Here is a 49,406-nt window from a genome sequence, read left to right as displayed (position 1 = left end):
TGCCCGAATGCACTACGCGTGTGCCCATTTAGGGGGCGTTCATGCTAAATTCGCAACACTCAAGTAAATAATATTTCTCCAGTATCAGCATCAATTATTACATTTTTTTCATGTAATATTATATGCTGTATTTTGCTGCCTTGAGCTCTCCCTCCCATTGATGGGAAGTTTAAACCCTTCAAAGTAACAATATAAACAGGAGTATTGTTCAGATAACCTTCTTCCTTCAGCTTTTGGTTTTTTGACTTTGCTGCTTCGGAAAACTCATGAAAGTTACTATATGTCATTAATTGATATTCTACAGCTATATTTGAAGGATCAGGTTTTAAAGCGTCGCAATACTTTAATGCCAAGTTAATAGCTTCCTCTTCAGAAATCTTTGACTTAGTATCGGGAGTTTTAAGAATTATATTATTTTGGGTCAAAAACACTTGGTTTTGTTTTGTTTTTATTGTTGATTCAACATTACTAGGTTCATTTGTAGCTGAGATTGTTATAGGCAATGCGATTGAAAGGGCAACTGTTGTAAATAAAGTGAGTAAAGCTATCTTTGACTTTTTCATTTTTTAGCCTCCCTGTAAAGAATTAGTATCTCCATGAGTACCAAGTAGAATCTGAAGACCAGGATGATGTGTCTATTGAAGTTCCTGTACCTTCGTTTATAAAGTTGCTAGATGGGATGTTTGGCTTTTTCCAAATCCATTTAGAGGTATCACTTGCACTTGCACTACCGTCCCAATATTGAACATTTGCAAATTTCAATTTACTGCTAGATGTTCCAAACCATACCGGCGAATCATCATATGTCTCATTATAATACTGAGTACTGTTCGGAGATATGGTAACTGATGTACCAGCAAAAAAGACAGTGCTTCCACTTCTGTAGCCTTTCCAGGTTCCACTTTCTTTAACTACAGAAAAGGTTTGCGTAGATGATGTTGACGGTCCTGTTAAGCCCGTTATTTCACTGTATTGACTTCCAGGAGGATTTGCAGGATTAACAACTACAAAAAAGTAATGGGGATTTACACTTGTTACAGAAGGCTCACTTGCAAATCCCATTTGTGCGAGGGCTCCGTTACTTGAATTAACTACAGCAACCCATACTGTCGACATCTGTCCGGAAATTGCATATGGAAAAGTACTCGGGGTTGTTATAGTTGCTCTAGCTCCTTGTACATATTGAATTGGACTTGTCGAGTAATTACTGCTTGTCCCGCCTAAAAAAATTGAATTTCCATAAGCAAAAGCTGAGGTGGGGGATAGCATGAGTAACAAAGCAAAGGCTAAAATAGTGTGAATATGCAACATTTTTTTCACCAAAATCCCTCCATTTACATAAATTTACTTTACGAACTTATATTATTCTCTTAGTGTTTTATTTACAATAAGCAGAAAGACTTATACAAATTCCTACATGATTTATTTGTTTATGACATATTTAGATGTTATTGAACTTCATGCGCTACATGTCCTAATTATAATCAAAAAAAGTGGTATATTTTCTGGTCTTAAAAGGATGAATGATTTTATATTATGAATATTTGGATAAAATAATTAAAGCTTGATTGGAGGGTAAATTACATGCAAAAACTTGTATGTGTGCACACGGTGATCTTATTCATTACTGTTATGACTGCTTGTAATAGTGCATCTCAGTTGGTAAAGGTTGAGGAAATCACATCAATCCAGATTGTTAGAAATATGCCTGGGGAGCATGGGGTTTTTTACAAGGATAATGACGAAATTGGGAATTTGAAAATCAAAAAATTTGTCAGGTGTATTAATTCTTCAATACCTATCTCAGGGTCAACGGAATTTGGAAAATATCCTATGATTATTAAGGTAGAAATGAAAGATGGAAAAGTGATTATTGTTTCACAAGCTTATACTTGGACCCATAAAACACTTACTAACGGAAACGTTTTTTCATCTGCAGTCCCAAAAAAGGATGAAGTAATTATAAGTTATGGTACAGCGAGGTTACGGGCAAAATCTCCAGAACTTTATGAATGGCTTAAAGATGCAGGACTGGGCAAATAAACTGACAATTTACTATATAAAATGACTTAAGTGTTGCAAACTTTGCTGTCGAGTCAACAAGCCTAGAGTCGTCAACTTAGAAGCTTCGTCAAATCGTAACAGAAAAGAAGAACATCAAACCTTTAGAGAGAAATTGCTGTTTACCAGATCATAATTTCCAAGATAAAGGAGATGTTCCCATGCAAACGCCTCATTAAAACCTTGCAAACAACAGCTCGAATCTAAAAATAGGGCTTACTACCTCAATGAGTTAACTACTGGTCTTATATACTCCTGAGTGACTTCTTGGAAATATCTCAACATAAAAACACCAGCCGCTTCTTCCTTGTCAAATCTGCAATACGAAAACTTACCTTTAAACCTGAATGTGCAGGATGAACTTTTGAATTGAACGTCAAAAATTCAGTCTCAGAGAATATTTCCCCTAAGACTCTTTCCTTTATCTGTATTTCGCCTAAACCAATAATGACTGGAAATTTAAGGGTCTGAAAAACATTACGTAAAATACTGAGACGCTTTCGAGCATCTTCTGAATAGTTAGTATTTTCATCATTGAACACACGCTTATATTGTTTTCCTTCCCGCGGCAGAAAAAAAGGCATGAAAAAGCCGAGCACATGTCAGGAAATACTCCTGGGTTGCTCGGCTTTGATATGAGTTTTAATTGCTCAATACGAGTTTAATTTGCTGACATACGAGTTTATTTGCATTGCACATTTAGGACAACGAACAACTCCCCTTACTCCACCGTCACGCTCTTCGCCAAATTGCGCGGCTTATCCACGTCGTGGCCCAGGGCCAGGGAGGCGTAGTAGGCCAACAGCTGCAGCGGCACCACGGAGAGAGCCGGGGTCAGCAGGCTGACGGTCCGCGGGATGCTGAACACCTGATCCACGGCTTTGGGCAGCTCCTCGTGGCCTTCTTGGCCGAGGCCCAGAACGTGGGCGCCGCGGGCTTTTACTTCCTTGACGTTGCTGACGGTTTTCTCGAAGAGATCCTCCTGCACCGCCAGGGCGATGACCGGAACACCCTCTTCGATCAAGGCCAGGGTGCCATGCTTCAGCTCGCCGGCCGGATAGGCTTCGGAGTGGATATAGGAAATTTCCTTCAGCTTCAGGGAACCTTCCAGAGCAACGGCATAATCCACGCCGCGGCCGATGAAGAACAGGTCCTGGTGCTTGGCGATCTCTTCAGCATATACCTTGATTTCATCGCCCCGGGCCAGAATGCTTTCCACCTGCTCCGGCAGCTTCTTCATGGCGGCGATGGTTTCGGCAATGGCCGACGCCGGTTGGGTGCCCAGGGTTTGCGCCAGGTACAGAGAGAACAGGGAGAAGGCGATCAACTGGGACGTATACGCCTTGGTGGAGGCCACAGCGATTTCCGGACCGGCCCAGGTGACAATGACGCTGTCCGCTTCGCGGGCTACCGAGCTGCCTACCACATTGGTGATAGCCAGAACATGGGCGCCGCAGCGTTTGGCTTCGCGCAGCGCGGCCAGGGTGTCGGCGGTTTCGCCGGACTGGCTGACCACAATCACCAGAGTGTCCTTGGTGATAATGGGGCTGCGGTAGCGGTATTCGGAGGCCACATCGGTTTCCACCGGAATGCGGGCCAACTGCTCGATCATATTTTTGCCGACCAGACCTGCATGATACGCGGTGCCGCAAGCTACGATATGAATCCGGCTGATGGACTTGATCTGCTCGGCAGTGAGCTTCAATTCAGGCAGCAGAATGGCGGTGCCCTCGTCGTTCAGACGGGCTCCCATAGTATCCCGGTAAGCCTTCGGCTGCTCATGAATTTCCTTCAGCATGAAGTGGTCGAAGCCGGCTTTTTCTGCGGTAGTAATATCCCAATCGACATGGAATAATTCCCGGGAAATAAAATTTCCTTCAATTGTCATTAATTCGACGCCGTCTTTTGTCAACAGAGCCATTTCCCCGTCGTTTAAAATATAGACGTTCCGGGTATGCTCCAGAATAGCCGGGATGTCGGAGCCGATGAAGTTTTCGCCTTCGCCCACTCCGATAATCAGCGGGCTGGCCAGACGTACAGCCACCAGCTTATCCGGCTCATATTCAGTCAGTACACCCAGGGCAAAAGCGCCGCGCATCCGGGATACTGCCTTTTGCACAGCCTTTACAATGTCGCCTTCATAAACGGAAGCGATCAGATGGGCGATTACCTCTGTATCCGTTTCGGACACAAATTGCGCACCGGCTGCAATCAGCTCATCCTTCAATGCCATGTAATTTTCAATAATGCCGTTATGCACCACGGAAAACTTGTGGGCGTTGTCCGTATGGGGGTGGGAGTTCACGTCGGAGGGTTTGCCGTGGGTGGCCCAGCGGGTATGCCCGATGCCGATGGAGCCGTGCAGGGGTTTTTCGCCCAGCGCGGATTCCAGGACTGCCAGACGGCCCTTGGTCTTGCGGACCTCCAGCCCGTTCTGGGTAAATACGGCCACACCTGCGGAGTCATAACCCCGATACTCCAGCTTCTTCAGGCCCTCGATCAGAATATCCTGGGAATCCCGTTTACCCACATATCCTACAATACCGCACATATATAATTCCTCCAGTTGTTTTAAGTTTTCATAAGAGCAGAACTGAACAGGCCTCCCGGAAGCTTTTTTTTCGAGAAAAAAAGACATGGAGGCTTTCCCTATAAGCTTGCTAATGGCCAAACAGGCAGACTTATAGCGTCATTTCTCATTCCCGTTTTTGACAATGCGAAACCAGGGTTCTCACGATGGTTTTTTCGCGCATGTGAAACATTATGAATCATGGCAACGCTATATGGCACATCCGTATCGTCACGGACGGCAAGATCAATACATAAAGCATCCTGCTGGAATCTTGTGCGGCCGGTTGCCCGCGCCGATTTGCCTTCCAGCTTCACGGCCTGGATGCGTACTTGCTCAAGACCGGAAGGTCCCCGCCGAAAAATCCGAACACCTTCACCTCGTCAGCTTGCGCCGGCTCCGGCCAATTGGAAGCTTGCTCTTTGCCCTGGCGAATCCGGCCAACCGCGGCGCCACAGCCGCCGGTTCCCTGCCGTTCCCGCCCTCTTGCCGGGCAAATCACTCCGATTCCCCTGCCCTCACCGCGCCCCAAGCTCTGGCGCTTAGTCGTGCAACAACCCCTACCCCCGCTTTCCTGCTGAAATGACATATACCCATCTTATTCATTTTCATACCCGGTTGCAACTACTATTTCACGGTGCAAGCCCTTTCAGCCCAGCCCTTTTTCATTCTATGTATCTTAGCCTGCAAGCATCAGTCGTAATAGGAGTCCCCCATGGCGGAAAATCTGCCTTGCCTGACTTCCGAGGGAGTTTTTCCCGTGTGCAGCTTAAACGCCCTGTTGAAATTGGCCGTATTATTGAAGCCGCACTCCGCGGCCAGCTCCAGCATGGTGCATTCCTCCCCCTTGCGCAGCCACTCCACCGCTTTTTCCACCCGCTTGGCCGTCATATACTCCCATGCCGTAACCCCGTTCAGCTTCTTGAAGACCGCGCAAAAATACGTTTTGCTCATATTGGCCGCCTGCGCCAAATCCTGAAGGGTAATCGGCTCCGACAAATGCCGGTCTATCATATCTATGGCTTTTTCAACAGCGGCAAAATTGTTTTTGTATCCGAAATCCTCCGTTTCATCATCCTTCACATAGTCGAAATGGCGGATCAGATGCACCAGAATCGTCAGCAGCTGAACCTTGACCATCAATCTGTGCTCCGCGGGTTTATGGAAAAACTCCACCTCCATATCCTCCAGCAGCTTGCCGACCACCCGGGTATGGGGATTGTCCCGGTCCAGCCGGTTCTCGAAATTTTTGCTGCGCTGAAAGAAGATTTTCAGGTAGTTGGCGTCGAACAAATCATTGCCGTTGGACCAGATAAAACGGGGTTCAAAGTGAATATTCATCAGCGACATATCGCCCCGGATGTCGGTAATGCAGTGCACCTCATTGCTGCTGAACAGAAATACGTCCCCGCTCCGGATATCATACTCCTTGTCCAGGGTCCGGTAGATTCCCTGTCCGGATTTGAAGAGGACAATTTCAAACGGGAGATGCTTATGCATCCGGAAAGGCCGGGACCCCGGGGATGGATGCACATTGAACAGTTTCAGCAAAAACGGTCCTTTGCCTGAAGAAGGAATAAGCGCCTCTTGAACCTCCATCGCTATCACCTGCAGAATCATAATATTTTTGACAAAACAAGCAACATACTTGATGACGCAATCCGGTGTTCGGAAGTACAGTTTAAGTGTACCAAATGCAGATGCGGCTTGAACAGCCGATAATTTGCAGCCCCAACAATTTGCTTCCGCTGCAGAAGCCGCAAGGAGGAATTTATGACCGAGAATAATATGTTTGAGGCGGCTTCAGGCCGGGTCAACACCTGCTCCGCCCCTTCCCAGCTGAAAATTACCGATATCCGGGTTGCCCATATTGACGGCGCGCCGAAGCATTGTCCGCTGATCAAGATTTACACCAACCAGGGGCTGGTGGGATTGGGCGAGGTGCGGGATGCGTCCAGCGCCACCTACGCGCTGATGCTGAAAAGCCGGCTGGTGGGAGAGAACCCGCTGAACGTGGACAAATTGTTTCGCCGGATTCGCCAATTCGGCGGCCATTCCCGCCAGGGCGGCGGTGTGTCCGGAATCGAGATCGCCCTATGGGACTTGGTGGGCAAAGCATACGGCGTTCCGCTCTACCAGCTCCTGGGGGGAAAGTTCCGGGACCTGGTGCGGGTGTATTGCGATACGGACGTGGACGGCAAACACACCGGAACCGTTATGGGCAACATGCTGAAAAAGAGGATGGAGCAAGGCTTTACCTTTCTGAAGATGGATTTGGGCATCGAATTGCTTCTGGACGAACCCGGCTGTCTGAATGCTCCGGCCGGTATGCTGGAGGATATCAAAACCTATTCGGCCAAGGCCGTCAGCCATCAAAAAGGCTCCGTCGATTTCGACATGATGATGGGCAAAAACTACGAGGTATTCACCATCCCCCATCATGCCACCGGCATTCATATCACCGAAAAAGGGCTGGACTACCTGGAGCAGTACCTGAAGGAGGTCCGGGAGGTCATCGGGTATGAAATCCCGCTGGCCATCGACCACTTTGGCCATGTGAGCATTGAGGACTGCATCCGTTTTGCCAAGCGGGCCGAGAAATACAATATCGCCTGGATGGAGGATGTGGCTCCGTGGCAATATACCCGCCATTATGCCAAGCTTGCCTCTGCGACAACGATTCCCGTATGTACGGGAGAGGATATTTATTTGCACAGCAGCTTCGAGGAGCTGATGGCCTGCGGCGGCGTGCAGGTGGTGCATCCGGACATTCTGACCATCGGCGGCGCCATGGAAATGAAGAAGCTGGGCGACATGTGCGATAAATATGGTGTGGCCATGGCCATTCATATGGCGGAAAGCCCCATCGCCTGCATGGCGGCTGTTCATTGCGCAGCGGCTGTCCAGAATATTCTGGCGGTGGAATTCCACTCCACGGAGGTGCCGTGGTGGAATGATCTGGCGGTGGGCATCGCCAATCCGCTGATTGTGGACGGCTTCATCCAGGTTCCGGACGCTCCGGGCCTGGGCATTGAAAGCCTCAACGAGGAATTGATCGCCCGGCATATGCACAGCCGCTATCCCGGCCAATGGGAGCCGACAACCCAATGGGATCAGGAATGGGCTAATGACAGAACATGGAGCTGATGAAAATGTTTAACCTGACAGGCAAGACCGCCTTGGTGACAGGCTCTACCCAGGGGATCGGCAAGGCGATTGCCGCCGCCCTCGCCGGGCAAGGAGCCCGCGTCATTGTCCACGGGGCCGGAGACCTGAACAAATGCAAGCAAGCGGCGGCGGATATCCCCGGGGCGTCCTGCGCCATTGCCAATCTTGCGGAAGCGGACAGCGCCGCCAGGCTGCACGGCCAGACGGGAGATGTAGACATTCTCGTGCTGAATGCCAGCGTCCAATTCCGGCGGCCATGGAATGAAATCACCGATGAAGAGTTCGACGCCCAAATCCAGGTAAATCTGAAGGCCTCCCTGGACTTGATCCGCGCCTACGAGCCGTACATGTCCAAGCAGGGCTGGGGACGGATTCTGGTCATCGGCAGTGTGCAGCAGCACCGTCCGCATCCCCGGATGCTGATGTATGCCGCAACCAAGGAGGCGCAGATGAGCATTGTCAAAAATCTGGCCAAACAGCTGGCCTCCCGCGGCATAACGGTAAACTGCCTTTCTCCCGGCGTCATCGCCACGCCGCGCAACGAGGAGGCGCTTCAGAACGGGGCCTACGTGGAGCAGCTGTTGAACGGCATACCGGCCCGGCGGATTGGAACAGCGGAGGATTGCGCCGGCGCAGCGCTATTGCTGTGCTCAGAGGAAGGAAGATATATTACGGGAATTGAGCTTTTGGCAGACGGCGGAATGCACTTGTAGAGAGGGGTTGGCCCATGCGATTTAATGCGAAAGAAGAGATTATGTCCATAACCGGGCAATGGAAGGGGCCGCGGCTGGAGGACGGGAGGCCATATGTGGCCCAGCATTATCTGGATGCGCTGCGGAGCATGACCCTGGAGGAGGTATGGAAGCCCATCTTTACCAAGGGCTACGAAAACCAGTTTGAGGGCAGGCTGAAAACCCTGCACAACGACGGGCGAAAGCTGATTGGACGAGCGGTAACCTGCACCTTTTGCCCAACCCGTCCCGATCTTCACGAAACAGCGCTGGCGGCGGGCAGGGCGGAAGGAAGAAACGGCAACTACAACCAGTGGGTCATCGACACGCTTGTTGAGGGCGATGTGGTGGTGGCGGATATGTATGATAAGATTTACAAGGGCACCTTTCTTGGCGGAAATCTGACCACTGCCATTGCCACCCGGACCAAAACCGGCGGCGGCGTCATCTGGGGCGGCATCCGGGATGTGGAGCAGATGGAGCAGGTGGAGGGCGTCCAGGTGTATTACCGGGGAATCGATCCCACCCCCATCCGGGATTTTATCATGACCGGCTTCAATACGCCCGCCCGGATCGGCAATGCCGTTTGTCTGCCCGGCGATGTGGTGTTCGGGGCTGGAGGCGGCGTATTGTTTATCCCCAGCCACCTGGTTGCAGAGGTGGTGGACGGTGCGGCCAAAACCCATGTAAAGGACATCTTCGGCTTTGAGATGATCTCGCAGAATGTCTTCACCACAGCTCAAATCGACCGCAATATCTGGACAACGGATATGCTGGATAAGCTGCTCCGCTTTATTCAGGAAGATCCCCGGGGCGCGGAATACCGCAGCCTGGACTGGTCCGAGGAATACAAGCTGGCAAACAGCGGGGACGCCGACGATACCCAAACCGCCCTGTAGCCGGGGGTGGCCTGGACCGGGGCGGAGGGTGGAAATGCCGGATTACACTATATAAGGCGAAAAGAGGCGGGTTACGGTGAACAAGGATGCTATTCTCAGGCAGTTCAGGGAACAGAAGGAGCTTATGGAGGACCGGATATACCACGGGATCGAATCCCACCGGAAAGGATATTTCAAGATCAATCTGACCGATGAGAAGGGAGCGCCGGTGAAAGGGGCACAGGTATCCATCCGGCAGAAAACCCATGATTTCAAGTTTGGCTGCAATATTTTCAAGCTGAAATGCTTCCCCTCCCAGGAAGAAAACCTGCTCTATGAGGAGCGGTTCAAAAAGCTGTTTAATCTTGCCACAGCCCCCTTCTACTGGGACGCCTTCGAGCCGGAGCAGGGTCGTATGAGGTTTGAGAAAAACAGCTCCTTCATTGACAGGCGCATCCCGCCGGAGCTTGTTTTGGAGTTCTGCCGGGAGAACCAGATTGAAGTGAAAGGACATCCCGTCTTCTGGCAGGTTATGCTGCCGGATTGGCTGCCGAATGATTATGAGGAGCTGAAGCCCTGTCTGATCGACAGAATCCGGGCCATCGCCCAGCGGTATGACGGCGTGATCAAAACCTTCGACTGTGTCAATGAGGTAACCTCTGTCCCCATGCTCGACTATGAGCCCCGGCTTCAGGATACCCACTACCGGAATTTTAAACCGCTGAGCGGTGAATATGTCGACTGGATCTGGCGGGAAACGGAGCATTGCTTCAGGAAGAGTCGTCTGGTATTGAATGAAACCACCGCCCCTTGGGGGGCCGGATTTAAGAAGGAAGTGTCCCATTTTTATTTGCTGGCTGAAAATCTGATCAGAAAAGGCAGAAAAGTGGATATTATCGGCCTGCAATATCACAATTTCAACAAGCCGGAGGAAATGGCGGCGCTGGCGGAGCATGAATACAATCCCAAGCACCTGTACAAGGTGATGGACTGTTACGCCAAATTGGGACGCCCTCTCTCCGTTTCGGAAATTACGGTGCCGGGCTACGATGACGGGGTTCAGGCGGAGGCACTGAGGAATCTGTACCGAATTTGGTTCAGCCATCCGGGCATGGAGTCCATTGTCTACTGGAATTTGGGCGACAATTGCGCCATAGCAGGCGGCGGAGGCTGGGCGGAGGACCAGTACAGAAGCGGATTAATCAGAAGCGATTTTTCCGCAAAACCCTCCTTCCAAGCGCTGGATGAGTTGATCAATAAGGAATGGAGGACCAATCTGGACCTGAGCACAGAAGAGGACCATCTGTATTTCAAAGCCTTTTTCGGCCATTATGAGATCCGGGTTCTCCGCAACGGCCAGGAGGTCGTCCGCGATCTGCATTTGAGCAAATCCGGCTTCGATGAATTCTCTTTTGTCCTGTAACGCTTAAAGCAAGGCTCCAACAGGGAAAGCCGCCACACCGGGTGACGGCTTTCTTTTTCGTGCCCGCAGCTTCTGCCGCCCCGTCAAATTATGCCGCTGCCGGCCGGCATGCAGGAGCGGTGGAGCAGAGGCTGGTTCATCAGCTCATGGGGAGGCCACATCCAGGCGGGCATCGCCAACAGCTCCCGCCCTTCCTCCACTGCCGATTTCAGAATCTCTTCCACTTCCCGCTGAAGATCCTTCATTGCCTGCTTATTCCCCCCATATTGAATTCAAATACGCATCATCCGGCATAGGCGGCATGGGCGGATTGGTGGCGGAGAGAGTAAGGTCTACCGTCCACGACCCGGTTGCCGGCGTTTGGGTAGCCTGATAGTTGATCCGTGTATTGGTTACGGACGCCCAGGAGGACGAACCCAATGCGCCGATGATCACCGAATCAATGGCGATAAAACTGCTTCCGCTTCCGTTGAAGGCTGCTGTGCCGCCGTCCGTGGCTCCTCCTGAGAGAAAGGGATAGCGGCTTCTGGCTGCGCTTCCCGCCGCAATATAGCTGTGATCCAGGGTTAGCCCGTTCAGACTTCCTACCTGAATAGCGCAGTTGTTGCTGGCGAAGAGGGCCGCGTCGCGGAAGGTCATATTGGAGTAAGCCGCCGAACCGGCAAACTGCAGCGAATCTGTGTGGGGCTTGGGAGTGCTGGCCGCATTATAGAAATGAGGCGCAATATAGATGCCGTCGAAGCGCCATCCCTCTATGGGGCCGGAGGCCACCGAATAGAAGTCGGAAGCGTCCCCGTCCAATACCAGCGAATTCGGCATGACCACCTCGCTGAATTCCATCAGGGAGGTGGTTTGGCCTGCCAGACCATATCCCGCCAGCCAGTGGGTGACCTTGGTCCAGGCCAGAGCCGAACGGTCGCAGCCCTCCAGCTTGATCTGGTCGGCAACCAGACCGGCGAAGGCTACGCCCCGCACGTTCTTGATTTTTGCCCCGCCGGAGATCGTCACCGTGCCGTTGATAATGCCCCTGGAGGCCAGCACCTCCACTGCCCTTCGAGACCACTCCGCCTCCGCCATATCCTTGAAGGTCTTCTCCACGAAAGCAATGCCATACTGGCTAAAGCCGGCGGCTGTAAACGTCACGGCTCCTGCGGCGGGATCATATTTCCCGCTGGGTACGGGCTGGACGGCGCCGGACTCATTGATAGCCCAGATGACAAGATGCTCGTGCCTGGCCAGCTCCTCCTTAGTCGGGTTGTACGGAATAGCAACAACAACTCCTGCTTCCCCGCCGACTTTCACACTTTTGCCGTTTGCACTTATGCCCACTTGAATCAGCGGGCGGTCTCCCAAGGCCTTCCGAACATCCGGCGCAAGTCCTGATTTGTCTCCCTGGCTTACTGCGACTGCAATATCAGCCTGTTGTCCTCCCGCACCCGCCAGCTCCCGGAGCAGCGAATTGGTCAAGACCACCGAGCCGTAAGGCGTGTCAAGCAGCAGCCCATAACCGCTGTCCCCCTCCTTCAAACGGAGATCCGGCATTTGCAGCACATAGGAGCTTACCTCTTCCAGAAGCGGCATGGATATGTTCAACTGACTGCTCCCGGCATGGTTTTTAAGGAACTGCTCCAGGGTCTTGGCTTCCAGCTTGGCGGCTGCCGTCCCTTTGTTCTTGTCGACAGCAACCTCCAATTCGATGCTTGCCTCGCCGGATGCCGCTACTGCCTTGGGCTTGGCCGGTGGAGGCGCAGTTCCCCCATCGCTGCCGCCGCCCTGTGGCCGCAGCGTCGTAGCCTGAGCCTGCGGTCCGTCGGATGTCCATTGACCGCTGGCGTCTCCTGCCTCTACCTTGAAGGTATACGTCGTCCCTGCGGCAAGACCGGCAACGGTATAGCTGCCTACTGCTCCCGTCACCGTATCCAGCAGCACACCGTCCTTATACAGCTTGTAAGCCGTCACTTCTGCATCGTCCATGGCGGCGGTCCAGCTTAGCACTGTTCCGGTCTGCGTAGTGGACGCGGCGGTCAGAGCGCTTCCTGCCGGCCATACCGGCGGGGTGTTGACAACCACCGGCTCTCCGTCAATAACTGCCGCTTCGCTTGCGGCGGATACATTGCCGACAGCATCATAGGCTTTGACCGTGTAAGCATCAGCGGCCGCAAACGGCCCCTGCGCCACATATTGCGGAATGGCGGTGCGTGTTTGCGCGATCTCCTGACCATTCAGATAAATCCGGTAACCGGCCACCCGGTTGTTATCCGTGGAGGCTTCCCAGTCCAGCCGGATGCTCTCACCGGCCAGTTGGCCCGTCACATTGCCCGGCGCCGTCGGAGGCGTCGTATCCCGCTGCGGCACAAGCTCCGGCTGGCTGACCACATTCTCCCACAGGTCCTTCAGCCAGTAATACCCCATGTTGGCGTCTATCGTTACCTCATTGCGGAGCGGTAAAGCACTGCCCTTGGCATAGCCGTAATACCCGTTGGCTGCCTTGTAAATAAGATCAGTGCTGCCGATCCTGTACCGGGTTTCAATCAACTCCATGTCGGCGGCCGGCCCCGTCGTGCCGTAATAGTAGGCGGTCAACAAACTAATCAGACTGTTGTTCCACCCGTCTGCCGCATAGCCCAGATCGGTGCGCAGGCTGTTCCCGTCAATGGAGTCAAATTCCTGTGCCATGCCCATAACCCCGATATTGGGCAGCCCTTCGGGATTATTGGCGATATATCCCCGCCGGGTGCCGCCGTCGTACACCTCCGCCTTGACCGGCTTATTGTACATAATCAGCGCCCGCGCCTTCACCCATTCGAACGGCTGATCCAGCGTGTAGCCTTTAAACGTAAAGCCGTTGAACTGGCCCGACGCATTCTTGATCGAAGCCTCCAGCCCAATTCTGCCGGTGGCATTGAAGGTCCAGGCGATGCTGGACAGGCCTGCCGCCTGAAGCTGACTCATAAAATCGTTGTAATTGAAGTTTCTCAGGAAAGCATTCGACGCTTCGGCTCCGCCCAGGTAACGTGCCGTCGCCAACGCAATGCCGATGGCTCCCTCAATGAAGTTGGGATTCCAGCCTTTATTGAAATTGCCTCCCTGGTTAATTCCCGTATTGTAATTGTTCTCGTCATCATGTCCCCAATGTGCAGCCACCAGATGAGCCTGCATAATCAGGGTAATCTTATGCTTCTCCGCTTCTGTCAGCTCGTTCCAGACAGCCGGAATGGTGGAGGCCACATCGAAGGCCTGAATCGCCATGGCGGTGCCGGCGGTATCCAGAGAGCCGGATGCGCCGGGCTCACGGCCGCTGTTAGGAACCAGCATATGACGGATATGAGCCAATATCCGGTCCTTGACCACGGTGCCGTCGCTTCCTTCGTAATAAGCGTCGTACAAGGCCGCCGTCATCAGATGCATCAGAGCCGCGCCGCTGCGCTTGCTGTACCAGGCCCACTCCGTACCAAGGGTGAACTGGAGCAGCGGCTCCTTCAGCGCAGCGTCAATCGAGCTGTGACTGAACGGGAACAAATACGGGTCACGCTCCAGCGTGGTGACATTGACGATTGCGCTGGGCTCCGAGTCCTTGTCGGCAACATCATGCGCCACAACATAATAGCTGTATGCCGTCAGCGGCAATAAGTTTTCATCCACATAAGAGGTAAGATTCGTGACGGCAAGCAACGCGCCGTCTCTGTATATGGAATATGCTTTGACGCCCGAATCATCGGTGGAGGCTTCCCAGGCTAACCGGATAGCTGTTGAGGATTGCGCCCACGCCGCCAGTTGACCGGGAGGCGAAGGCGGCGCAATGTCGATCAACTCCCTCCCGTATACCTTCATCTCTGACAAGGTAACCCGGTCGTTGGCGCTGCCATATCCGAACCGGCCGGTTGTATAACGGCCTTCCGAGGCTTGCCCGATCACATCGCCGTCCAGATACACCTGAATAAGCGAACCCGTCCGGTCGATCCGCAGATCATGCACCGCTCCGGAGGTCATGATGCCAAGCTCAAAATCTGCAAGCTGCATAAGAGAATTATTCGCTACGGAAAATATGCCGTGAGTATTGTCATCATTGCTCTTATTCAAGGATACGAAGTTATAGTTGGCCTCGTCGACATAGTTGAAGACGACAGCCAGATCATCCCAATCGCCGCGAGGTGTGACGGAAACCTTGCCCGTCCATGTAAAATCGCCGATAAACGGAGTTTCATGAACAATAACATTGCGAAGGGGAGGCGAACCATTGCCTGAATAGGTGGTAAGCTTCAGGTTTCCGTCAACAATCTCCCATACAGCAGGTCCGGATTGCCCCGGTGCTGACGGGGTGTTGATCTTAACCGTCCAGTCATCCATGTTGAATTGGCCGCTCTCAATGGAGATGACCTGCGGCAAAGTCGGTGAAACCAGCAGCGTATACACCGATACTTCGGGCCCGCCTGTCCAGTTGCCTTCATTGTCTCCCGCTTCCACGCGGAAGGTATAGTGGGTTTCAGGCGTCAGCCCTCTGACGGCATAGCTCAATGTCTCACCGTCCAGAGCAGCCACCAGCTCGTCCCCGGACCACAGCCTGTACCCTGTAATCTTGCCATTATCCTTGGCAGGGGTCCAGCTTAAGAAGGTTTTGGTTTTGGAGGTGGGGCTGGCTGCCAGTCCACTTCCGGCAGGCCAAACAGGCGGATTGACTCCCGATGACGATTGAATTTCAACAGTGAAGGCAGCCGTTTTGCCTGCCGCCTGTACGGTTATGGTCTGCGCCGGTGTCGCAGCGCTGCTGTCAAAGCCGCTCACCGTGTAGTCTGTCAGCACCAATGAGGTGCCGTTCTCATAATTTCCTTTGACGATCAGGCCGGTCAAATCCAGTTCCTGCCCCACGTAATACAAGGTTTGAGACGGCGGAGAAACAATTTCGATGGAGTCCAGCTTAGGCTCAGCAGCTGTCAAGACCAGCACAGGCTCTTTTTCGGACACTTCTCTGGAATCGAAATTAATCGTTACGTTGTGGTTTTGCCCAACAAATGCAAAAGAAAGGAAGTCCGCTGATAATTGAGTTTTCACATAATCTGTCACATCAAACTCATAATATTTATTTTCTTCTCCTACTGCTGCGATAGACAGAGGAGCGCCGCTGTATTCAGGGGCATTGCTCCAAGAAAGCTCACTTTCCTTCCAGGTGCTGTCGCTGACACTGTGAATGCCTACGCCGCCCTGTCCTCCGTTACTTCGGTGCAGCAGCACAACAGCCTTTATAACCGCCTCCGGTTCTGTGACATTGATGCCGGATAAATCATACTTGAGATAAATTTTTCTGTTGGTGGTTGAATAATCATCTTTTTTTAGGGTCATATAATTTCCGCTCCCCCAATTTCCCGTCGGAGAGCCCTGCTGAATAAACGAATCGGCAATAGCCGTTAGCCTGGTATCTTTAACCGCCACAATCCGGACGGGGAATGAAGCAGTTTTCCCTTCCGCCGTTACGGTGATTATTTGATCCCCCACCGCAACGCTGCTGTCAAAGCCGCTGATTGCATAATTGGTTAACGGAAGGGATACCCCATCCGCATAATGACCGTTTACAGCCAGTCCCGCAAGATCCAGGCTCTCTCCCACAGAATAGGTGGTTTTTGCCGGAGGACTGGTGATCGAAACGGCTGCCAGCTCCGGTCCCTCAACATCCAGAATCAGCTCCGGAGGAAATTCGCCCTCCCGGGAAGAGAAGTTCACAATTCCTGCCGCTGTCGAATGTTCTGTCAGTTCAATGGCAAAGATGTGCTTCCCTTCATTGAAATCCTTTATATATTGCGGTTTCAGATCGAATTCGATCCATTTTCCAACTTGTCCCTGCGAAATAGTCTTTGTCAGATCCACATTTACTCTGATACTATCGGGAGCGCTTGCATTGGCATTGCCATCCGCTGGAGCATTATTCCCCTCCGAAATTATGCCGGCCCAAGTAAGGGACGTATCCGTCCACTCGCTGCCGACCCTTCTCACCACCATGTATGGAGGCACTGTAGTATCGTACATATACAGCCTTACCTTTGCTCCAAGGATCGTATGATCCTCCAGTCTGTCCAAACCGGCAAGATCAAACTTTAGATAGGCATTCCGGGTATCCGCTGACGCCGAGCTGTTCTGCCACCTTATCGTTAATAGCTCCGAGGTGCCAAAGTTGGTGTCTGGACTGTTTCTGTGGATATGTGCATCAGCAACCGGATGCAGCTTTACCTGCTTTTCCGCGTTGTATACGTTTTGGTAAACGCTTTCAACAATCGTTTGCCCTACGCCGCCCTCATTCGCATAACCAGTCGAAGCAAACACCGGCAATACCATGCCTAACAGCATGATCCAGACCAGCATAGAGCTGATTCTTCGCTTCATTTTTCGGATTCCCTCCATATTTCGTGATGATTCGAGCTGGCCTTCAAAGTCACATCCGGACTGCCCGCAATGCGCAATCCGGATGCAAGCCTTCATAGAAGCCAGGGGGTGAGATCAGCCCTTCTTATACCGCGCATACGCCTCGTTCTTGATCTTCAATACCTCTTCAATGCCCAATGCCTTCAGCTTTTTGATGAAGTTGTCGTAGCCGACCTCCACCTGCTCCGCGCCCAGAAGCCACTTCTGGCCGGTTTCCACCCGATAGGTTTCGATCTGCCCTTCCAGCTCCTTCAGCCGTTCCTGCTCCTGAGTGGTATAGCTCAGTTCCGGCACCTTCGCCTTTTTGTTAATGTATTTCTCGTTGTACTCATTAACCGAGGCCAGCACACCCTCCGGCATAGTCTGCTTCTCGTACCCGAAATCCTGGTGGAAGCCGATTTCCTGCTGGGCTCCCATTTTCTTCAGATTCAGCAGCACATTGCCCGTATCCAGCAGAGATTTCTTGAAGGTGGGTTTGCCATTCGCCATATCATAGGTTTCACCCTCGATCCCGTAGTTGGCTAACCGCCGCCCTTCATCGCTGAACCAGAAATCCATGTACTTGATGGTTTCCACCTGAGACTTGTTGGAGCTGGCAATTCCCCAGCCTGAAGGACTGACCGTTGCCCGGAAGTCATACCAGAAGTTGTCTCCGGTTACGCTGGCCACCGGCGCAATGGGGGCCAGGTTCATGCCGGGCACCTTATCCTTGGCCTTGGCATTATAACCGTACGTGCTGGCAAACCAGTCATGGGTGGAGCCGCCCAGATTATCCGAAAGCATAACCAGCCGGACATCTCCCTTACGGGTAAAGATTTCCTTGTCAATCAGCCCTTCCGCGTACCATTTGGCCAAATTGACCATTCCGGTTTTGTAAGCGGGATTAAGGGGATCATAGACAACCGTATCCGTCTTCTGGTCAATCTTGTAGCTGGTTCCGGCATCCCACAGATTTAGAAGCGAATAAACGCCGAAGGATTGGCGGTTAAAGTAGGGAATCTCATCCTTCTTGCCGTTTCCATTGGGATCGTTATCCCGGAACGCCTTCAATACAGTGTAGTATTCATCGGCGGTTGTCGGTGTCTTCAGGCCCAGCTTATCCAGCCAGTCCTGGCGGATAAACCAGCCTGTGGAGGCAGCCCCATCGGGGACAAAGGAGACATAATAGATTTTTCCGTCGGCAGAGGTCAGATACTTCCGCACATCCGGGCGCTGCTCCCAGAACTTCTTGATGTTCGGCGCATACTTGTCCACAAGCTCGTTCAACGCCACCAGACCGCCCTCGCCGCCCAGCTTGAAGGCATCCTCCTTCTTGCCAAAATGGATAATATCAGATAAATTACCGGAAGCAAGCATCAAATTATACGCTTCGGCGCTATTGGTCAAGGTTTTGGAGGCGGTTCCTTTTAAGGACACATTGGTCAGTTCCGCCGCCTTCTTGAATATGGGCCAATCGTCGCTGAACACCTGATCCCCGCCGCCCCCATTGCCATAGTGCATATGGATGCTCAGGGTGATCGGTTTATCGCTGGCCTTGGAGGATTTCCCTTCCGCCGAGCCAGATGGCGAGGCCTGAGTAGAGGGTGAAGCCTCCGTCTGATTCTTGTCTTGTGCGCACCCTGTCATCAAGCTTGCCGACAATGCGGCTGCCGCCGCTGTGGCGATCCATGCTTTACGATTCATGTAGTTGCAACCTCCCTTTGATTTTTGCACAGTGAACATTGCCGTTTCTGTTGAACAAGCTCTCTTTTGAGTATACACCACCTCCTTTCCGCATATGAAACTCCGGTGAAGTCTCCCCTTAGCCCTTCACAGAACCCACCATGGCGCCTGCAGTGAAATATTTTTGGATAAACGGATACACAATAATAACAGGAATGATGGCCACAACAATCGTCGCATAGATCACCGTCTCTTTGGAGAACAGTACAGTCACATCGGAGGACGCCATCATCTCCTCGGTGGGATTCATGGCCACAATCAGTCTGCGCAGGAGAACCTGCAGCGGTATCTTGCTCTCATCCTGAATCAGCACCATGGCCCAGAAATAAGAATTCCAGGTGCCCACTCCGTAGAAAAGCGATAGGGTGGCCAAGGCAGGCTTGGAGACAGGCAGATAAATCCTGGTCAGGATCTGGAGATCCGAAGCGCCGTCCACCTTGGCCGCCTCCTCCATCTCCTCCGGCACCGACTGGAAGCTGGTGCGCAGAAGGATCACCAGAAAGGTGGACGCGGCGAAGGGAATCAGCAGCGCCAGCCTGCTGTTCAGCAGCCCCAGCTGCTTGACCGTAAGGTAGAAGGGAATCATCCCCGCGTGGAACAGCATGGTGAAGGCAATGAAGAAACTGACAGGCGTCCGCCCCATGAATCTTTTTTTGGAGAGGGGATATGCCCCCATTATGGTTACCACCATCTGCAGACAGGTAGCGGCGGCCGTATAAAATACCGTGTTTCCGTATGCCCGCCAGATGCCGTCCTCATGCAGCACCTGCCGGAAAGCCTGAAGGGTGAGCTCCTTGGGCAGCAGCACAACGTCCCCGGACAATACGGCATCGGAGGAGCTGAAGGCGGCGGACACGACATACAGAAAAGGGTACAGCGTAACGGCAGCCAAAAGGGCCAAAAGGATGTAATTGCACACAGTGAAAATCTTCTCTCCGGTGGTCAGGAATTTCATGAGTCAGCCTCCTACCATAAACCGCTTTCGGTATATTTTTTGCTCAGCTTGTTGGCGCAGATCACCAGAATCAGCCCAACCACCGAATTGAACAAACCAACGGCTGTTCCCAAATCATATCGTCCGTCCTGCAGCCCTGTCCGGTAAACATACGTGCTGATGACATCCGATACTTCATAGGTAGAGGGCTGGTACAGCAAGATGATGGCCTCGTAGCCTACATCAAGTAGGCTGCCGATTTTGAGAATCAGCATGATCATGATGGTGGGAATAATGCCGGGAAGGGTGACATGAAGCACCCGCTTCCATTTATTGGCCCCGTCGATAATGGCGGCTTCATGCAGCTCCGGGTTGATGCCGGACAGAGCGGCAATGTAGATGATGGAGCCAAACCCCACTCCCTGCCAAATATTCATGGAGATGAAGATGGTCCGGAAATATTCCGGGATAACCAGAAAATACAGTTTTTCAAAGCCCAGCTTTTCCAAAAGCAAATTGATAATTCCGTTGGTCGGAGATAAAAAGTTGGTGACAAATCCGGCCACAATTACAACGGAGATAAAATGGGGCAGATAGGTCAGGGTTTGCACGGTTCGTTTGAAAACTATATTCTTCACTTCATTCAGCAGCAGCGCCAGAATGATGGGTGCCGGGAAGGCAAATATCAGGCTGTACACACTGATGAGAATAGTATTTTTCAATGTCCGCAGAAAATAGGGTCCCTGGAAGAAAGCAATAAAATTGTCAAAGCCCACCCACGGGCTCCCTGACAGCCCCCTGTAGATGCTGTATTTCTTAAACGCCATCTGCAGTCCCAGCATGGGATAATACTGAAAGACCAGATACCAGGCAATAAACGGGAGGATGATCAGATAAAGAAAGCGGTCTCTTTTTACATTGCGCCATATCCGCCGCCAGATGCCCGCCACGGCCCCCGCCTGCGGCTGCTTCAAGGCTGCCTTGGTATTCATGGATATGCTCCACTCCTTCTCTTTGCTGTCTTTTGCTCCGGCTGCGCCGAGCTCATGGCGCATCAATCGACGATTGGCTTTGCGGTCCGGGCCACGACTGAAGTGTAGCATCGGGTGCCAACTGCCGTAAATCGCTATTATTTTGATGGATCACGATCCTTTTGGTAGGGCGGAATATTGATTTTTTTGATGATTGCAACCTTGCGGAAGCGCTTTCAAAAAATCGGTGTTTGCCCTGCTTCCTCTCTGTAATCGAAAGAAAAAACCCGCGGCGCTTGGCCGGGGTTTGATTTAATCCCTGCGTTTGGCATATTGCCCCGGGGGAATGCCCTCATATTTTTTGAAGATGCGAATGAAGGTGTTCACATTGTTGCAGCCCACCATTCCGGCTACCTCCTGGACGCTGTATTCCTCCTCCGCATTCAGAAGCTCCTTCGCCTTATTCACCCGGTACTGGTTCAGATATTCCTTGAAGTTCTCGCCGGTATACTTCTTGAACAACAGACTGATGTAGCCCAAAGAAAGGTTCATCTGCTCGGCAATGCCCGACAGGGATATATCCTCGTTAAAGTGCGCATGGATAAGGTCCAGAAGCTGCGTGGCCACACTGTGGTCCTGTTTCTCGCTTCTGCTGGCCATTCCCTCCATGATGGCGGCAAACACCTCGTGAATCCGTTCCCGCACCCGTTTGATATTCCCCGCCTGCTTCAATTCATCATACAGGGATTCCTGTCCGGCCAGCTCCCGGTATTGCTTGTTCAGCTGGCTCAAAATCCGCTGCACCGTCACATCCATGGAAAAGACGAAGCGCCCCAGGTTTTCCCCGCCGGCATACCCCTCCTTCAGATTTTCATCCAAAATACGGTTCAGCGCAGCATGCGCCTGTTCGGCCTTCCCCTGAAGAACATGGCCAATCAGCTCCCGCTCCAGCTCCAGCGGATAATAGACGGACTCCGGCTTTTGCGGAAGCACATCATTGACAGTGATCACCGTATTCTTCTCCAGGGCAAACCGCTGCTCCAAAAGACGCACTGCGTCCCGGTAGGATTCCGCACTCTGGGCCAGAGTGATGACCGGCTTGCCGATTGCCGCTACCACGCGGATTTCCATGTCCGCCTCAATGCCGGACAAAATATGAGTGAACACCCGCTTCATCCGGTCCAGCTGCTGGTCCCGGACAATCAGCGCATGGCGCTTATGCTCCAGTTCCACTAATTCGTAGTGGAATTCCCTCTTGACCTCCTCCAGAATAATCCGGAAGATGCCGGACTTGATTTCCGCTACCGTCTCTATGGGGAACTGCTCCTCCAAATCCCGGGCGTCCACCAGCTCTATCACCACTACGGTAAGATCGCGCCGAACATGCTCCAGCCCGTATTTATCCGCATATTCCCTGACCTCGGCTTCTCCGGCAATACCGTACAGAATATTGCGCAGGAAGTGGTCCCGCAGGGAAAGCCGGCTGTTCCGGATGGTTTCCTTCAGACTGTCATTCATCCTGGAGATGTTCATGGCTGTGGCGGTAATAAAGGACATATCGTCGACGCTCTCCGTTTCCTCCTCTCCCGGCTCCTTCTTGCCCTGATCCAGTCCCCTGAACACAGTCAGCACATTCTGAATGGGCTTGTAAATATTCCGCGAGGCCAAAAAGGCCACTCCCGCCCCCAACGCCAGCAAAAGCCCGAAGAGCAAGAGGGAATGCACCAGCAGACCGGACACCTGCGGTTGCCACGCATACCCCGACACCAAAAACAGATAACGGACGTTGGGCAGAAGGGAAGATTCCAGCACATGAAGCTGATCATCCCCATACATACTCACAAAGGAGCCTCTCCGCTCCTTGGCCGCAGCCAATGCTCCATCCGGAAATCCGGACCCGGACCGGGCCTCCTTCACATCCATCAGCCGTTCCCCCGCCAGTACCCCGATGCTCTGTACCTGGCTGTCCAGCTTGGGAAGATCGGGATAAAAGCCGGATTGGAAGAAGGAAATCACGAACAGCAAATCATTTTTGCCGCTAAGCTCTTTTTTCACAAAGGAAAGGGAATCGTACCCGTAATTTTCAGTTTCGGAAAGCTTCTGCCGAACCAGCAGAATATCGGAATACTTCGGCTCCATGGCGTAGGCTTCGATCTCCTGAATATCCCGGCTGGACAAAACCAGCTCCCCGTAATATTTGTCCTTGTCGATGGTGCCGAAGGTCGTGATGACCAGACTGTCGTTGGGCTTCATCACATCGATCCGGTAGCCGTAGTTTTCAAAGGCTTCCCGGTTCTCCTTCAGCTGCTGCAGCGCCAGCGTAATATTGGCATAATTGCGGACCGTGTCATTGCTGTAATTCTGGAAGTATTCCGTCCGTTTCAACTGGTACACAAGATTAAAGGCCACCTGCAGCCGGACGTCCATCTGCTCCCGCATCTGTTCCACCGCTCTTTCGGCGTTGGCATCCCATTCCCGGGAGAGGGCCTGGGCATTCTTGAACATGAGAAACCCCGCGGCAATGGTTGCATACAGGCAGACAATCAGAATGCATATGAGATACACTTTGATGAAAAATGATTTTCTTCGCGTATCCGCCGCTCTGGACATTGCGTATCCCCCTTCTGCCGGTCGGCCCTGTTAAGTAAACGCTGTCACGCCTGCACCTTCTTCATCCTAAGCCAACTTGCTGCGGCTGTAAAGGGCGCCTGACGGTATTTCGGCAATAAAATCGAAGCCGCTTCATATTCAAAAGTGATAGAAAACGATTACAAAATAATCGATACGGTAAAAATTTTGATGATCATTAAAGGGCTGTCGGCGCGGCTCTCGCCGATGTGGCGAAAAAAGCCCGCAGCTTCCTTCGGGAGGCTGCGGGCTTCAACATATGATTATAGGATAGAACGATTAGACCAGCTCCCGCTGCACAACCTCGACAATCTGGTTCACATAAGCTTCTACCTGATTCTTCTCCGGTCCCTCCGCCATTACGCGGATGAGGGATTCGGTACCCGACGGACGAACCAGCACACGGCCGTTGTCCCCCAGCTCCCGCTCCACAGCAGCGATGGCTTCGTCAATGGCAGTGTTGCCCTTGTACTTGCTCTTGTCCGCTACCCGTACATTGACCAGCACCTGCGGGAATTTGCGCATGGAGGCCTTCAGTTCTGACAGCTTCTTGCCGGATTTTACCAGCGTATCCACCAGCTGCAGTGCCGTCAGGATGCCGTCGCCAGTGGTATTGTAATCCAGGAAAATCACATGCCCGGACTGCTCGCCGCCCAGATTGTAGCCGCCGCGGCGCATCTCTTCCATTACGTAGCGGTCGCCTACGGCGGTCTGCACCGCGTTCAGCCCCAGCTCCTTGACTCCCTTGAAGAAGCCGATATTCGCCATCACGGTGGTGACCACAGTGCTGTGGTTCAGCCGTCCCGCCTTGTTCATGGCATCGCCGCAGATGGTGAGGATATAGTCCCCATCCACCTCTTCCCCTTGGTCGTCGATAGCAATCAGGCGGTCGGCGTCGCCGTCGAAGGACAAGCCCAAATCCGCTCCGTGGCGGCGGACCTCCGCAATCAGCGCCTCCGGATGGGTGGAGCCGCAGCCGTCGTTGATGTTCAGGCCATTGGGGGTGGCCCCGGTGGCAATCACCTCTGCGCCCAGCTCCCGGAAAACCCGGGGAGCCAGCTCATAAGCGGCGCCATTGGCGCAGTCCAGCACAATCTTCAGGCCGGCGAAGGAGGAGGTCACCGTTTCCTTCAGGAACTGCAGATAAGCCAGCTTGGCCTCCGGCTCCTCTCGGACCGTGCCCAGATCGGCGCCGATGGGACGGGGCAGCTCATCTGTTTCCGCATCCATCAGGGCCTCGATTTCCAGCTCCGTATCATCCAGCAGCTTGTAGCCGTCGCCGCCGAAGAACTTGATGCCGTTGTCCTCCACCGGATTATGGGAGGCGGAAATCATCACGCCCGCATCCGCTCCCAGCTTCCGGGTCATATATGCAACGCAGGGGGTGGAGACCACGCCCAGCCGGATCACATTGGCGCCGATGGACAGCAATCCCGCCGTCAAAGCGGCCTCCAGCATCAGCCCGGACACCCGGGTATCCAATCCGATCACAATTTTGGGATGCCGGGTTTGTTTCGTTAGCACATAACCGCCGCAACGGCCGATCTTATAGGCCAGCTCCGGCGTCAATTCCTGATTGGCAATGCCGCGTACTCCATCGGTGCCGAAATATTTCCCCATTTGAATTCTTCTCTCCTTTATATGTCTGCAAACTTGCAGGAAAGCCCAGTTGTCATTACGTTATGCTGCCGGGCGGCGGCTGGTGACCGCCCCGCCCGATTTGCCCGCTCCCGTCGCTCCGCCGCCCGTCAGGGCGAAGCCGAGGCGGCGGCAGCCGATGCGGGAGGCGGGGATGCGCTGGCGGAGGGCGTCACCGTAGGCGTTGGCTGTGCCGACGCCGAAGCCGGCACATCCGTAGGCGTCGCCGCCGGGACTGGCGTTGGCGTTGGTGTAGGAGTCTCTGGAGTCGGAGAAGCCTCCGGCTTGACCTTGGGCGTAACCTCCACCACCGCCTTATTGCCGTCCAGCCGCTTGACGAATTGCGGCAGGCTGACATTGATGGGCAGCTCGTAGCTGCCGGCGCCGAGATTGCTCACATTGGCCTGGGCCGTCACATCCTGCACCCGCAGGCGCTCGATAATGGCCGGCGCCCCTTCCACAGTGATGCCCACCAGTCCGCTGGCGGGAGCCGTCAGCTTGACATCCACATTGGCCTGGGGCGTGCTCAGGGTAAGCGGAATGCCCTCCAGCGTCTTGGTGACAGAGGGAACCACCGTCACCTTCACCTCCAGCTTGGCAGGATCCACCCTCAGCTGCTTGTTCTTGACGGGAATTTCCAGGGAGAACACCCTGTCCTCCTTCAAACCGGTCAGGTCGATTTCCACCCCGTCATAAAAGTCCATTTTGTCCAGAAGATCCTGTGTCCCGTACACATTCACCTGCTCCACGCTCTGGGCAATGGCGGATACGGCGAAGCCTGAGGCCGGCTGGCCGATCCACTTGATCTGCAGCGGCATGGCCTTCACCGGCAGAGTAATCGGCACCTCCACCTCCAGCACAGGCGGGCTGATGGTGCCCTTGACCTCATTGCCGGCTTTATCGTAGGCGGTGAGCTTCACCTTTTTCACCACGTTCTGGTTGGCTCCGTCCACGCTGATGGTGGCTCTGGCGGATTCGGCGCTTTCGATCTTGCTGGCCGGTCCGGAGATATACACCCGGCTGGGATTCATAACAGGGGTTCCGGCTCTGAAGCCCGCCGCCGGCTGCCCGCTGAGATCAATCTGCACGGGGATTTCCTTCATCTTCTTTTCTTCCATAACCACTTTGACCTTGTTGGGCACAATCTCCAGGGTAATCCCCTTGGGCAGCTCGGACTCGGTGGTTACCGGAAGCTCGTAGGTGCCTGCGGTCAGCTTGCTCAGGTCCGTTACCAGCTTGAGGTTGCCGGGGTTCATTTGCCTGATTCTGACGGCGTCCCCCTTCATAGTGACGGTTACCTCGGCAGGTTCAATGGAAACGATGCTGTACTGCGTCTCATCATAAAGGGCCTGTACCATCACATTGGTGACGGTGTTCTTGGAATCGGTAGACGACACGGCCGTATTGGATTGCACATCCAGATGGACCACCACCCACAGCAGAATGCCGATGCACAGGGCCACAATCCGGACCACATTGGTATTGCTCAGCCACTTATCCAATGGAGCCACCGCCTTTCCGCTTCCAGAAGGAGTTCTTTTCCCGGGGCTGGCTCTTGGGAGGCCGTAGCTCCGCATACAGCTTGGAAATCAGCGACTCCTCCCCGATATCCCGCACGATCTGGCCGTTCAGCGCCAGGGAAATCTGCCCGGTCTCCTCGGAGACAATCACCGAAATCCCGTCGGATACCTCGCTTAACCCGATGCCCGCCCGGTGCCGGGTTCCCAATTCCTTGCTGATGAACGGATTCTCGGACAGAGGCAGATAGCAGCCTGCGGCCATAATCTGGTTCTGGCGGATAATGACCGCCCCGTCATGAAGCGGGGTATTCGGAATGAAAATATTGATCAGCAGCTCGGAGGTAATGTCCGATTTCAGAGGAATGCCGGACTCGATATAATCCGTCAGGCCCGTCTCCCGTTCGAAGACGATCAGGGCGCCGATTTTGCGCTTGGATAAGTGGTTTACAGTTTTGACGATTTCGCCGATCCTTTGGTTCACTGCATGCTCCTCATCGGAAGCCGTCCGGGTGAACAGCTTGCCTCTTCCCAACTGCTCCAAGGCTCGCCGGAGCTCCGGCTGGAAGATGATAATGAGGGCCATCATCCCGTAGGTGAACATCTGGTTCATCAGCCATTGCAGCGTGTTCAGGTTGAACAGAAAGCTCAGGGCCCACGCCAGCAGCACTACAAAAATCCCCTGCAGCAGCTGAATGGCCCGGGTGCCGCGGAGGACCAGAATCAATTTATAGATCACATAACTGACAATGAGTATGTCAATAATTTCCTTGATTGATCCCCTAAAGGTGAGATCGCTGAATATCTCCATATATTTGGCATCCCCCGAGGTCCTTATCTCTTTTTACGAAACGGGCTTGCAGCCCTCATTTCATCATAACAAATTTTCAAACAAAAAACCTCCCCTTCATAAAAATCTAAGGGAAGGTTAATCATTTTCTTCAAGCTTTCACGGGGTCACCCAAGAGAAAACTTCATTTACTTTATACCAGATCCATTCCAGTGTCTGGTCCACCGAATTGACATGACCGGAAATATAAGCGGTGGAGGCCAGGTTGTAGCTGCCGTCGATCACCGTTACATTTCCCTCTACATTGCCGTCCACCTGAACCTTTCCCCGTTTCACCGTCAAATCGCCCTGGACGGTATGCCCTTGGGGGATGATGACAGTGTCTCCTTGAATGACAACCTGATCCAGACTGGCGCCTTTGACCACCATGTCCCTATCCTGATCCCACAGCGACAGGAAGCTTGTTGCCATCACCAGCAAAAAAACCGAAGCCACCGACAGAGCCGGATGGGTGCGGAGCCACTTGAGCCAGCCCTCGCGCCGCTTCTTCTTGGCTGGGATATTGCCCATAATCCGGGCTGTCAGATCGGAGGGAACCGGTGTCTTGGGCAGCAAACGGATACAGGCTTCCGTTTGCTCCATCTGCTTGAACAGCTTGTTGCAGGCCGGGCAGGCAAGAAGATGCTTCTTCAACTCCACTGCATCTGCCCCTTCAAGATCTCCGTCCAGGTACTCATGTATCAGAGGAAGGGCATCGGAACATTGCACGTTAAGCCTCCCCTTTCCATAACTCGTCTGGTTGACAATGTTTCATACGTATTGAGCGTTGGGTTGGTTTCATTTTAAATGCCGCCTCCGAATTCAGGCTCAAGCTTTTTTCGCAGGAATTCCCGTCCCCGGTGAACCCGGGTTTTGACCGTAGTGACCGGCATGCCCAGTACATCCCCGATTTCCTGCAGGGACATGTCATGGAGATAGCGCAGAACCACCACGGACTTGTATTTTTCGGGCAGGGTCTCAATTGCGCCGCGGATCTGATCCTGCGTTTCGGAGAGCACAACCTCTTCCTCCGGCGTGTCCTGGTCGCTTTTCAACAGCGAGTACCAATCCGTCCCGTCCCCCTCCGGCATCTCCGCATCCAGCGAGTAGGTCGGTTTGCGCTTGCGCAGACGGTCAATGCAGAGATTGGTGGCAATCCGATAGATCCAGGTGGAAAACTTCTGGTTTTCGTCATAGCGGTCCAGATTCATGTAGACCCGCAGGAAAGTATCCTGCGCCACATCCTCCGCCTCCGGAGAGTTATTGAGCATCCGGTAGCCGAGATGGTAGATTTTGTCCTTATACATTTCCACCAGCTCTTCAAAAGCCTGTCTGTCCCCATTGCGCGCCAGCCTCACCAGCCGCGCCTCTACGTAGTTCACAAAAACTCCTCCACCCGGCTTTACCGTAAAATCCTTGTCTCCCCGTCATGATAAGGATTTCGCGTCGCCCTCTGTATGTTTGAGCTCGGACAGGGCAATGCCCGCCAGAATAAGCCCCATGCCCAGCCATTGTATGCCGGTAATACTCTCACCCAAAAGCAGATACGCCCCAATCAGGGCAACCGGCAGCTCCATGGCTCCCGCCATCGCCGCAAGCGATGCTCCCGTGCGGGGAATGCCGATCAAAAACGCCACTGTGGGAATCACCTGCCCCAGGAGGCCCAGCCCCAATCCCCACAGCACCAGAGAACCGGTTTCTGGAGCCCCGCCAATCAGGAAAACCGGCGGATAGAACAGATAAATAACTACAAGCCCCGCCGTCAGCATCCAGGCCGATTTCAAAAAAGGATGCTGCTCCGATTCCACCCGCCCCGCCAGGAACAAAAACAGGCTGTACGTAAAGCCCGAGGCCAGGCCGCAAACCACTCCCATTGCACTGAACCGGGACATATCCGCGGTCAGCAGGTTCACAGAGAGGATGGTGCCGGCCATCACAACAGCAATTGCGCCGCCCTGATAACGGGTAGGCCATTTCCGGTCAGCAATACATTCCATTACGATGGTAATCCAAGTAAACTGAAATAGCAATACAATTGCCAAAGATGCGTCCAATTCCGACAAAGTTCGATTGTAGAAAATAGTGGTCAGGGACAAGCCGCTCATGCCGATGAGCGCCTGCTTGATCCACGGGCCGGTGAACGGGCTCCGCCGGGCCGCGGGAGTGATCAGCACCAGGAACCACATGATCAGGGCTCCCATGGTAACCTGGGCCGAGGTGACATTCCCTTCGGTCACGCCGGCCTGAAAGGCCAATTTGATGGTTGGCGAAAGCATGCCGTAGCTGGACGCCCCGACCAGAATACAGAGAACGGCCACCCACTTATGCAAAAGCAAGGTTTTCATCCGATTGTCTTGCTCCTTTACATGATATTTGAGTCCCATCCCCAAGCAAAAAAACCGGGGCCCTTAGGTTTATGATCCATAAGGTCCCCGAATTTCCATTTTCCTATTTAGATTATGCGCAATCCCGTTCTATTGCAAGCCTCTTCAAGGGCTTTCTTTAACTAAAATTGCATCAGCCTGTATTCCGCAGCCCCGCGGCGATGCCGTTGATGGTCAAAAGCACCTCGCGGATCAGCCCCTCATCCTCTATGCCCCGTTCGCGGCAATCCCGGAGCTCCGTCAAAAGCTGCACCTGCATGTAGCTCATGGGGTCCACATACGGATTGCGGAGCTTGATGGATTCCTGAAGAATCGGCACATTATCGAGAATTTCCTTCTGGCCGGTGATCTTCAGAATCAGCTCGGAGGTCAGCTTGAACTCATTCTTGATCTCTTGGAAAATCCGCTCGGCGATCTCCCGGTCCTTCACCATCTTGCCGTATTCCCTGGCAATATTGAGATCCGCTTTCGCCAGAGCCATCTGGAGATTGTCAATGGCGGTGCGGAAGAAGGACCACTTGGCGTACATTTTCTGCAGCTGCTTCATGTTCTCCGCCCTGCCCTGGTAGTAGCTGTTCAGGCCGCTGCCCGCCGCGTACCAGGCCGGAAACAAATAACGGCTTTGGGTCCAGGCGAATACCCACGGAATCGCCCGCAGGTCCTCGAACCGGTCGCTGTTTTTGCGCTTGGAGGGACGGGAGCCGATGTTCAGCTCGCCCACCTCGGGAAGCGGCGTAGACTCCCGGAAGAATGCCATAAAGTCCGGGTCGCCGAAGACCAGCTCCTGATACTTCTTCAGGGAGGCCTCGGAAATTTGCTTCATAATCATCTCGTACTTATGCTCATGAATGTCGCTTTGGGGATGGCGGGACATCACGGCTGCCGTCAAAAGCGCCCAGGTGGCCTGCTCCAAACTCCGGTAGGCAATTCCCTTCATGGCATAGCGCTGGGAGAGCACCTCTCCCTGCTCGGTAATCTTGATGCCCCCGCCGATGGTCTCGGGAGGCTGGGCCAAGATGCTCCGGTTCAGCGGCATGCCGCCGCGCCCCAAGGCCCCGCCCCGGCCATGGAAAAATTTCAGCTTCACGGAGAAGGCCCGGGCCGTCTCGGTCAAGTCCTTCAAGGCCAGCCGCAGCTCCCAGTTGGCTGTCAGGACACCGCCGTCCTTGTTGCTGTCGGAGTAGCCCAGCATAATCTCCTGCTGGTTGTTGGTGCTGGCCACCGCATCCCGGTAAGCGGGAATAGCGAACAAGGTAGCCATAATGGCCGGCGCGTCATGGAGATCATCGATGGTCTCGAACAAAGGCACCGGCTGCAGCGTGCAGATCAGATTGCCTTCCTTATCCCTGCGGTACAGCCCAACTTCCTTGCTGAACACCATAACCTCCAGCAGATCGCTGGCGCTTTGGGTCATGCTGATGAGATAGCTTTTGATACAGTTGACGCCGAACTCCTTCTGGGCTGCCTGGACGGTACGGTACACGTTCAAGCATTCCGTGGTGGATTCGGAATATTCGAAGTAAGGGGATATAATGGGCCGCGGGTCGTTCAGCACCTCTGTCAGAAGAGCGACCTTCCCGTCCTCGGGCAATTCCCCGTAGTTGTCGGTTAATCCGATGATTCTGAAAATCTCGGAGATGGCATTCTCATGCTCCTTGCTGTGCTGGCGGATATCCAGCGTGCTCATATGGAAGCCGAACAGCTCCACCTGCCGGATCAGCTTGCGGATAAACCGGTCCGCAAGTTGTCCCGCATAATGGCTGCGCAGGCTGCGGTCCACAATTTGCAGGTCGCGGATGAATTCATCAGGGGACCAATAACGTGCCGAAGGATTATGGAAATGGGGATTCCCCGTGTTCTGCACCTTTTCCAGCATATAGGTCAGCTTGATCCGGTAAGGCTCCTTCTCGTTTCGCCATGCGTCCTCAATGTCCAGGTCCATACAATCCCGCTCGTCCTCGATGGACTTAAGCAGCTCATCGGTCACCTTGACGATGCTGGTGCTGAAGCTCATGTAGTTCAGCGCTTCCCGCAGAGTCTCCTCATACTTCTGAAGGGCCAGCTGCCGGTGCATGCCCAGCGCCTCGAAGGTGACGGAGGAGGTGACGGACGGATTGCCGTCCCGGTCGCCGCCGATCCACGAGCCAAAACGGAGAAAAGTCGGCACATGCCAGGATTGGTCGGGATAATATTTCTCCAAACATCGTTCCAGTTCTGCATAAACCTCCGGCAGCACGTCGCAGAGGGTTTCGTCAAAATAATAGAGGCCGTTGCGCACCTCATCGAGAACCGTCGGCTTCCGGTCGCGGAGCTCGTCGGTCTGCCACAGAGCAAGGATCTCGCCGTGGAGACAGTTGCGCAGCTGCTCCCGCTCCCGGTAGGTGAGCATGGGGTTATCCAGCTCCATCATCTGGTCGGCAATCCGGTGGTGGATGTCCAGCACTGCCTTGCGGGTAGCCTCCGTAGGATGTGCGGTCATCACCAGCTCAAGAGAGATGCCCTCCAGAATGTCCTGGATCTCTTCCGCGGTAATGTCCCGAATCTGCAGCTCCTTGATGATGCTTTCAATGGAGCCGGGCTGGATGGTCTCGCCGGCGGTGCGGTCATAGTCGCGTTTCCGGCGGATGCGGTGGTTCTGTTCGGCAATGTTCACCAGTTGAAAGTAAATGGCGAATGCCCGGATCACCTGATGCCGGATCACTGGACTTAAGCTGTGAATCGTCGACATGTACTCCTTATAAATATCCGAGTCATAAGCAAGCCGCATGGATTTGCTCATTTCTCTGATTTTCTCCACGACATTCAACAATTCTTCTCCGCCTTGGCCTACCAATACCTCTCCCAATATGTTGGCCAGAAAGCGGATATCCCGCCGCAGCAGGTTATTGCTGGTCCCCTTGGCGGCCAGTATGTATTCCGACATGCTCCTCACCCCGTTAGCCTAAATGTTCCTGCACCGGTCTGTATTAACCACTGTTTATCAGACTGAAAACTTAGATTAGTTTATTTTATCACAGCTGATCCGAATAAATATAGAGGGAATGGAATAAAAAATTCGGATCTTTCGGACAAATTGTGATGGTTGCCGACCTGCAATATTGCTTTTCATACAAAAATAGCACGCACAATTCCGTCTGTCAAAATGATTTTTGTTTTTTGGGGATGGAAATTTGTCCCCTGGTGGGAGTCAAACTGACATTTTTACAGCGTTTCGGCAAAATTTTCTCCGTCCTTCAGGCTCCTGTCAGGGCTGCTGCCGCTTGATTTTCAGGTTATGCAGCTCCCTCCCGATGTGTCTCACCTTCTGGTTCCAAGCCTTCCGCACTGCCGCATGGGTATGCGGACTGACAATCCGTTATTTTGGCTAAAAACACTCTTTTGGAATTTTCGCGGACACACGATGCGTTATTTGTCTTGTCGGGATACAAAATCGGCGGTTTTCCACCACTTAACGGCTCCTCTGTCCGCCCAGATGAAAAACCGGCGGTTTTTGTCTCATTAACGGAACCTGTGTCCGCCGAAACACTTGTCCGATGCTGCCTTGGTTCTGCTCTTGATGCCGCTCCCCCTCCCGATACAAAACAAAAAGGCCGCTTCCCCCAACGGAAACAGCCTCTTGCATCTGAACTGTCATTGAACTGCCCTATCAGCCGCGGCGCGCGCGCATCCCCGAAAAAATGCGCCGCCTCCCGCACATGCTACCGCCCCCGACCGCCTGCTGCCAACAGCTCGCGGAGGACCGGCGCCGCCGCCTCTTCTTCCTCCCGCGCCAGCTCAAAGGGCAGGCATAGGGGAACGCCCGTCCGCGGATCGGAAATAATATCCGCCTCAATGCCGAACACCATGCGCAGCACGTCCCGGGTCATGACCTCCGCAGGTGTGCCCTGGCTGACCACCTTGCCCGACTTGATGGCCACCATATGCCCGGCGTACCGGGTGGCGTGATTCAGGTCGTGAACCACCATTACAATGGTTCTGCCTTCCTCCCGGTTCAGCTTTTGCAGGAGCTTCAGCACCTCCAACTGATGCCCCATGTCCAGGAAGGTAGTCGGCTCATCCAGGAACAGAATGTCCGTCTGCTGGGCCAAAGCCATGGCAATCCACGCCCGCTGCCGCTGGCCGCCGGAGAGCTGGTCTACCGGCCGGTCGAAGTAATCCTCCATGGCCGTCACCTGAATAGCCCAGCGGATAATCTCCCGGTCCTCCCGGGTCTGGGTGCCGAAGCCCTTCTGATGGGGGAACCGTCCGTAGCCCACCAGCTCGCCCACCGTCAGGCCATCCGGGGCAACCGGATTCTGCGGCAGAATCGCCAGCTGCTTGGCCACCTCCTTGGTGGACTGCTGGTGGATCGCCTTGCTGTCCAGGAACACGCTGCCCTTGCGCGGCTTCAGAATCCGCGACATGGTCTTCAGAATAGTGGATTTTCCTGAGCCGTTGGCTCCCACCAGCGCAGTGATCATACCGGAGGGAATGGACAAATTCAGGTCCTCTACGATCAAGCGGCTTTCATAGGCAATATCCAGTTGCTGGGTATACAAACGATTTTTCATATTATACGCCCTCTTTCGTCATGGGACTTGGATAATGCGATCCGGATGCCTTTGGAAATCAACGCGGGTATTACCGACACATGACCGTCCCCCTCAAACCTGCCGAATGTGGTCATAAGCCCGGCCGGCGGCCTGGAGGAGAGACGCTCCGCCATTTCCTCCGCATTTTCCCACATCCGGCTTCTGTGCCCTTTTTCCAGCTCTCCAATGCCGATGAACAACTGGGCGGGAGGGCCAGAGCCGTTATCGCCCGCCGCCTCCGACTGTTGCTGCCGGAAGACTTCCTCTTCCTGAAGCAGCACCCGATCCGCCCACCAGATGGAAGGACTGCCAGCCACATAAGCGGCAAATTCCTCCCTCCGGGTGAACAGCGCGTGCAGCGCCAGGAAGCCGCCAAGAGAATGCCCAAACAGCGACTGCCTGCGGGCATTGACGGGATAGCGCCGGGCTATCAGCGGCTTCAGCCCTCCGGTGATGAAATCCAAAAACGCCTCCGCTCCACCAACCGCCGGCCAAGGCGAACCATCGCCCCTCTTGGGCAGCATAGATTCCTCCGCAGGCGTGGTATAGTCCAGGAACCGCTCCTTGGAGGCGTCCATCCCTGCCGGATAGCCGATACCGATGAGAATGGCCGGATCATAGCCATGAGGCTTGCGGGTCATCAAACGGAGAGTTTCCACGGCCATGGCGAAGCAGGAATCCCCGTCCAGAAGATAAATCACGGGGAACCCCTCCGGAGGGGCCTCCTCTGCCGGCACCGCCGCCATAATCCGGTACGACCGTCCGGACTCGGGCCATTCCATCACCCAGGAATCGGTTCCCGGCACATGAACCGCTCCTGTTTCCTCCAAATCAGGCTCTTGGACCGCTTTATCCATACCGCTTACGCCTCCTTGCAATTGAGCGCTGCCTCTTCCACAAATCCCGCAGGCTGTCCGAACAGCCATTCCATTGCCTCAGGGAACCTGCGCACAAAGCTGGAATGCTCGTGGAAGGCTCCTTCCTCTACATCCAGCCGCAGCCGGTCAGGTCCGATCCCGCTCTGGGCCAGCAGCCCGTAGGCTTCCCGGTTCAGCGCCGGCATCTCCTTCTGGGCCGTCTCCTTGCCCTCCCCTTCCCGGGTGCCGACGGACATATACATCCTTTGATTGCGGGCCGCAGCCGAAGGCGCGTCCTGGCGGATAAAGTCCATTATCCCCCGGTACCAAAGGGAGGCGGACAGCATACCCACCTTGCCGAACACATCCGGCCGGATGGCGCCCGCATAATAGGAGAGCAGCCCGCCCAGGGAAGCGCCGATAATGCCGGTCATTTCCCGGCTGCCGTCGGCGTAATAATTGGACATCAGATACGGCAGAAGCCGCTCCGTCAGAAAACGGATATACTCCGGGCCGCCTCCGCCGAAATCCGGACGCTCCGGCACAAGCGCAGGGGCGGGCCAGGGCGTATATTCATCCAGCCGGTTAAACGGCTTCACGCCGGCAATAATCATTTCCGGAAGCCTACCCTGGGCGAAGCTGGATTCCAGAAACTCTGTATTGGAAGCAAAAAGGTAATCCCCGTCCTGCACCACGAGCAGGGGGAGCCTCAGGTTACAGGCCCCGCAGGAGGGAGGAAGGTAGATGGTGATCTCCCGGTCCTCCAGTTGGTCCTTGATCAGGCTGCCTTTCATAAGCATGCGGTACAAGCCTCCTTTAGGCCGGGCGTTTCATAAGCAGGGTGACAAAATAAGGAACGCCGATAATGGCGACAACAATGCCCACAGGCACTTCGGCGGGGGAAACCACCGTTTTGCCGATATAATCCGCCAGGATTACCAGCAGCATCCCCAAAATGGTGCAAACCGGCAGCATATGCCTGTGATGAAGTCCCACCAGCCGTCTGGCAATATGGGGAGCCAACAGACCGACAAAGCCGATGCCTCCCGATACGGATACGCAGGCGCTGACCATGCCGATGCTGGCCAGAAGCAGCAGGGTTTTCTCCCGCTCCGTGCGGACGCCAAGACTGATGGCGCTGCTTTCGTGCAGCTGGAACAGATCCAGAACATAGGACTTCCGGTAAATCACCGGCAGCAGGATGGCGAGCCAAGGGGCAATCGATGCCGCAAACTTCCAATTGGCGCTCCAGATGCTGCCCGACAGCCACACCGTAGCCATTTGAAAATCCGAGGCATTCATCTTGAGAGAAAGAAACAGCGTCCATGCGCCAAAGCCGGAGCTGATGGCAATACCCGTCAGCAGAAGCCGCTGGGGGTCCAGCCTGCCGGATTTCCAGGCAAACAGATAAATCAGGACAGCGGCGGCAATACCGCCCGCCAAACCGAAGAAGGGCATGGCCAAAATGGCGGACCAGCCGGTGGTGCGAATCTGGCCCTGGTACAGGAACATGAAGGTGACAATGGCGGCTCCCGCTCCGGCGTTGATGCCCAGTATCCCCGGGTCCGCCAAGCCGTTGCGGCTTACCCCTTGTATCACCGCTCCCGCAGCAGCCAATCCCGCTCCCACCAAGGCCCCCAGCACAATGCGGGGCAAGCGGAAGTCAAAAATCACCAAGTCCCGCTGGGGAGTGGTTTCCAGACGGAGCAGAGTATGGATGACCTCGGACACGCTTAGCTCAAATTCGCCGCTGATGAGGCTTAAGATAGCCACCACAACAGACAACAACAGCCCCGACCCAATTACAGCCGCCAAACGAACAGGAGTGGCTTTAGGATGCACGTTCGCCGCCTCCCCTCGTCCGGATCAGATACAGGAAGAACGGAATGCCTACAGCGGAGGTGACCACACCGATAGGCGTTTCGAAGGGATAGTTCATAAACCGGCTGAGCACATCTGACAGCCCCAGGAAAACAGCCCCCATCAGGCCGGAGCAGGGAATCACCCAACGGTAGTCCACACCCACCAGATAACGGGTCATGTGGGGAATAAGGAGCCCTACAAAGGCAATTTTGCCTGCCAGGGCAACTGAAACCCCCGTCAGCAGCGCCACACAGCCCATGGTGGCCAGCTTAACCCAGAAGGTGCGTTGGCCCAATCCCGCCGCAATATCATCGCCAAGCGAGATAATAGTAATGGGGCGGGCCAGAATGAGAGCCACAGCCAGCCCGACCAGTCCCAAAGGCAGGGCCAGCTTGATCAAATCCGGGTTCATCTGGTGGAGCCGGGCATTGAACCAGAAGCTGACATTCTGGGAGATATTGAAGGAGATGGCCAGCGCCGCCGAAACACTGCTCAGGAAGGTGCCGATAATCGTCCCCAGAATGGCCATGCGCACAGGGGACATTCCTCCCGGAATCATCCAGGACAGCAGGAAAACCAGTGCCACCCCGCAGGCCGACCCGATAAACGAGCTTGCTACCAGTCCAAGCGAGGAGCCGTTGGGCATCAAAATCATCGTCACCGTAATAGCAAAAGCGGCCCCATCGGAGACGCCCATAATGGCAGGGGATGCCAGATAGTTTCTGGTCATCCCCTGCATCATGGCGCCCGACATGGCCAGGAATCCGCCGATCAGAAGGGCTCCCGCCGCCCGGGGCAGCCGGGAGTGGAGCACAATCTGATGGTTTACATTATCCGGGTCAAAGTGGAAGAATGCATCCCTTACCGTCGTCCAATCCATGGACTTGGCTCCGTACATAACGGAAGCCAGCAGGACCAGCACAACGGCAACGGGCGAAACCGCCAGAATCAGGTAAGGTGAAACCGCCTTTTGCGACATGGGGCTTATTTGCTGAGGGCGTCAACGGCCTTGTCCAGGAAGGCCAGCTTGCTCCAGGAGGTGCCGCCTTGGGCGTTGGGGTCTACGATATTGACGAAAACCTTGCCGTTTTTGGCCGCCTTCAGACTTTTCCAGATGGGATTATTCTGGAGCTCCTCCAGGGACTTGGGCTGATCCTTATTCTCGGCCTCGGCGAATTGAACGAACAGATAATCTGGATTGATCTCGGCCAGCTTCTCCAGGGATACAAGCTCCTGGGCCTTTACCGGTTTGATCTCTTCCGGCACGGCAATGCCCAGATCGGTATAGAAGGACGGGTTGAAGTATACATCGGCGGGATACACATAGATGTTCCCGGTACGGATACGCACCATCAGGACCTTCTTGTCCTTCACATTGGCAGCGATTTTATCCTTGGCGGCAGCGGCGTCCTTCTTGTATTTCTCGATAATCTCCTTGGCCTGCGCCTCTTTGCCGGCAATCTGGCCCATAGCCAGAAGATTGGCCTCCCAGTTGGAGGAGATGTGGGAAATCGGAATCATGGGCGCAACCTTGTTCAATTGCTCCACTACAGCCGCCTGGAACTTGGAGGTGCCCATAATCACATCGGCCTTCAGCTTCAGAATGGCTTCCGCGTTGGGCTGTTGGCGGTTGCCCACTTCAACGGCGCCCTCCATGGCCTTGGCCATATAGTCGGGAATCTTGACACCGTCGGTAACGGCGCCTACGGGCTTCACGCCCAGAACGGCTGCGTCCTCCATAGCCTCGAGGCTGGCTACAACAATGTTCTTGGTGCCGGCCAGCTGATATTGTTTATCCAAATATGTAATCGTCTTGGGCCCTTGGTCCGCCGGAGCTGCAGCAGGACTTGCGGAAGCTGCAACGGATGCGCTGGCAGCAGGACTTGCGGAAGCGGCAGGGGAGGAATCGGCTGCATTTTCACTGCTGCCGCAGGCCCCCAGAATCATACCCAGACCCAATACCAGCGATGCTGTCAAACCAACCTTTTTCATAACAATAATTACTCCCCTCATAGCTGTAGTTTCCCTTAATAATAATGATTCGCATTATCATTCTAATGAGAACTGTTATCATTATAAGTGGATAGGCCTGTGTTCGCAAGACTTTTTTCCGAAATTCCCCGGTTGGACCGCTAAACATTCCACGCCCGTTCCTCTGCGGTTTTAGCCAGTGCCAGGCGGATTCCCTTGGCCAACAAGGCAGGAACCACCGAGATATGGCCCTCGCCGTCGAATTCTTTGACAAATACATGCAGGAGCGGGGATTCAAGAGCCGATAGGCGCTGCCCCATTTCCATGGCATTTTCCAGCATGCGGCTGTCGCCTCCCCCTTCATGCCCGCCTGCGGCAATCAGCAGCATACGCTCCGGCTCCTGCGAGCTTTCCCCATTCCGGGCTTGGCCGTCCGCTTCCTCCAGCTTCCGCCGGAAGGCCGCCTCCTCCTCCAGCAGCACGCTGCCGTTCCACCACCCACACATTCCGTGCCGGTCAAAGCAAATGCGGACGCCGGTTCCCGGGGCGATAAGTTCAAGCGGTTGCCTGCCGGTTTAGCGGCCATTGGGTCGGCCTCCTTTCTCTGGTCTGCAGTTTTCTCAGTTTTCACGGATCATTTCGTTGGCCCACAGCTCCATCAGATGCAAAGCGCCGCGGTAGCCGGCAAAAGGAGGGGCATGGGGATTGATCCGCCAGGCCAGATCGGGATTGGCAATCTGCAGCGTATCCGGGCGGCCCGCCCATTGCAGGGTCTGCCCGCTGGCCATCAGGATAGCACCCTCCGCAGCCTTGGCCGCTTCCATCCACTGCCGTTCCGTATAGAAGGGGACGGCGTCGCTTTCCCCGTAGAGACTGTCCCGCCAAGCAGCCTCCACCGTCATCCCCAGCTCCTCCCGGGCAAAAGCGCTGATTCCCGTTACGCTCTCGGCGGGCCCGCCCAAAAACAAACGCGCCTTCCCTTTGCGGTAGCGGACGGTCTGCGTCAGCAGGCGGGCGGCTTGTTTGGCTTCGGCTGCCTCCCGGCCGACAAACCCGGCATCCGGCTTGCAGCCGATGGCCTCTCCCACCTGCGTCAGCCAGCGGGTAGTGCCTTCAATGCCATAGGGACATCCCTGCACATAAGGGGTCCCATAGCTGCCCTGCAGCAGCTCCGCGGCGGCAACCGCCTCTCCCCGCACCGCCAGATTGAGGCTTGCAGCCCCCAAGGTGCGCAGCGAGTCCACCGAAGCGCCGGCGGTCATGACGCATTGGGGCTTCATTCCGAAAGCTCCCCGCATCAGACGCTCCAGCTCGGCGGCCTCCGCACGGAAGCGGAAGCGGTCTGCGCAGGAGCCGATGATGTTGAAGGTGCCGGGCTCCGCCTTGTGTTCCCAGGCAGCCTGCTGCTCCTGTTCCGGCGGCAAAGCCAGCTCCCGGGCCAGAACAGTCAGCGCCTCCTCCACGCCATGGCAGGCGTCTTCATGGAAGCCGCCTTTGCCGAAGGCCATCACCGGCACCTTCGGGTACAGCCCGCGCAGCTCCTTGGCCAAGGCGCCCAAATCGGTTCCGATAATCTCGGGAACGGAGGACGGAAGCAGAAATAGGGCTTGGGGGACGTCCTTTTCCATCACAGCCCGCACTGCCTCCAGCAGCCGGTCCGTTGACCCCAGGGCAATGTCGTTTTCATTCAAATGCGTGGCGTATAATCCGCAGGCTCCGCTTACTCCCATCCGCTCCAGTGCGACCCGCGCATACACCATATGCCCCATGGACCCAAACTCCACCAGAGCGGCATTGCGGATGGTGGACAGGGTCCACAGAATTCCCATCCGCCCTGATGCAGGCGGACGAAACCGGTACAATCCCACAGCTCTCTCTCCTTTGCTACTCTTGTTGTATGGCCTTGCACAAGCTCTCCAGCATCCGGATGCTGCGGGCGTAGCCGCAGGTGGCTGCAAGTGCCGACAGCCCCTCCAGGTAGACTGTTCCCGGTGCCCGGGGCGCCAGCGGCCGCCCCACACAGATGCCGGGAGACAGCTCCGCAATAACGGCGGCGTCTGTTTCCGGGTTGGCCATGTGGCAAATCAACGGGTCATGCCCGCTTTTGACAATGGTCCGTCCCCACGCCTTATCCCCCTGTCCGAAGCCTTCCATATGGATCAGGAGCGGCTCCAGGCCCAGGCGGGTCCAATAAGCGGCCAACGGCAGCGGGTCCAAGTGTCCGTCGGTAATGGCGAAGGTGACGCCCTTGGCGCAATCCTCCGCCTCCTGCTCCAGGCGAAGCAGCTTTTCCTGCGCAGGGGAGGCGATATCCTTTTGGGGGATACCCAATATGTCGGCAATGCGTTCATAAGCCTGTCCGATATCCGCGCAGCTGTAGGCGCTATGGAGCTGAACGGCGGGAATCCCGAAGCGTTTCTCCATCACCGCCGCCAGCTCGGCAAAATGCGGAGAAGCCACCAGGTTTAACGACGCCTTGGGCGCTTCCAGATACTCATCCAGCGAAGAGGCAGGCGTCAGATAGCGTGTTTGCCAGCCCTGCCCGTCCAGAAGCTCCTCCAGCTCCGGTCCGGCGGCATTCCGCGGCGGGCCAAAGCTCATGATGTTAATTGTCCTGGCAGTGCCGGTGTCCGGGCCCTCATCCATGAGGCTGCCCATTGCGGCCAGGGTTCTCCAGAATCCGGGAGGATGGCTGCTGCAGGTAAAATGGGCGGCCTGCACCACAGCCAGCCGCGCCGTTGAAAGCTGTGGCTCCAGCTCCTGAACCAGCAATTCCACATCCTCGGCGATCAGGTTGGGAATGCAGGTGACAATCAGCAGGATCGCCTGGGCCCCGGCGGCGTCCATTTCTTTGATGGCCTCGCCCAAACCCTTGCTGCAGCCGAATACCACCTCATTGCCGTCCAAAAGATACGCCCAATGAAGCTCGCCTTGTTTGCCGAATGGCTCCGGGATCACCATTTTGCTGTAGGTTCCGCATTCCGGCATGCCGATGACCAATGTGGACACACCGGCCATCCGCCCAGCCAGGGACAGTGTGGTATGCATCGGGCAGTGGCTGCCTGGATTGGCCGCCGGGGTCAGCATTTCAATGGCCCGTTCCGACTTCACTGCGGACAACCGGCGCAGGTGCCGAAGCCCGGAAACATAGCTGTCTTGAATAATCGTCGGACTCACCCGCTTTCTTTTTCTCATCAAATATAAAGGATTATCTGCCGCTGCGGATTAACAGGTAAAGGAAATAGGGTCCCCCGACCACCGCTACAACCAGGCCTGCGGGGAGCTCGTCGGGACTGACCACAATCCGTCCAAGGGTATCGGCGGCGGACACAATCAGCGCTCCCGTTAAAGCCGAGATGGGAAGGAGGACATGATGGCGGGTCCCGGTGAGCATTTTGGCCAGATGCGGAGCAATCAGCCCTACAAAGCTGATGCTGCCGCTGACCGCCACGCAGGAGGCCGCCAATCCCACCGCTGCCATAAGCAGGCTGCGCCGCTCCTTCTCCACCCGGGCGCCCAGGCCGCCTGCCACCTCATCCCCCAGGTTCAGAGCGTCCAGCATCCGGGCCTTGGACCATACATACGGCACAAGCACAATCAGCCAGGGCAAAAGCGCCCATACAAACTTCCAGTTCGAGCCCCAAATACTGCCCGCCTGCCATTGCACCAGAAAATCGAATTGGGCTTCATCCAAGCTCATGACCAGCACAGTCATGGCCGAGGTAATGCCCGCCTGCAGGGCAATCCCCACCAGAATGAGCCGCAGCGGGCTGATTCCTTCCCCCCGTTTATAGGCGAAAACATAAATCAGCACAGCGGCCACAGCCGCTCCGGCCAAGGCCAATACCGGCAGCAGAAAAATGGAGCCGGTGGATTTGGCGCCCGCCAACATAATAAACAGCAGCACCATTAATCCGGCGCCTGCATTGATGCCGAGCAAACCCGGATCGGCCAACGGATTGCGGGCCACTCCCTGTATGATGCAGCCGGCCAAACCCAAACCCGCTCCCACCAGCAGGGAGAGGACAATACGGGGCAGACGGAATTGGAACAGCACCATATTTTCTTTTTCCGTGCCTCCTCCGAACAAGGTCCGGATGGTATCCAGCGGCGTCAGCCGGGAAAATCCCGTGTTCATGCTGATGACAAATGAAATGGCCAGCAGGAGAGCGATTACCACTGCCACCACCACATTCCGGCGAATGATCCTCCTGCGGTACTGCTCCATGGTTAAGCCGATTTGTGCCATCTTTAGCCGGCCCTCCTTTGCTTGCGGGCCAGATAAAGGAAGAAGGGCACGCCGATCAAGGCCACCAGCGCACCGATGGGGATTTCTGAAGGCGGATTGATGGTTCTCGCCACCAAATCCGCCGCCACCAAGAGCAGCGCGCCGAATACCGCAGAGGCGGGAATAATGTAGCGGTAATCCACTCCCACCAGCGCCCGGCATACATGAGGCACCACCAGGCCGATAAATCCCACCGCTCCCACTACAGCGACAGACGCCCCTGCCAAAAGAAGCACCAGAATCGTTCCGATGGTTTTAACCGCCGCTGTTCTCAGCCCCAACCCCTGGGCCACATCCTCGCCCAGGTTCATCAGCGATACGGAGCGGGAGAGCAGCATGGCGCCGATGATGGCCGCTATAGTAATGGGCACCGCCAGCTTCAACTGGCTCCAGTCGCTTCCCGCCACGCCGCCGGAGGTCCAGAACATCAGACTCCGCGCCACGTTAAAATAGATGGCAATGCTTTGGCTAAGCGCAGTCAATAGCGCCGTCACCGCCGCCCCCGCCAGCACCAGCCGCATGGGAGATGCCCCGCCCCGCTGCAGAGATGCAATGCCGTACACCAATCCGGCGCCCATGGCCGCACCAGCAAAGGAGAGAAGAATAATCTGCAGATAGGAGATTCCGGAAAAAAACGCAAAGCAGATGGACAGCATGAATCCCGCTCCTGCGTTTAAGCCCATCAAGCCTGCATCCGCCATGGGATTGCGGGTCATGCCCTGCATCAGGGCTCCCGCCACACCGAAGGAAGCGCCGATTAAGGCGCTGGCGATGACCCGGGGCAGACGCAGATTATAGATGACCATGTGCTGGGGATTGGTCTCATCCCGGTGAAATACCGCATCCCATGCCACTTGAAGAGGAATGGGCATGGAGCCTTTGGAAACGGAATAGAGCATACCGATTAACAATACGGCAAACCCGGCCAGGATAATCAGCCAGCCGGTATGGATTTTCATTTTGACAGCCCCGGGAACTGCCAGCATTTTTGCTGCCTCGCGGTTCATTCCTGTTGCCTCCTACGCCATAACCCCATGGACAATATGCCAAAACAGGCCCCGCCCTTTACCTGGACGGATACCTGTTTGATTCTGTTGGGTTTTCATTATTTCAGCATGAATTCGCTGATGGCTTTCACGCCGTATTCCACACCCAGAGGGCCAGCGGAGAAAGCTGCGCGGTCAATGATAAACACGTGATTGTTCTTGACGGCGGTCAGCGTATTCCAGACAGGATTTTTCTTCAACTCCTCCAGAGTGGTCTCTTCAGAGTTGCTGGTCATATCATCCCACAGGAAGATGTAGCTGGGGTTGAGCTGCAGCAGCCCTTCCAAGGTAAAGATATTATCCTTGCCGTGCACAGCAGGATAGTTGGCAGGCGGTGTCAGGCCCAGGCCGGCTGTTTTGTCATAGAAGGCAACGCAGCGGTCCAAGCCGAAGGCTGTATAGGTGCCTTTATTGTTAAAGGAAATGAAGGCCACGGTCTCATCCTTCTTGGCAGCCAGCTTCTCCCGGTTGGCGGCGATCAGCTTTTCGATTTCGTCCACCTTGTCTTGGCCCTTCTTGGGCTCGCCGATGAGCTTGGAGAATTCCAGCAGGCGGCCTTTCCAGTCCAGGTCATTCTTGAATACTACTACCGGGGCAATCTGCTTCAATTGGTCCATAATCTTGTCATTGTAAGGGGTAGCAGCAATGATCAGGTCAGGCTTCGATTCCAGCACCTTTTCCACACTGACGGGGCTGCCCAGATCCAGAACATTGGCTTGCTCCTTGAGAAAAGGCTGGAAGGAGAGGAAGCCGAACAGAGAGCTTGCATTGTCGGCCGCAACGGGGGTTACGTCCAAGGAAAACCACGGTTCGAGGAAGTGGAAGAAGGCGACAGCTACGCGCTTCGGCCGTTCCTTAATCACTATCTCGTTGCCCAGCGCATCCTTGTATGTCAGCGGGAATGCAGCCGCTTCTGTCTTCGGAGCTGCAGAGGCAGCAGGGCTTGCACTGGCCGCAACGGATGCGGCAGGACTTGCTCCGGCAGCCGCATTATCTCCGTTCTCGGCAGCTTCCTTACCGCCGCAGCCAGCCATCAGTCCAGCTGCAAATGCAAATGTCAAGCATAATGCCAATAGCTTCTTCAATCCAATCCCTCCACTTTTTGAATGCAGATTCTCTATTTTGCAACTCTCCTCATTGATAACGATTCGCAATTGCAATATATAAAGCATTCTAGCATGTGCATAGAGTGAGAGAAATGGAGGATTTCCTGAACCAAGGATGGACAATTTCCCTTTCATTCCGGGAGCTTCCCCAAAAGTATTCGGAATTCCCTTCGGCGAAGCATCTCGTCGCTTTTGGGGGATCGTTTTTAGTTGGCCTGTTCAATGGGGAGCGCGCGGAGTTGGGTAGGGGCAAGGCCAAACTGTTTTTTGAAAAGCCTGCTGAAGTAATAGGCATCGGTGTAGCCCACCATTTCGGCAATTTCCTTTACGGTGGCGCAGGTGGACGTCAACAGGCGGTGGGCCTCCTTCATCCGGTACGCAATCAAATAATCGATGGGACTGATGCCGGTATATTTTTTGAATACCTCGGAGAAATATTTGGGGCACATCCCATACCGTCCGGCCAAATCGCAAAGAGTGTGCTGGCGCATATGGTGGAATTCGATGTACCCTCTCGCTTCCTCAACAATACTTTGGATTTCGTTATTTTGGGAGCTTTTCATGATGCCGAACAGCTCAGAGAGCACAGTGTACACCAGCGTTTTGGCCTGAAACTTGGAGAAGGTATCCAGGTGTTTGGACACATCCGCCAGCATTTTGAGGGTGGCAAATAGACTGGGGCAGGAGCCGATCTCCATCTCATACGCCCGATGCATGTAGCCGTCGCTATCCTTCTCATGACGGTAATACATAATGTAGAATTCTAAAGGCTTGTCCGTTAAATTACCGGAGGTAAGCCATTTGCCGGGGCAGCCGTGAATCACCATTCCCGGGCGGAAACGGAAGGACTGGTTGTCCAGCTTGAAGTATCCCTCTCCCTTCACCGGAAAGAGGAAGGCCGATACTGTTGTCAGGTAGCCCGGTTCCACATAGCCTACAGGATGCCGGCGGTAGTAGGTCGGCAGGATCATTATCGGCTCCGCCGTGTACTCTTCCATGATTTCATTGATATTCATGCCTGGAAACAACCTCCTCTGCCTGCCTTCGCGTAAACAATGGAAGCGAATATAGTATGGCCGCATCAAGTATATTGATTATCATTTTCAATTATAGCAAAAAGCGCCTCCTTCCAAATCGCCAAATCGTGAAGGTTATTTGATAATTACCGGAACAGCGCCGCGAAGCTGGACGGTTCTTGCCGGCAGGCAAACAGCCTCCATTATGCGGACCGTACAGCCGTTATTTCTCTCATTTACGTGATTTTATAGTTTTCGCGGACACACGATGCGTTATTGTTTCGTAAAGCTGCCCAAACTGACTCATTTTCGCCAAATAACGGCCTCTCAGTCCGCCCAGCCGGAAAAACTCGATTTTTTCGCTGAATAACAGATTCTCTGTCCGGAGAGTAGGTTGGGTTGCGATATTGACGCTAATCCCCAAGTCCTCAATGGCTCCGGTCTTGCCCAGCAAGCCTGACCGAATTCGTTCCATGGTTCGTCCGGTAGAGGATGCTACGACAGCAGACGCTTCGAGCAAGTCCTGGGTATGTTGCGCCGTCTCTTCGGTTCCGCGGCTAAAGCCGCTGATCAGGTTAGCGTAAACCGCTCCATACATTGCCGCTTCCAACCAAGACATGCCAAGGCCGCGACGTTTTCCTTGGACCACATCCTAAACCGGCCGACACTCTGACCCAACGTACGGTCAATTTGCTGGATGGAGGCTTCAAAAGCCATGGCATCATTACTGCTATTCTGAACGTGTACAACTCTTGCCTGGAGGAAATAGAGTCGTAGCGGCGGCTTTACAATGCACCAAGTGAGTCAGTGGTATCTCTATATGTCATTATCGGATATAATGTAGATATGGTAAGTCAATGCCCTGACCAGAGGTATGAATGTAGAATACCAGGAACGACGAAAATATGGTGAGGTGATCTATTCAATGAAACAAATTTATGATCATTCACTCTTTTTGGCGGAATTCCAAAGGTTGATTAACTCCAAACGGTTTGCAACTATGAAAATCGATGAAAATGATCAGGGAATGGTGATTCACTTGGAAAAACAATATCGTGCTGATGAAACCTTGAAGCGTGAACAAAGACTCAGCATCCTTAGAAAAACTGCCGGTATTTTAAAAAACACTCCGCCTGCCATTAAGCAGGAATTTCAAGCCCTGGCGGACAGAGAAGGGGAAGAAGACAGGGAGGGCAGCCATCTTTGAGCAAATATTTATTTGATACGAATGTTTGTATATACTTCTTCAGAGAGTTTCCGCCTGTAGTTCGGTTTATGGAGGAATTATTCCAGCAGAATGAGCAACACGAAAAACTTCTGTCCGTTATTACCGAGGCTGAGTTGCTTTCCGTAAGTTCAGTTGCGACCAATCATGAGCTGAAGTTATTACTTCAAGAGTTTATAAACGATTCAGATCAAGTGGTCGAGGTAAACAGAGAGATTGCCAACCTTTCCGGTGAGATACGCTCCAAATTGGCGTACCACTATGAAAAAAAAGTAAAGCTTCCTGACGTGCTAATTGCCGCCACTGCACTGCATACCGACGCTATATTAGTCAGCAATAATGACAAGGACTTCCAAACCATTTCGACCGCATATAATTTGAAGTATATAAATCCCATCCAGGATCAGGACGAACTTAAGCACTTCTTGGCTACCCAATAATATAAACGATTGTTTTCCCTTCGCCGCGGTGCGGGGTTCTGAGCAGGCCAAGGCAAGTCAATTGATATTGCTACCAATAAAGGCGGATGAACACGATTCTGTGTCATCCGCCTTTCCCGTTCTTTTTCATTGGTACACATTTGGTACATTTTCGATTCCACGGCCAAAAGTCTTATTTTCGTAACCCACTGAAGCTTATGTTTGAAGCATCAAGTACATCTTGCCTTTGCCCCAAAAGGTCTTCCTTTTGTCCTTCAAATCCTCTCCGTAGTATCTCCTCAAACAACAAAAAAGCCTTATGCATCAAGGCTTCGCGGTTCTTTAATTTAGAAAAGCGGGTGATGGGAATCGAACCCACGCTACCAGCTTGGAAGGCTGGAGTTCTACCATTGAACTACACCCGCATATGAAGATTGATGGTCGGGACGACACGATTTGAACATGCGACCCCCTGGTCCCAAACCAGGTGCTCTACCAAGCTGAGCTACGTCCCGTAAAGCTTTGTAAACGCACCCTGAGAGATTCGAACTCCCGGCCTTTTGATTCGTAGTCAAACGCTCTATCCAGCTGAGCTAAGGGTGCATATGGAGCGGACGAAGGGATTCGAACCCTCGACCCTCGCCTTGGCAAGGCGATGCTCTACCACTGAGCCACGTCCGCGAAAAAGAGATAAAGATGCGCGTGGAGGGACTTGAACCCCCACGGTTGCCCGCTAGATCCTAAGTCTAGTGCGTCTGCCAATTCCGCCACACGCGCATAAAACAAATGGTGAGCCATGTAGGACTCGAACCTACGACACCCTGATTAAAAGTCAGGTGCTCTACCGACTGAGCTAATGGCTCATAAGAACTGGGGATCTAGGATTCGAACCTAGGAATGACGGAGTCAAAGTCCGTTGCCTTACCGCTTGGCTAATCCCCAATACAAATGGTGGGCGCTGAGGGGATCGAACCCCCGACCCTCTGCTTGTAAGGCAGATGCTCTCCCGGCTGAGCTAAGCGCCCGGGATATGTATGACCCGTAGGGGATTCGAACCCCTGTTACCTCCGTGAAAGGGAGGTGTCTTAACCCCTTGACCAACGGGCCAACTGCAAAGCTTCCAACCGGAATCGAACCGGTGACCTCATCCTTACCATGGATGCACTCTACCTACTGAGCT

The 49,406-nt window shown here is 54.2% G+C and carries 39 protein-coding genes and 10 tRNA genes; 7 read left to right on the top strand and 42 right to left on the bottom strand.

Features of this window, described 5'->3' with window-relative positions; genetic code table 11:
- Positions 1-59: 59 nt before the first annotated feature.
- Both DQG13_RS27150 and DQG13_RS30590 read right to left on the bottom strand, forming a co-directional pair.
- Positions 60-563, bottom strand: coding sequence for a hypothetical protein (locus DQG13_RS27150; protein ID WP_113023314.1), 504 nt, complete (start codon positions 561-563; stop codon positions 60-62).
- Between the two features lie 22 nt (positions 564-585).
- Positions 586-1,320, bottom strand: a complete 735-nt coding sequence (locus tag DQG13_RS30590; protein ID WP_146767214.1) for a hypothetical protein — start codon at positions 1,318-1,320, stop codon at positions 586-588.
- A 264-nt stretch (positions 1,321-1,584) separates the two neighbouring features.
- Between DQG13_RS30590 and DQG13_RS27145 the strand changes: the two genes are divergently transcribed.
- Positions 1,585-2,043: a hypothetical protein gene (locus tag DQG13_RS27145; RefSeq protein WP_113023313.1), complete on the top strand. Its 459-nt coding sequence runs from the start codon at positions 1,585-1,587 to the stop codon at positions 2,041-2,043.
- A 296-nt stretch (positions 2,044-2,339) separates the two neighbouring features.
- On the opposite strand, the gene DQG13_RS27140 is transcribed toward DQG13_RS27145, so the two are convergent.
- The 4 genes from DQG13_RS27140 to DQG13_RS27125 all read right to left on the bottom strand — a co-directional run bounded on the left by DQG13_RS27140 (position 2,340) and on the right by DQG13_RS27125 (position 6,229).
- A complete protein-coding gene (locus DQG13_RS27140) occupies positions 2,340-2,660 on the bottom strand; it encodes a hypothetical protein (protein ID WP_113023312.1) in 321 nt (106 codons plus the stop codon).
- Positions 2,661-2,782: 122 nt separating this feature from the next.
- Positions 2,783-4,612, bottom strand: coding sequence for a glutamine--fructose-6-phosphate transaminase (isomerizing) (glmS, locus tag DQG13_RS27135; RefSeq protein ID WP_113023311.1), 1,830 nt, complete (start codon positions 4,610-4,612; stop codon positions 2,783-2,785).
- Between the two features lie 331 nt (positions 4,613-4,943).
- On the bottom strand, positions 4,944-5,132 hold the full coding sequence (locus tag DQG13_RS27130; protein ID WP_113023310.1) for a hypothetical protein: 189 nt from the start codon (positions 5,130-5,132) through the stop codon (positions 4,944-4,946).
- Positions 5,133-5,323: 191 nt separating this feature from the next.
- Positions 5,324-6,229 (bottom strand): helix-turn-helix domain-containing protein, encoded by a 906-nt coding sequence (locus tag DQG13_RS27125; protein WP_181593025.1) that lies wholly within the window; start codon positions 6,227-6,229, stop codon positions 5,324-5,326.
- Positions 6,230-6,403: 174 nt separating this feature from the next.
- Between DQG13_RS27125 and DQG13_RS27120 the strand changes: the two genes are divergently transcribed.
- The 4 genes from DQG13_RS27120 to DQG13_RS27105 all read left to right on the top strand — a co-directional run bounded on the left by DQG13_RS27120 (position 6,404) and on the right by DQG13_RS27105 (position 10,830).
- Complete coding sequence (locus DQG13_RS27120; RefSeq protein ID WP_113023308.1) at positions 6,404-7,777, top strand: mandelate racemase/muconate lactonizing enzyme family protein; 1,374 nt, start codon at positions 6,404-6,406, stop codon at positions 7,775-7,777.
- 5 nt (positions 7,778-7,782) lie between these two features.
- Complete coding sequence (locus DQG13_RS27115; protein WP_220094451.1) at positions 7,783-8,511, top strand: SDR family NAD(P)-dependent oxidoreductase; 729 nt, start codon at positions 7,783-7,785, stop codon at positions 8,509-8,511.
- A 14-nt stretch (positions 8,512-8,525) separates the two neighbouring features.
- Positions 8,526-9,428, top strand: a complete 903-nt coding sequence (locus DQG13_RS27110) for an RraA family protein (protein WP_113023307.1) — start codon at positions 8,526-8,528, stop codon at positions 9,426-9,428.
- Positions 9,429-9,504: 76 nt separating this feature from the next.
- Positions 9,505-10,830, top strand: coding sequence for an endo-1,4-beta-xylanase (locus DQG13_RS27105; protein WP_113023306.1), 1,326 nt, complete (start codon positions 9,505-9,507; stop codon positions 10,828-10,830).
- 83 nt (positions 10,831-10,913) lie between these two features.
- Here the strand turns inward: DQG13_RS27105 and DQG13_RS31025 are convergent, their stop codons facing one another.
- The 26 genes from DQG13_RS31025 to DQG13_RS26980 all read right to left on the bottom strand — a co-directional run bounded on the left by DQG13_RS31025 (position 10,914) and on the right by DQG13_RS26980 (position 46,582).
- On the bottom strand, positions 10,914-11,075 hold the full coding sequence (locus DQG13_RS31025) for a hypothetical protein (RefSeq protein WP_181593024.1): 162 nt from the start codon (positions 11,073-11,075) through the stop codon (positions 10,914-10,916).
- Between the two features lie 7 nt (positions 11,076-11,082).
- Complete coding sequence (locus DQG13_RS27100) at positions 11,083-17,202, bottom strand: CBM96 family carbohydrate-binding protein (RefSeq protein WP_181593023.1); 6,120 nt, start codon at positions 17,200-17,202, stop codon at positions 11,083-11,085.
- Positions 17,203-17,316: 114 nt separating this feature from the next.
- Entirely contained in the window at positions 17,317-18,924 is a 1,608-nt protein-coding gene (locus DQG13_RS27095; RefSeq protein ID WP_113023304.1) for a type 2 periplasmic-binding domain-containing protein, read from the bottom strand.
- A 118-nt stretch (positions 18,925-19,042) separates the two neighbouring features.
- Positions 19,043-19,918, bottom strand: coding sequence for a carbohydrate ABC transporter permease (locus tag DQG13_RS27090; RefSeq protein ID WP_113023303.1), 876 nt, complete (start codon positions 19,916-19,918; stop codon positions 19,043-19,045).
- An 11-nt stretch (positions 19,919-19,929) separates the two neighbouring features.
- A complete protein-coding gene (locus DQG13_RS27085) occupies positions 19,930-20,889 on the bottom strand; it encodes an ABC transporter permease (protein ID WP_113023302.1) in 960 nt (319 codons plus the stop codon).
- 291 nt (positions 20,890-21,180) lie between these two features.
- Positions 21,181-23,478, bottom strand: coding sequence for a helix-turn-helix domain-containing protein (locus DQG13_RS27080; RefSeq protein WP_113023301.1), 2,298 nt, complete (start codon positions 23,476-23,478; stop codon positions 21,181-21,183).
- 297 nt (positions 23,479-23,775) lie between these two features.
- Complete coding sequence (gene glmM, locus DQG13_RS27075) at positions 23,776-25,116, bottom strand: phosphoglucosamine mutase (protein ID WP_113023300.1); 1,341 nt, start codon at positions 25,114-25,116, stop codon at positions 23,776-23,778.
- Between the two features lie 128 nt (positions 25,117-25,244).
- Positions 25,245-26,636, bottom strand: coding sequence for a CdaR family protein (locus DQG13_RS27070; RefSeq protein ID WP_181593022.1), 1,392 nt, complete (start codon positions 26,634-26,636; stop codon positions 25,245-25,247).
- Positions 26,629-27,462 (bottom strand): diadenylate cyclase CdaA, encoded by an 834-nt coding sequence (gene cdaA / locus DQG13_RS27065; RefSeq protein ID WP_113023298.1) that lies wholly within the window; start codon positions 27,460-27,462, stop codon positions 26,629-26,631. The genes DQG13_RS27070 and cdaA overlap by 8 nt, the downstream gene beginning before the upstream one ends.
- A gap of 138 nt (positions 27,463-27,600) precedes the next feature.
- Positions 27,601-28,209 carry a zf-HC2 domain-containing protein gene (locus DQG13_RS27060; RefSeq protein WP_113023297.1) on the bottom strand — a complete coding sequence of 203 codons (609 nt, stop codon included), beginning with the start codon at positions 28,207-28,209 and terminating at the stop codon, positions 27,601-27,603.
- Between the two features lie 74 nt (positions 28,210-28,283).
- Complete coding sequence (gene sigW / locus DQG13_RS27055) at positions 28,284-28,862, bottom strand: RNA polymerase sigma factor SigW (RefSeq protein WP_113023296.1); 579 nt, start codon at positions 28,860-28,862, stop codon at positions 28,284-28,286.
- Between the two features lie 45 nt (positions 28,863-28,907).
- The gene (locus DQG13_RS27050; RefSeq protein ID WP_181593021.1) at positions 28,908-29,825 is read right to left on the bottom strand and encodes a DMT family transporter; all 918 of its coding nucleotides are present in this window, start codon (positions 29,823-29,825) and stop codon (positions 28,908-28,910) included.
- Between the two features lie 172 nt (positions 29,826-29,997).
- Positions 29,998-32,787, bottom strand: coding sequence for a phosphoenolpyruvate carboxylase (gene ppc, locus DQG13_RS27045; protein WP_113023294.1), 2,790 nt, complete (start codon positions 32,785-32,787; stop codon positions 29,998-30,000).
- Between the two features lie 775 nt (positions 32,788-33,562).
- A complete protein-coding gene (locus tag DQG13_RS27040; protein WP_113023293.1) occupies positions 33,563-34,414 on the bottom strand; it encodes an ABC transporter ATP-binding protein in 852 nt (283 codons plus the stop codon).
- A complete protein-coding gene (locus DQG13_RS27035; protein WP_113023292.1) occupies positions 34,411-35,292 on the bottom strand; it encodes an alpha/beta hydrolase in 882 nt (293 codons plus the stop codon). The genes DQG13_RS27040 and DQG13_RS27035 overlap by 4 nt, the downstream gene beginning before the upstream one ends.
- A 5-nt stretch (positions 35,293-35,297) precedes the next feature.
- Positions 35,298-36,092: an alpha/beta hydrolase gene (locus DQG13_RS27030; protein ID WP_113023291.1), complete on the bottom strand. Its 795-nt coding sequence runs from the start codon at positions 36,090-36,092 to the stop codon at positions 35,298-35,300.
- Positions 36,093-36,108: 16 nt separating this feature from the next.
- Positions 36,109-37,107, bottom strand: coding sequence for a FecCD family ABC transporter permease (locus tag DQG13_RS27025; protein ID WP_258525886.1), 999 nt, complete (start codon positions 37,105-37,107; stop codon positions 36,109-36,111).
- A gap of 16 nt (positions 37,108-37,123) precedes the next feature.
- Positions 37,124-38,134: a FecCD family ABC transporter permease gene (locus tag DQG13_RS27020; RefSeq protein WP_113023289.1), complete on the bottom strand. Its 1,011-nt coding sequence runs from the start codon at positions 38,132-38,134 to the stop codon at positions 37,124-37,126.
- Between the two features lie 5 nt (positions 38,135-38,139).
- Positions 38,140-39,147 carry an ABC transporter substrate-binding protein gene (locus DQG13_RS27015; RefSeq protein ID WP_113023288.1) on the bottom strand — a complete coding sequence of 336 codons (1,008 nt, stop codon included), beginning with the start codon at positions 39,145-39,147 and terminating at the stop codon, positions 38,140-38,142.
- Positions 39,148-39,287: 140 nt separating this feature from the next.
- Positions 39,288-39,608: a hypothetical protein gene (locus tag DQG13_RS27010; protein WP_113023287.1), complete on the bottom strand. Its 321-nt coding sequence runs from the start codon at positions 39,606-39,608 to the stop codon at positions 39,288-39,290.
- Positions 39,609-39,746: 138 nt separating this feature from the next.
- Positions 39,747-40,994 (bottom strand): nitrogenase component 1, encoded by a 1,248-nt coding sequence (locus DQG13_RS27005; RefSeq protein ID WP_113023286.1) that lies wholly within the window; start codon positions 40,992-40,994, stop codon positions 39,747-39,749.
- Positions 40,995-41,010: 16 nt separating this feature from the next.
- A complete protein-coding gene (locus DQG13_RS27000) occupies positions 41,011-42,321 on the bottom strand; it encodes a nitrogenase component 1 (RefSeq protein WP_113023285.1) in 1,311 nt (436 codons plus the stop codon).
- 13 nt (positions 42,322-42,334) lie between these two features.
- A complete protein-coding gene (locus tag DQG13_RS26995; RefSeq protein WP_113023284.1) occupies positions 42,335-43,375 on the bottom strand; it encodes a FecCD family ABC transporter permease in 1,041 nt (346 codons plus the stop codon).
- A gap of 2 nt (positions 43,376-43,377) precedes the next feature.
- A complete protein-coding gene (locus tag DQG13_RS26990; protein ID WP_113023283.1) occupies positions 43,378-44,421 on the bottom strand; it encodes a FecCD family ABC transporter permease in 1,044 nt (347 codons plus the stop codon).
- Between the two features lie 98 nt (positions 44,422-44,519).
- Positions 44,520-45,545, bottom strand: a complete 1,026-nt coding sequence (locus tag DQG13_RS26985; protein ID WP_181593020.1) for an ABC transporter substrate-binding protein — start codon at positions 45,543-45,545, stop codon at positions 44,520-44,522.
- 227 nt (positions 45,546-45,772) lie between these two features.
- Positions 45,773-46,582, bottom strand: coding sequence for a helix-turn-helix domain-containing protein (locus DQG13_RS26980; RefSeq protein WP_181593019.1), 810 nt, complete (start codon positions 46,580-46,582; stop codon positions 45,773-45,775).
- A gap of 925 nt (positions 46,583-47,507) precedes the next feature.
- Here DQG13_RS26980 and DQG13_RS26970 point away from each other — a divergent pair.
- Both DQG13_RS26970 and DQG13_RS26965 read left to right on the top strand, forming a co-directional pair.
- On the top strand, positions 47,508-47,789 hold the full coding sequence (locus tag DQG13_RS26970) for a hypothetical protein (protein ID WP_113023279.1): 282 nt from the start codon (positions 47,508-47,510) through the stop codon (positions 47,787-47,789).
- Positions 47,786-48,247 (top strand): type II toxin-antitoxin system VapC family toxin, encoded by a 462-nt coding sequence (locus DQG13_RS26965; RefSeq protein ID WP_181593018.1) that lies wholly within the window; start codon positions 47,786-47,788, stop codon positions 48,245-48,247. Before DQG13_RS26970 ends, DQG13_RS26965 begins: the two co-directional genes overlap by 4 nt.
- A gap of 333 nt (positions 48,248-48,580) precedes the next feature.
- On the opposite strand, the gene DQG13_RS26960 is transcribed toward DQG13_RS26965, so the two are convergent.
- The 10 genes from DQG13_RS26960 to DQG13_RS26915 form a co-directional block, all read right to left on the bottom strand.
- A tRNA-Gly gene (locus DQG13_RS26960) sits at positions 48,581-48,651 on the bottom strand.
- 13 nt (positions 48,652-48,664) lie between these two features.
- A tRNA-Pro gene (locus DQG13_RS26955) sits at positions 48,665-48,741 on the bottom strand.
- A 14-nt stretch (positions 48,742-48,755) separates the two neighbouring features.
- Positions 48,756-48,829, bottom strand: a tRNA-Arg gene (locus DQG13_RS26950).
- 3 nt (positions 48,830-48,832) lie between these two features.
- Positions 48,833-48,907: transfer RNA gene (locus tag DQG13_RS26945), tRNA-Gly, on the bottom strand.
- A gap of 16 nt (positions 48,908-48,923) precedes the next feature.
- Positions 48,924-49,003: transfer RNA gene (locus tag DQG13_RS26940), tRNA-Leu, on the bottom strand.
- 10 nt (positions 49,004-49,013) lie between these two features.
- Positions 49,014-49,089, bottom strand: a tRNA-Lys gene (locus DQG13_RS26935).
- A 7-nt stretch (positions 49,090-49,096) separates the two neighbouring features.
- A tRNA-Gln gene (locus DQG13_RS26930) sits at positions 49,097-49,168 on the bottom strand.
- A 7-nt stretch (positions 49,169-49,175) separates the two neighbouring features.
- Positions 49,176-49,251, bottom strand: a tRNA-Val gene (locus DQG13_RS26925).
- Positions 49,252-49,261: 10 nt separating this feature from the next.
- Positions 49,262-49,333 (bottom strand) — tRNA-Glu (locus tag DQG13_RS26920).
- Between the two features lie 11 nt (positions 49,334-49,344).
- Positions 49,345-49,406, bottom strand: a tRNA-Thr gene (locus DQG13_RS26915).

Origin of the sequence: Paenibacillus sp. YN15 (genome assembly GCF_003285005.1) — a bacterium.
Taxonomy (GTDB): domain Bacteria; phylum Bacillota; class Bacilli; order Paenibacillales; family NBRC-103111; genus Paenibacillus_AR.
This window is presented reverse-complemented; position numbering and strand designations above follow the sequence as displayed.

Bases quoted from the DNA above. Each gene is read 5' to 3' on its own strand.
- DQG13_RS27150 (WP_113023314.1), bottom strand. From the start codon at position 563: ATGAAAAAGTCAAAGATAGCTTTACTCACTTTATTTACAACAGTTGCC.
- DQG13_RS27145 (WP_113023313.1), top strand. From the start codon at position 1,585: ATGCAAAAACTTGTATGTGTGCACACGGTGATCTTATTCATTACTGTT.
- glmS (WP_113023311.1), bottom strand. From the start codon at position 4,612: ATGTGCGGTATTGTAGGATATGTGGGTAAACGGGATTCCCAGGATATT.
- DQG13_RS27125 (WP_181593025.1), bottom strand. From the start codon at position 6,229: ATGGAGGTTCAAGAGGCGCTTATTCCTTCTTCAGGCAAAGGACCGTTT.
- DQG13_RS27120 (WP_113023308.1), top strand. From the start codon at position 6,404: ATGACCGAGAATAATATGTTTGAGGCGGCTTCAGGCCGGGTCAACACC.
- DQG13_RS27115 (WP_220094451.1), top strand. From the start codon at position 7,783: ATGTTTAACCTGACAGGCAAGACCGCCTTGGTGACAGGCTCTACCCAG.
- DQG13_RS27110 (WP_113023307.1), top strand. From the start codon at position 8,526: ATGCGATTTAATGCGAAAGAAGAGATTATGTCCATAACCGGGCAATGG.
- DQG13_RS31025 (WP_181593024.1), bottom strand. From the start codon at position 11,075: ATGAAGGATCTTCAGCGGGAAGTGGAAGAGATTCTGAAATCGGCAGTG.
- DQG13_RS27100 (WP_181593023.1), bottom strand. From the start codon at position 17,202: ATGAAGCGAAGAATCAGCTCTATGCTGGTCTGGATCATGCTGTTAGGC.
- DQG13_RS27095 (WP_113023304.1), bottom strand. From the start codon at position 18,924: ATGAATCGTAAAGCATGGATCGCCACAGCGGCGGCAGCCGCATTGTCG.
- DQG13_RS27090 (WP_113023303.1), bottom strand. From the start codon at position 19,918: ATGAAATTCCTGACCACCGGAGAGAAGATTTTCACTGTGTGCAATTAC.
- DQG13_RS27085 (WP_113023302.1), bottom strand. From the start codon at position 20,889: ATGAATACCAAGGCAGCCTTGAAGCAGCCGCAGGCGGGGGCCGTGGCG.
- DQG13_RS27080 (WP_113023301.1), bottom strand. From the start codon at position 23,478: ATGTCCAGAGCGGCGGATACGCGAAGAAAATCATTTTTCATCAAAGTG.
- glmM (WP_113023300.1), bottom strand. From the start codon at position 25,116: ATGGGGAAATATTTCGGCACCGATGGAGTACGCGGCATTGCCAATCAG.
- cdaA (WP_113023298.1), bottom strand. From the start codon at position 27,462: ATGGAGATATTCAGCGATCTCACCTTTAGGGGATCAATCAAGGAAATT.
- DQG13_RS27050 (WP_181593021.1), bottom strand. From the start codon at position 29,825: ATGAAAACCTTGCTTTTGCATAAGTGGGTGGCCGTTCTCTGTATTCTG.
- ppc (WP_113023294.1), bottom strand. From the start codon at position 32,787: ATGTCGGAATACATACTGGCCGCCAAGGGGACCAGCAATAACCTGCTG.
- DQG13_RS27040 (WP_113023293.1), bottom strand. From the start codon at position 34,414: ATGAAAAATCGTTTGTATACCCAGCAACTGGATATTGCCTATGAAAGC.
- DQG13_RS27035 (WP_113023292.1), bottom strand. From the start codon at position 35,292: ATGGATAAAGCGGTCCAAGAGCCTGATTTGGAGGAAACAGGAGCGGTT.
- DQG13_RS27030 (WP_113023291.1), bottom strand. From the start codon at position 36,092: ATGCTTATGAAAGGCAGCCTGATCAAGGACCAACTGGAGGACCGGGAG.
- DQG13_RS27020 (WP_113023289.1), bottom strand. From the start codon at position 38,134: ATGTCGCAAAAGGCGGTTTCACCTTACCTGATTCTGGCGGTTTCGCCC.
- DQG13_RS27015 (WP_113023288.1), bottom strand. From the start codon at position 39,147: ATGAAAAAGGTTGGTTTGACAGCATCGCTGGTATTGGGTCTGGGTATG.
- DQG13_RS27000 (WP_113023285.1), bottom strand. From the start codon at position 42,321: ATGAGAAAAAGAAAGCGGGTGAGTCCGACGATTATTCAAGACAGCTAT.
- DQG13_RS26995 (WP_113023284.1), bottom strand. From the start codon at position 43,375: ATGGCACAAATCGGCTTAACCATGGAGCAGTACCGCAGGAGGATCATT.
- DQG13_RS26990 (WP_113023283.1), bottom strand. From the start codon at position 44,421: ATGAACCGCGAGGCAGCAAAAATGCTGGCAGTTCCCGGGGCTGTCAAA.
- DQG13_RS26980 (WP_181593019.1), bottom strand. From the start codon at position 46,582: ATGAATATCAATGAAATCATGGAAGAGTACACGGCGGAGCCGATAATG.
- DQG13_RS26970 (WP_113023279.1), top strand. From the start codon at position 47,508: ATGAAACAAATTTATGATCATTCACTCTTTTTGGCGGAATTCCAAAGG.